The organism is Alkalihalobacterium sp. APHAB7 (assembly GCF_048323755.1).
In the GTDB taxonomy this organism is placed as follows: domain Bacteria; phylum Bacillota; class Bacilli; order Bacillales; family Bacillaceae_F; genus Alkalihalobacterium.
This window is the reverse complement of sequence record NZ_JBLWFS010000001.1, coordinates 403,699-461,369: the sequence shown is the minus strand read 5'-3', so window position 1 is coordinate 461,369 and position 57,671 is coordinate 403,699. Positions and strand designations below refer to the sequence as shown.

At 40.1% G+C, this 57,671-nt stretch carries 51 protein-coding genes, 1 other RNA gene and 1 pseudogene (2 of these 53 only partly in view); 6 read left to right on the top strand and 47 right to left on the bottom strand.

Features of this window, described 5'->3' with window-relative positions:
• Together ACNSTQ_RS01995 and ACNSTQ_RS01990 are read right to left on the bottom strand one after the other, a co-directional pair.
• On the bottom strand, window positions 1–606 hold the 5' portion of the coding sequence (locus tag ACNSTQ_RS01995) for an acetyl-CoA C-acetyltransferase (protein ID WP_418198175.1). It extends 576 nt beyond the left edge of the window; the window shows 606 of its 1,182 coding nt (coding positions 1–606); it begins with the start codon at window positions 604–606; its stop codon lies beyond the left edge, outside the window.
• Between the two features lie 20 nt (window positions 607–626).
• On the bottom strand, window positions 627–3,005 hold the full coding sequence (locus ACNSTQ_RS01990) for a 3-hydroxyacyl-CoA dehydrogenase NAD-binding domain-containing protein (RefSeq protein ID WP_418198174.1): 2,379 nt from the start codon (window positions 3,003–3,005) through the stop codon (window positions 627–629).
• Window positions 3,006–3,268: 263 nt separating this feature from the next.
• Between ACNSTQ_RS01990 and ACNSTQ_RS01985 the strand changes: the two genes are divergently transcribed.
• A complete protein-coding gene (locus ACNSTQ_RS01985; protein ID WP_418198242.1) occupies window positions 3,269–3,559 on the top strand; it encodes a hypothetical protein in 291 nt (96 codons plus the stop codon).
• 15 nt (window positions 3,560–3,574) lie between these two features.
• The gene (locus ACNSTQ_RS01980; RefSeq protein ID WP_418198173.1) at window positions 3,575–3,898 is read left to right on the top strand and encodes a spore coat protein; all 324 of its coding nucleotides are present in this window, start codon (window positions 3,575–3,577) and stop codon (window positions 3,896–3,898) included.
• Window positions 3,899–4,303: 405 nt separating this feature from the next.
• Here ACNSTQ_RS01980 and ACNSTQ_RS01975 read toward each other — a convergent pair whose 3' ends face one another.
• The 4 genes from ACNSTQ_RS01975 to ACNSTQ_RS01960 form a co-directional block, all read right to left on the bottom strand.
• The gene (locus ACNSTQ_RS01975; RefSeq protein WP_418198172.1) at window positions 4,304–4,561 is read right to left on the bottom strand and encodes a DUF2573 family protein; all 258 of its coding nucleotides are present in this window, start codon (window positions 4,559–4,561) and stop codon (window positions 4,304–4,306) included.
• A 70-nt stretch (window positions 4,562–4,631) separates the two neighbouring features.
• Window positions 4,632–6,758 (bottom strand): heavy metal translocating P-type ATPase, encoded by a 2,127-nt coding sequence (locus tag ACNSTQ_RS01970; RefSeq protein ID WP_418198171.1) that lies wholly within the window; start codon window positions 6,756–6,758, stop codon window positions 4,632–4,634.
• Window positions 6,730–7,098, bottom strand: coding sequence for an ArsR/SmtB family transcription factor (locus tag ACNSTQ_RS01965; RefSeq protein ID WP_418198170.1), 369 nt, complete (start codon window positions 7,096–7,098; stop codon window positions 6,730–6,732). Before ACNSTQ_RS01965 ends, ACNSTQ_RS01970 begins: the two co-directional genes overlap by 29 nt.
• A gap of 131 nt (window positions 7,099–7,229) precedes the next feature.
• Window positions 7,230–8,285: an HD-GYP domain-containing protein gene (locus tag ACNSTQ_RS01960; protein ID WP_418198169.1), complete on the bottom strand. Its 1,056-nt coding sequence runs from the start codon at window positions 8,283–8,285 to the stop codon at window positions 7,230–7,232.
• Between the two features lie 456 nt (window positions 8,286–8,741).
• Here ACNSTQ_RS01960 and ACNSTQ_RS01955 point away from each other — a divergent pair, with 456 nt between their 5' ends.
• Window positions 8,742–9,959, top strand: a complete 1,218-nt coding sequence (locus tag ACNSTQ_RS01955; RefSeq protein ID WP_418198168.1) for an MFS transporter — start codon at window positions 8,742–8,744, stop codon at window positions 9,957–9,959.
• A 49-nt stretch (window positions 9,960–10,008) separates the two neighbouring features.
• Here the strand turns inward: ACNSTQ_RS01955 and ACNSTQ_RS01950 are convergent, their stop codons facing one another.
• The 14 genes from ACNSTQ_RS01950 to rpoN all read right to left on the bottom strand — a co-directional run bounded on the left by ACNSTQ_RS01950 (window position 10,009) and on the right by rpoN (window position 25,884).
• A complete protein-coding gene (locus ACNSTQ_RS01950; protein ID WP_418198167.1) occupies window positions 10,009–10,971 on the bottom strand; it encodes a nuclease-related domain-containing protein in 963 nt (320 codons plus the stop codon).
• A 300-nt stretch (window positions 10,972–11,271) separates the two neighbouring features.
• Window positions 11,272–11,631: a transfer-messenger RNA gene (gene ssrA, locus ACNSTQ_RS01945) on the bottom strand.
• Window positions 11,632–11,863: 232 nt separating this feature from the next.
• The gene (gene smpB, locus ACNSTQ_RS01940; protein WP_418198166.1) at window positions 11,864–12,331 is read right to left on the bottom strand and encodes an SsrA-binding protein SmpB; all 468 of its coding nucleotides are present in this window, start codon (window positions 12,329–12,331) and stop codon (window positions 11,864–11,866) included.
• Between the two features lie 492 nt (window positions 12,332–12,823).
• Complete coding sequence (rnr, locus tag ACNSTQ_RS01935; RefSeq protein WP_418198165.1) at window positions 12,824–15,163, bottom strand: ribonuclease R; 2,340 nt, start codon at window positions 15,161–15,163, stop codon at window positions 12,824–12,826.
• A 24-nt stretch (window positions 15,164–15,187) separates the two neighbouring features.
• Window positions 15,188–15,937: an alpha/beta hydrolase gene (locus ACNSTQ_RS01930; RefSeq protein WP_418198164.1), complete on the bottom strand. Its 750-nt coding sequence runs from the start codon at window positions 15,935–15,937 to the stop codon at window positions 15,188–15,190.
• A gap of 339 nt (window positions 15,938–16,276) precedes the next feature.
• Window positions 16,277–16,507 (bottom strand): preprotein translocase subunit SecG, encoded by a 231-nt coding sequence (gene secG / locus ACNSTQ_RS01925; RefSeq protein WP_418198163.1) that lies wholly within the window; start codon window positions 16,505–16,507, stop codon window positions 16,277–16,279.
• Window positions 16,508–16,852: 345 nt separating this feature from the next.
• Window positions 16,853–18,136 carry a phosphopyruvate hydratase gene (gene eno / locus ACNSTQ_RS01920; protein WP_418198162.1) on the bottom strand — a complete coding sequence of 428 codons (1,284 nt, stop codon included), beginning with the start codon at window positions 18,134–18,136 and terminating at the stop codon, window positions 16,853–16,855.
• A 139-nt stretch (window positions 18,137–18,275) separates the two neighbouring features.
• Window positions 18,276–19,808, bottom strand: coding sequence for a 2,3-bisphosphoglycerate-independent phosphoglycerate mutase (gene gpmI / locus ACNSTQ_RS01915; protein ID WP_418198161.1), 1,533 nt, complete (start codon window positions 19,806–19,808; stop codon window positions 18,276–18,278).
• Window positions 19,809–20,561: a triose-phosphate isomerase gene (gene tpiA / locus ACNSTQ_RS01910; protein ID WP_418198160.1), complete on the bottom strand. Its 753-nt coding sequence runs from the start codon at window positions 20,559–20,561 to the stop codon at window positions 19,809–19,811.
• A 20-nt stretch (window positions 20,562–20,581) separates the two neighbouring features.
• Window positions 20,582–21,766 (bottom strand): phosphoglycerate kinase, encoded by a 1,185-nt coding sequence (locus ACNSTQ_RS01905; RefSeq protein ID WP_418198159.1) that lies wholly within the window; start codon window positions 21,764–21,766, stop codon window positions 20,582–20,584.
• A 107-nt stretch (window positions 21,767–21,873) separates the two neighbouring features.
• Window positions 21,874–22,881, bottom strand: a complete 1,008-nt coding sequence (gene gap / locus ACNSTQ_RS01900) for a type I glyceraldehyde-3-phosphate dehydrogenase (protein ID WP_418198158.1) — start codon at window positions 22,879–22,881, stop codon at window positions 21,874–21,876.
• A gap of 230 nt (window positions 22,882–23,111) precedes the next feature.
• Entirely contained in the window at window positions 23,112–24,125 is a 1,014-nt protein-coding gene (locus ACNSTQ_RS01895; protein WP_418198157.1) for a sugar-binding transcriptional regulator, read from the bottom strand.
• 152 nt (window positions 24,126–24,277) lie between these two features.
• Complete coding sequence (locus ACNSTQ_RS01890) at window positions 24,278–24,529, bottom strand: glutaredoxin family protein (RefSeq protein WP_418198156.1); 252 nt, start codon at window positions 24,527–24,529, stop codon at window positions 24,278–24,280.
• An 11-nt stretch (window positions 24,530–24,540) separates the two neighbouring features.
• Window positions 24,541–25,884, bottom strand: coding sequence for an RNA polymerase factor sigma-54 (gene rpoN, locus ACNSTQ_RS01885; protein WP_418198155.1), 1,344 nt, complete (start codon window positions 25,882–25,884; stop codon window positions 24,541–24,543).
• A 474-nt stretch (window positions 25,885–26,358) separates the two neighbouring features.
• On the opposite strand from rpoN, the pseudogene clpP reads away from it, so the two are divergent.
• Window positions 26,359–26,955, top strand: a pseudogene (clpP, locus tag ACNSTQ_RS01880) (ATP-dependent Clp endopeptidase proteolytic subunit ClpP); the annotation flags it as partial.
• A 312-nt stretch (window positions 26,956–27,267) separates the two neighbouring features.
• Here the strand turns inward: clpP and ACNSTQ_RS01875 are convergent.
• The 25 genes from ACNSTQ_RS01875 to uvrB form a co-directional block, all read right to left on the bottom strand.
• Complete coding sequence (locus ACNSTQ_RS01875; RefSeq protein ID WP_418198154.1) at window positions 27,268–27,525, bottom strand: HPr family phosphocarrier protein; 258 nt, start codon at window positions 27,523–27,525, stop codon at window positions 27,268–27,270.
• A gap of 94 nt (window positions 27,526–27,619) precedes the next feature.
• Window positions 27,620–28,573 (bottom strand): DNA-binding protein WhiA, encoded by a 954-nt coding sequence (gene whiA, locus ACNSTQ_RS01870; RefSeq protein ID WP_418198153.1) that lies wholly within the window; start codon window positions 28,571–28,573, stop codon window positions 27,620–27,622.
• A gap of 39 nt (window positions 28,574–28,612) precedes the next feature.
• Window positions 28,613–29,557: a gluconeogenesis factor YvcK family protein gene (locus ACNSTQ_RS01865; protein ID WP_418198152.1), complete on the bottom strand. Its 945-nt coding sequence runs from the start codon at window positions 29,555–29,557 to the stop codon at window positions 28,613–28,615.
• Window positions 29,557–30,450 (bottom strand): RNase adapter RapZ, encoded by an 894-nt coding sequence (gene rapZ, locus ACNSTQ_RS01860; protein ID WP_418198151.1) that lies wholly within the window; start codon window positions 30,448–30,450, stop codon window positions 29,557–29,559. The genes ACNSTQ_RS01865 and rapZ overlap by 1 nt, the downstream gene beginning before the upstream one ends.
• 436 nt (window positions 30,451–30,886) lie before the next feature.
• The gene (locus ACNSTQ_RS01855) at window positions 30,887–31,351 is read right to left on the bottom strand and encodes an 8-oxo-dGTP diphosphatase (RefSeq protein ID WP_418198241.1); all 465 of its coding nucleotides are present in this window, start codon (window positions 31,349–31,351) and stop codon (window positions 30,887–30,889) included.
• A gap of 371 nt (window positions 31,352–31,722) precedes the next feature.
• Window positions 31,723–32,670: a thioredoxin-disulfide reductase gene (gene trxB / locus ACNSTQ_RS01850; RefSeq protein WP_418198150.1), complete on the bottom strand. Its 948-nt coding sequence runs from the start codon at window positions 32,668–32,670 to the stop codon at window positions 31,723–31,725.
• 244 nt (window positions 32,671–32,914) lie between these two features.
• Window positions 32,915–33,955, bottom strand: coding sequence for a tetratricopeptide repeat protein (locus tag ACNSTQ_RS01845; protein WP_418198149.1), 1,041 nt, complete (start codon window positions 33,953–33,955; stop codon window positions 32,915–32,917).
• A 561-nt stretch (window positions 33,956–34,516) separates the two neighbouring features.
• Window positions 34,517–35,146 carry a bifunctional phosphoribosyl-AMP cyclohydrolase/phosphoribosyl-ATP diphosphatase HisIE gene (gene hisIE, locus ACNSTQ_RS01840; RefSeq protein ID WP_418198148.1) on the bottom strand — a complete coding sequence of 210 codons (630 nt, stop codon included), beginning with the start codon at window positions 35,144–35,146 and terminating at the stop codon, window positions 34,517–34,519.
• Entirely contained in the window at window positions 35,143–35,901 is a 759-nt protein-coding gene (gene hisF / locus ACNSTQ_RS01835) for an imidazole glycerol phosphate synthase subunit HisF (protein WP_418198147.1), read from the bottom strand. The genes hisIE and hisF overlap by 4 nt, the downstream gene beginning before the upstream one ends.
• 1 nt (window position 35,902) lies before the next feature.
• On the bottom strand, window positions 35,903–36,637 hold the full coding sequence (gene hisA, locus ACNSTQ_RS01830) for a 1-(5-phosphoribosyl)-5-[(5-phosphoribosylamino)methylideneamino]imidazole-4-carboxamide isomerase (protein WP_418198146.1): 735 nt from the start codon (window positions 36,635–36,637) through the stop codon (window positions 35,903–35,905).
• Window positions 36,630–37,271 carry an imidazole glycerol phosphate synthase subunit HisH gene (gene hisH, locus ACNSTQ_RS01825; RefSeq protein ID WP_418198145.1) on the bottom strand — a complete coding sequence of 214 codons (642 nt, stop codon included), beginning with the start codon at window positions 37,269–37,271 and terminating at the stop codon, window positions 36,630–36,632. The genes hisA and hisH overlap by 8 nt, the downstream gene beginning before the upstream one ends.
• Complete coding sequence (hisB, locus tag ACNSTQ_RS01820) at window positions 37,272–37,862, bottom strand: imidazoleglycerol-phosphate dehydratase HisB (protein ID WP_275118713.1); 591 nt, start codon at window positions 37,860–37,862, stop codon at window positions 37,272–37,274.
• 1 nt (window position 37,863) lies between these two features.
• On the bottom strand, window positions 37,864–39,138 hold the full coding sequence (gene hisD / locus ACNSTQ_RS01815) for a histidinol dehydrogenase (RefSeq protein WP_418198144.1): 1,275 nt from the start codon (window positions 39,136–39,138) through the stop codon (window positions 37,864–37,866).
• Complete coding sequence (gene hisG, locus ACNSTQ_RS01810) at window positions 39,135–39,776, bottom strand: ATP phosphoribosyltransferase (RefSeq protein WP_418198143.1); 642 nt, start codon at window positions 39,774–39,776, stop codon at window positions 39,135–39,137. The genes hisD and hisG overlap by 4 nt, the downstream gene beginning before the upstream one ends.
• On the bottom strand, window positions 39,769–40,959 hold the full coding sequence (locus ACNSTQ_RS01805) for an ATP phosphoribosyltransferase regulatory subunit (protein ID WP_418198142.1): 1,191 nt from the start codon (window positions 40,957–40,959) through the stop codon (window positions 39,769–39,771). Before ACNSTQ_RS01805 ends, hisG begins: the two co-directional genes overlap by 8 nt.
• Before the next feature lie 946 nt (window positions 40,960–41,905).
• A complete protein-coding gene (locus ACNSTQ_RS01800; RefSeq protein ID WP_418198141.1) occupies window positions 41,906–42,427 on the bottom strand; it encodes an acyltransferase in 522 nt (173 codons plus the stop codon).
• A 2-nt stretch (window positions 42,428–42,429) separates the two neighbouring features.
• Window positions 42,430–43,071, bottom strand: a complete 642-nt coding sequence (gene ppaX, locus ACNSTQ_RS01795; protein WP_418198140.1) for a pyrophosphatase PpaX — start codon at window positions 43,069–43,071, stop codon at window positions 42,430–42,432.
• Window positions 43,061–44,020 carry a nucleoside recognition domain-containing protein gene (locus ACNSTQ_RS01790; protein ID WP_418198139.1) on the bottom strand — a complete coding sequence of 320 codons (960 nt, stop codon included), beginning with the start codon at window positions 44,018–44,020 and terminating at the stop codon, window positions 43,061–43,063. The genes ppaX and ACNSTQ_RS01790 overlap by 11 nt, the downstream gene beginning before the upstream one ends.
• A gap of 25 nt (window positions 44,021–44,045) precedes the next feature.
• Window positions 44,046–44,930 carry a prolipoprotein diacylglyceryl transferase gene (gene lgt, locus ACNSTQ_RS01785; protein ID WP_418198138.1) on the bottom strand — a complete coding sequence of 295 codons (885 nt, stop codon included), beginning with the start codon at window positions 44,928–44,930 and terminating at the stop codon, window positions 44,046–44,048.
• Between the two features lie 62 nt (window positions 44,931–44,992).
• Window positions 44,993–45,931, bottom strand: a complete 939-nt coding sequence (gene hprK / locus ACNSTQ_RS01780) for an HPr(Ser) kinase/phosphatase (protein ID WP_418198137.1) — start codon at window positions 45,929–45,931, stop codon at window positions 44,993–44,995.
• A 584-nt stretch (window positions 45,932–46,515) separates the two neighbouring features.
• Window positions 46,516–46,872: a phage holin family protein gene (locus ACNSTQ_RS01775; RefSeq protein WP_418198136.1), complete on the bottom strand. Its 357-nt coding sequence runs from the start codon at window positions 46,870–46,872 to the stop codon at window positions 46,516–46,518.
• The gene (locus tag ACNSTQ_RS01770) at window positions 46,872–47,075 is read right to left on the bottom strand and encodes a PspC domain-containing protein (RefSeq protein WP_418198135.1); all 204 of its coding nucleotides are present in this window, start codon (window positions 47,073–47,075) and stop codon (window positions 46,872–46,874) included. Before ACNSTQ_RS01770 ends, ACNSTQ_RS01775 begins: the two co-directional genes overlap by 1 nt.
• A gap of 18 nt (window positions 47,076–47,093) precedes the next feature.
• Complete coding sequence (locus tag ACNSTQ_RS01765; RefSeq protein WP_418198134.1) at window positions 47,094–48,203, bottom strand: DUF4097 family beta strand repeat-containing protein; 1,110 nt, start codon at window positions 48,201–48,203, stop codon at window positions 47,094–47,096.
• 302 nt (window positions 48,204–48,505) lie between these two features.
• A complete protein-coding gene (uvrA, locus tag ACNSTQ_RS01760; protein WP_418198133.1) occupies window positions 48,506–51,379 on the bottom strand; it encodes an excinuclease ABC subunit UvrA in 2,874 nt (957 codons plus the stop codon).
• Between the two features lie 7 nt (window positions 51,380–51,386).
• Window positions 51,387–53,366 carry an excinuclease ABC subunit UvrB gene (gene uvrB / locus ACNSTQ_RS01755; RefSeq protein WP_418198132.1) on the bottom strand — a complete coding sequence of 660 codons (1,980 nt, stop codon included), beginning with the start codon at window positions 53,364–53,366 and terminating at the stop codon, window positions 51,387–51,389.
• 766 nt (window positions 53,367–54,132) lie between these two features.
• Between uvrB and ACNSTQ_RS01750 the strand changes: the two genes are divergently transcribed.
• The gene (locus ACNSTQ_RS01750) at window positions 54,133–54,636 is read left to right on the top strand and encodes a sigma-70 family RNA polymerase sigma factor (RefSeq protein WP_418198131.1); all 504 of its coding nucleotides are present in this window, start codon (window positions 54,133–54,135) and stop codon (window positions 54,634–54,636) included.
• Window positions 54,626–55,804, top strand: coding sequence for an anti-sigma factor (locus ACNSTQ_RS01745; RefSeq protein WP_418198130.1), 1,179 nt, complete (start codon window positions 54,626–54,628; stop codon window positions 55,802–55,804). The genes ACNSTQ_RS01750 and ACNSTQ_RS01745 overlap by 11 nt, the downstream gene beginning before the upstream one ends.
• A gap of 40 nt (window positions 55,805–55,844) precedes the next feature.
• Here ACNSTQ_RS01745 and ACNSTQ_RS01740 read toward each other — a convergent pair whose 3' ends face one another.
• Together ACNSTQ_RS01740 and ACNSTQ_RS01735 are read right to left on the bottom strand one after the other, a co-directional pair.
• Window positions 55,845–56,615, bottom strand: coding sequence for a hypothetical protein (locus ACNSTQ_RS01740; RefSeq protein WP_418198129.1), 771 nt, complete (start codon window positions 56,613–56,615; stop codon window positions 55,845–55,847).
• Window positions 56,616–56,649: 34 nt separating this feature from the next.
• Window positions 56,650–57,671, bottom strand: the 3' portion of a protein-coding gene (locus ACNSTQ_RS01735) for a zinc ribbon domain-containing protein (protein ID WP_418198128.1). 493 nt of this gene lie beyond the right edge of the window; the window shows 1,022 of its 1,515 coding nt (coding positions 494–1,515); its start codon lies beyond the right edge, outside the window; it ends in the stop codon at window positions 56,650–56,652.

Sequence of the window (57,671 nt, the reverse complement as noted above, 5' to 3'; positions counted from 1 at the left end):
CGCACCCACTGAACGTAATGTTACATCCACTGGAACGATTTCATCTTCAAATTTACCTTCTTTAATAGCATTGGCTGCACGACGGTGACTTTCTACCGCAAACGCATCTTGGTCAGCACGGCTAACTTCAAAACGTTTTGCCACTTCTTCCGCCGTGTAACCCATACCCATATAGTACTCAGGCATTTCTTCAACTAATTTAGGGTTAGGGGCAATCACGTGTCCACCCATTGGGATTAGACTCATTGATTCTGCTCCACCTGCGATAATTGATTTAGAGTGTCCAAGCATAATACGCTCAGATGCATAAGCAATACTCTGTAAACCTGAAGAACAGTATCGGTTAATGGTGATGGCAGGTACCGTATTTGGTAATCCAGCTAAAGCTGCGATATTACGTGCCATATTCATTCCTTGTTCTGCTTCAGGCATTGAACAACCCATAATTACGTCATCGATTTTACTTGGGTCAAAATCGCCTGCACGCTTTAATGTTTCCTTTATTGTTAATGCACCTAAATCATCCGGTCTTACATTGGCAAGTGTTCCTCTTTTTGCTTTTCCGACTGGTGTTCTAGCACCAGCTACTATAACCGCTTCTCTCAAGTGTCTTCCCTCCATTCATCCTAATTGCGTAATGGCTTCCCTTTAGTTAACATGTATTGCATTCTTTGTTGAGATTTTGGCTCACCAACTAAGCTTAAGAATGCTTCACGCTCTAGATCTAACAAGTATTGCTCATCCACTAGACTACCTTTAGGAACACGTCCACCAGCAATAACGAATGCTAATTTTTGAGCGATCTTTAGATCATGGTCTGAAATCATGCCACCATATTGCATTGTTTTTGCACCAAGTAATAATGTCGCATAACCTGTTTCACCAACAACAGGAATTGGTTTACGAGCTGGTGCTTTATATCCTTGATCATATAAATGTATAGCTTGTTGTTTCGCATTATAGATAACGTGGTCAGCATTCATCGTTACACCGTCGCGATCACTTAAGAACCCATTCGCACCACTTTCGTGTGCAGATGTTCCAACTTTAGCCATTGCAATCGTCTCAAATGTACGGTTTGCAACCGCTTGAAGATCTGAACCTGGTACATGTCCTTCTAAGTTACGAAGGTAAAGTTCTTTGTTACCTCCACCACCAGGAATTAGTCCAACACCAACTTCAACTAGACCCATATATGTTTCTGAAGAAGCTTGGATACTCGCTGACGGTAAGCAGATTTCAGCTCCACCACCAAGAGTCATTCCAAATGGTGCCGTTACGACTGGTTTTGAAGCATAACGAATTCTTGTAGTTGCATTTTGGAATTGACGGATAACCATATCGATCTCGAAGAAGTTATCATCTTGAGCTTCCATAAGCACCATCATTAAGTTTGCACCAACACAGAAGTTCTTCGCTTGGTTTCCAATGACTAGACCTTTATAATTCTTTTCTACTTCATCAATTGACTTGTTAATCATTTGGATTACATCTAATCCAATCGAGTTATTTGGAGAAGTGAATTCTAGACAAGCAACGCCATCTCCTAAATCAATTAATGCTCCACCTGAATTTTTGAAAATCACTTTGTTATCTTCTTTTAAAGATTTTAAGTGGATAATCTTTTTGTTTTGCTCAATTGCTTTATAATCACCTTCATAGTAGAAGCTCTTTTCTGAATAGAAGCTTGTTTTACCTGAAGCAAGCATATCTTTTACCCAACTTGGAACTGTAGCGCCTTCTGCTTCCATCTTAGCAACGGATTTTTCAACACCAATTGCATCCCAAAGTTCAAATGGTCCTTGCTCCCAACCGAAGCCCCACTTCATTGCTTGGTCGACAGATTGAACATCATTTGCGATTTCGTAGCATTTTTCTGCAGAGTAAATTAATACTGGTTTGATTAAGTTCCAAATTAATTGTCCTGCACGGTCATCTGCATAAGCTAATGTTTTAATTTTTGCTGATAAACCTTTAGCTTGTTTTGCTGCTTCGGTTGAAGCTGTTTTTAATTTTTTGCGTGGTCCATACTCAAGTGTATTAGGATCAAGCTCTAAGATCTCTTTTCCTTTTTCACCTTTTTGTTTTAAGAAAAAGCCTTGACCTGACTTCGCACCGATCCAACCTTTTGCAGCCATTTCACGCATAAATGCAGGAGGATCAAATACTTCTTTTTCTTCACCTTCAACTTGATCGTAAACATTCTTTGCAACGTGCAAGAATGTATCTAAACCAACAACATCTAATGTTCTAAACGTTGCACTGCTAGGTCGTCCAATTAGTGGACCTGTTACAGAGTCGACTTCACCAACTGAATATTCACCTTTAAGCATTTCTGAGACCGTTACTAACAGTCCATATGTTCCAATTCGGTTTGCGATAAAGTTAGGCGTATCCTTCGCCTCAACAACACCCTTTCCAAGAACATCTTCAGCAAACGCTTTCATGAATGAAACAATTTCAGGATTTGTGTCATTAGTTGGGATGATCTCTAATAACTTTAAGTAACGAGGTGGATTAAAGAAGTGTGTTCCTAAGAAGTTTGCTTTGAAATCTTCAGAACGTCCTTCTGCCATCGCCTCAACTGAAATCCCTGATGTGTTAGAACTTATAATCGAACCTGGCTTACGGTATTGATCTACTTGAGTAAATACTTTTTTCTTAATTTCTAAATTTTCAACAACAACCTCGATCACCCAATCGACATCTGCAAGTTGTTGCATATCGTCTTCAAAGTTACCTACTGAAATTAAGTTTTTATTATCTTTCACCGTTAAAGGTGCTGGTTTTTGTTTTAAAAGTTGTTGAACCGCATTTGCACTCAATCGATTGCGGACAACTTTATCTTCAAGAGTTAACCCCTTCTTTGCTTCTGCTTCTGTTACTTCACGAGGTACAATATCCAGCAATAGCGTTGGAATTCCTACGTTTGCTAATACTGCAGCAATCCCTGATCCCATGACACCTGATCCTAGTACAGCTGCTTTACGAATTTGACGAACCATATTTGTCCTCCTTCTCCTGAAACATTTGAATGAATACTCATTCATTTTTCTATTAAAAAAATATTGAATTGCGCAATAACTTTTCTACTAACATAACTATATCGAATTTTGTTGCATTTAGCAAGGGTAATTTCTGAAAATTAATAATTATTTTTTGCCCTGTTAGCAGCTCCCATGTATCGTTTGATTATCTTTGTTGCACGATAAAGGTGTATCTTTAAGGATACAAAAACATGTGGCGTATGAGGGAGGCTACACTTATGATGCAGCAGCAACAACAAAATCAACAGCAACAAATGCCTATGAACCAGCAACAAGCAGTCATGCCTCAACCCCCAAATGTCGTTACTAGTAAAGACCACCTTTACATTTCTGACATGCTTTCTTGGAACTTACTTGCAATGAAGAAGTGCCACTTTTTTGCCCAACAATGTACAGACCCTGAAGTGAAGGGCGCGATTGAGAAAGCTGGGCAAATGCATAAGCAGCATTATGAACGGATTTTGCAACATTTTCAAACTCAACAAAATCAAATGAATCAAGCACTTCAATAACAGGAGGGTTTCTGCATGAGCCAACAAACAAAAATCGAAAACCCTGAAACACAAGTTCCTAAAACACCGCAAATGTCCGATCGTGACTTTATTAATGATGTACTAGCTACTGAAAAGTATATGACGGCTTCTTATAGTTATGCAATGAATGAGGCAAGTCATGAACAATTATACAAGGATATTAATGCGATTTGTAACGAAACGCAAGATTGTCAGCGTGAATTGTTCAACGTCATGTTTAAAAAAGGGTGGTACAGCTTTGATGCTGCATCGCAACAACAGCTTGATCAAGCCTACCAACAGTTTTCTGGTTACAGCAGTCAGTTCCCTTATAGCTAGGAGTAGAAAAGGGAAAGGTGCCTGCTGTTTGGAGACAAGCGTAGACGAACGAGCAACAAGTTAACATCGGCATATACCGGGTTCATTTTCTAAGTAATAGCGAGCTGGTGACACCTTGGCCAAGGTATACAAGGTAAACGCAAGCATTCGTTTAGTAGCTCCGGGTTCCAATTAACGGAAAAAGAGGCAATCACCATTCTGATTGCCTCTTCTCTGTAATTTAAACGGACTGAAAAGCCCTTATTTATTAGAAAACACTGAATTTCCACATGTTAGCGGTCTGAGATACCCTTATTTGGCTTTAATTTATCTAATTTTAAGTCATTTTAGCTAAATAGCGTCCTCTCAGTCCGCTAAAGTTTAAAAATTGAAGTTTTTAACTACAATAACGTCCTCTCAGTCCTCTTAGGATTTCGGGCTATTATTTTTTCTGTGTTCTTGGTTCAATGCTTGGATTTCAGACACGAGTTCTTTCATCTTTTCTTTTGCCTCTGGGTATTGCTCATTCCAATGTTTCGCAAGCGGTGGCATACTCTTTGAGATATGCGTATACAGAGCCCAGGCTTGCACTTTTTCTTTTAACGCTTCATCCTCAACACCCAGTAATAGCTCAGTGTATTTTTCTAATAAACCATCTAATTGTTGTTTTAGCTTTTCGTCCACAATTTTCACCTCAATATCGTTCGTCTTCTTCTTATTATAACGAAGGACGTGGCAGTTTCAAAAATGATGCCTATTCTTGATCTTTCACACGCAATAACCTTAAACCATTTAGCGTAACAAGCAAAGTTGCGCCCATATCCGCAAATATCGCAATCCAAAGTGTTAACCAACCAGGAATGACGAGTAATAGCGCCAACGCTTTCAACCCAAGGGCAAAGGCAATATTTTGCTTGATAATCATTAACGTTTTCCGACTTAACCGAATCGCGAAAGGTAGTTTTCTTAAATCATCCCCCATCAATGCGATATCTGCCGTCTCTAGAGCTGCATCGGTTCCGGCACCGCCCATCGCAATTCCAATATCTGCTGTCGCTAATGCAGGTGAGTCGTTCACACCATCACCAACCATCACAACTTGCCCCTTTTCCTTCATCTGTTTAACATACTTTAATTTTTCATCTGGTAAAAGTTGTGCCTGCACTTGATCGATTCCAAGTTCCTCCCCAATCGCTTTCGCCGTTTCTTCATTGTCCCCTGTTAGCATGATTGAATTTTTAACACCTAACTGTTTTAAACGACGAACCGCAGCAGAACTTGAAGTACGGATCCGGTCAGATACAGCAATATAACCAAGAAGCTCGTTTTGCTTACCGATTAAAATAACGGTTTTCCCTTGTTGCTGCAAGGTATGCACATCGGTTGGAACCTCTATTTTTAGCTCTTTAAAAAAGATCGGACTACCTACATAATAACTTTCATTATTAATGAATCCCGTAATTCCTTTTCCCGTAATCGAACGAAAATTGACGACTTTTTGCTTTGAAACTTCAATTCCTACTTGTGAAGCTCGTTTCATAATAGCAGAAGCTAGAGGGTGCGCTGAACTTTTTTCTAAATAAGCGCCAATTTCCAACACTTCCTGCTCCGTATATGGTTTAACAGCAACAATATCCGTTACTTCAGGAACACCGTTTGTTAAGGTTCCAGTTTTATCAAAGGCGATCGTTTGAATAGAACCGAGCTGTTCTAAATAGACGCCACCTTTAATGAGAACCCCATTTCTAGCACTATTTCCTATCGCTGTTACGATTGATACAGGTGTAGAAATAACAAGTGCACACGGACAACCGACAACTAGCACTGCTAATCCTTGATACACCCATGTCGACCAATCTGCATTAAAAAATAGAGGTGGAACCGTAGCAACTCCTAAGGCAACAAGCATAATGAGCGGCGTATAGAACTTGGCAAAACGATCGACAAATGCCTGGGAAGGCGCACGCTCGGCTTGCGCTTCTTCAACAAGCTCAATAATTTTAGAAAGCGTCGTATCTTCCACTCGTTTTGTTACTTTAATTTCCAGCAAGCCTTCTTCGTTTAACGTTCCAGCATAGACTTCATCATTTGCGCTTTTTGCAACAGGGATCGATTCACCTGTAATCGCTGCTTGATTGACCGTAGAAACCCCATGCTGAACAGTTCCATCGATCGGAATTTTCTGCCCCGGCTTTACAATCATAATCTCGGCTACCTCGATTTCATCGACAGGTAATTCAATCATTTCTCCTTGTCTAATAACAGTTGCTGTGCGTGGAGCCAAGTCCATTAATGAACGAATTGACTGTCTCGCCTTATCCATGGAAAACCGTTCAAGTGCCTCACTAATGGCAAATAAAAAAACAACCGTTGCGCCTTCTCCCCACTCTCCAATGAGGGCTGCACCAATAATGGCAATCGTCATTAGCGTTTTCATATCAAAGCGAAACTTAGTTAAATTCTTTAAACCTTGCCAAAATAATTGATGGCCGCCAATCACCATGACTGACACAAAAACACCTATCGCTATGCCGTTACTTTCTCCTCTTTGTAAAACAAGTGCCCATCCGATAATTAAAAGAAGTCCGGAAATGACAGTTTGAATAAAATGTTGTTGTTTCCAAAAAGGTTTTTGTTCCAGTTGTCGTTCTCTTTCCGGATACACCTTTAAATTCTCAAAAGCACCAGCTTTTTCCAATTCTTCAATAGAGACTTCTCCATACACTTTTAGTTTTGAAGCTCCAAAGTTTACTTTGGCATCGGAAACTTGCGGAAGCTCCTTTACATTTTTTTCGAAGACACCTGCACAATTGGCACACGTAAATCCTTGGATACGGTACGTTTTTTCTGTATCATTCATACCCTTTCCCCTCTTTTCCATGTTCTAAGCCATTAAGAATTAACTGTTGTACATGGTCATCGTCAAGTGAATAAAAGACCAACTTTCCTTCCTTACGAAATTTCGCTAACCCTATATTTTTAAGTAATCGTAAATGATGAGACGCTGTTGCTGTAGAGGATCCAATAATCGTTGCGATATCACATACACACAACTCTTCTTCGGAAGCTAAGAGAAAGGTAATTTTTAATCTCGTTTCATCCGCTAGTGCTTTAAAAATTTTCGCTGTAACATCAAAAGGTTCTTCTTTCATTAATGTTGTTAAACGATTTACTTTTTCCGAATCATATTGAAAAACTTCACATTGATCTCCTTTTGCCATAACCTATCACCTCTCATATTCAAACGATTATTTGAATGTATATCCTTATCATAACGCGATACAATCAAACATTCAAATGAATATTTGATTGTATAATACAAAAAAACACAGGAAAAATCCTGTGCTTATCATTATGCTATTTCACTCTGTTTGGTGACTGACACAAATGAGACGATAAACTGTTGTGAATACCTTAAATCAACAAGTTCACCTGCTATATTAATAACAGGATTAATTGGATCATCATGATGAATAAATACAATCTCACCGGTTGAATGATCATTTAAAAAAACATGGTTACCAATTGACATCTCCATAATTCGTTGAATGAATAGATAGGTCATTTTCGGATCTAACTTCCCAAACGCCTCACTCTTCATTTGCTTTAACACTTCGTACAACGCAATCTGACCTCTATAAACACGGTCCGATGTCATCGCATGAAAAATATCTGCGATGGCAATAATTTTTGAATATCGGTGAATTTCATTCGCTGCTTTTCCATATGGATACCCTTTTCCATCTTCCCGTTCATGGTGCTCTAATGCCATCAAACAAATCTCATCACTAAAGTGGCCACACTTCTTTAAGATATCGCACCCATAAACTGGATGTTTTTTAATAGTTTCATATTCTTTGTTTGATAGCGGCCCTTCTTTTTGTAAGACATCATCAGGAACGTTCAACTTCCCAATATCATGCAAAAGGCCTCCGAGTGAGATGATATTTATCTCTTCTTGAGAATATCCAAGCCATTTGGCTAACAGTGAAGCCAGAACGGAAACCCCAATATTATGTCGATACGTATAATCATCCTTGCTAAGGATTCCATTCATTAGTGTTGATAAATCATAATTTAAGGAGATTTGTTCAACGACAGGTAACACTTTCTCTTCCACTTCAAGAAGAACTGTATCGTTATCTTTGACTTTTGAAAAAATTTCTCGTATTTCTCCAACTGTATTATTTAGTAATAAATCTTGCTGAAAAGGTGCCAGGAGAGTGGACCCTATAACAGGCACTAAATTCATCTTATAATTTTCTATATCAATACCCATATCAAGTAAGCGCTGGACGTGCTGCTCGTTTAAAATCGTGCCTTCTTTAAGTAATAACGTTCCTTGTTCATTAACTATATCGTTTTTAAGACGACAACCGACAAACCGAAAAGCATGATTCTCATTCATCGTAATCCCCCATACGACCTCATTGTAAAGATCGGAATATATGTAAAATATTGTTTTATTATATAAGAATACACAAGCATTAAAAATTTGTAAATGAAAACACTATACAAATAGTACTTATTTACTATTACTTTAAATGTGGTTTCTTACAATATATTTAAATCATTGAACAAACTGAGGCATATACCTACTTTCTACCCAATCTCCTGCAATAGATCGTGTGTACTTATGGTACATTACATCTAACCTTGAAATTTCTGTTTCATCCAGTCCATCTCTTTCAAGTATTAAACTAACTCCTCAGCCAGCCACTAAAACTAAACCTTTAACTATTAATGCTGAAACCTCTTACCCTCAAAAGTCATGTTTGTATAAAGCATAAAAAATTATATTTGAAGTTATAAATTGTCAAAAGTATGATTAAAGCACAGACTTAAAAAAGGGGTAGGAAATTCATTGACTTACATTACAAAAGATCATTCAAGTTATTATCAAACGATCATTGCATTGTTTTCTGGAAGCTTTGTCAGCTTTATGATTTTATACTCCATGCAAACACTAATACCTGTCTTTTCAAATGAATTCGATGTTACACCCGCAGTTGCAAGTCTTGCACTATCGATTACAACAGGATTTCTAGCCATGACGATGTTAGTAACTGCGATTGTTTCTGATTCAACCGGACGGAAACGAATGATGACAGGGGCATTACTTCTCTCCTCATTGCTTTGTATATTAACTGCTTTCAGCTCTAATTTTACAAGTCTCCTTGCGATTCGAGCATTACAAGGTCTTGCACTTGCTGGTTTCCCTGGCATTGCGATGACGTATGTGAGTGAGGAGTTCCATCCGAAGACACTCGGTGTGGTCATGGGCATTTATGTTAGCGGCACTACTCTCGGTGGCCTGTCTGGTCGACTTATTACCGGGGCATTGACTGACTGGTTTTCATGGCAAATTGCCGTCAGTGCCATTGGTGGAGTAAGTATATTGTTGAGTCTTTTATTTTGGACGATGTTACCTACAGACATGAATTCAACGCGAAGTAAATATACGATAAAAAAGCTAATTCCTTCCTTGGTGTCTCAATTGAAAGACCGAAAACTATTAGGACTTTTTATTATCTCTTTTGTTTTAATGGGAGGCTTTGTCACTGTCTATAACTACATCAGTTTCGTTTTAATGGAAGCTCCTTATCATTTAAGTCAAACGATGATTGGGCTCGTTTTTCTGATTTACTTAGTAGGAACTTTTAGTTCAACGTATATGGGTAAAGTAAGCGACCAGTTCGGTAAGCAAACAATGCTTCCGGTAACGATTATTATTATGCTCGTTGGTGCGGTATTAACGTTAAGCTCCAACCTTTGGCTCATTATGTTGGCACTCGCTATTTTTACTTTCGGATTTTTCGGCAGTCACTCGATCGCAAGCAGTATGGTTGGTCAATTAGCCACGAATTATAAATCTCAAGCGGCATCTCTTTATTTACTTTGCTATTACCTAGGATCTAGTGTGATTGGAACGAGCAGTGGTGTCATCTGGGTGAATTTTGAGTGGACGGGGATCGTACTGACGATTTGTGGACTTATTTTAATTGCCCTGCTGATGGTGGTTTGGATTCGAGTGGAGTTACGGCGGGAAGTGCACGTGGAGGATAAGAGTCAGGCGATTTGAGAGTTCAAAGTAATAACAAAAATGAGTTCTTTGGGATAAGGAAGAGGAGTTATTCTTCAGGAAATTCAAGTATATATTGTCTCCCTTTATTTTTACCTGTTGACTTAAGTTTCAAAGAATAGATTAAATGTTTAGCAATTGAATCAGATTGAATATTAAGAAATTCTCTAGCTTCCTTGTTAGTAAGGGTTTTATGAATTAGCAGACAATAATCTTTTAACGTTGCAATATGAGCCTCTTGATTTTCATTTAAGCATTTTTTGCAATGCCATTTCCCTCTTTTTCGTATCATAGGGATATGGAAGCATTCTGGGCAGTGCACTCCTTTTTTTATATCTTCGCGCATAATACTAAACTGGGAAAGAATATCTTTTTCCAGTGGAACATGCTTTTTAATTAGCGTAGTCTCCATTTTTTTCATTTCTTTAAAAGTGAGAACATCGGTTGTAAAGGATTGATCTATTTGATGGATTTTATCCGGGAGGCCTTGGGCATGAAGAACCTCTTGATTGGGGGCTTCTTTAATTATTGTAGAGGGATTACTAATAACAACTAGTGTTCGAACAGGTATTGAATCGGGATATTTGTGCTTTTTTAACCAATTTTCAAGTTGTAACTTTTGTCTCTGAACTTGTAATAACGGGTCAGGAAAAGCCTCTTCTCTATCCTTAACTTTTCGGATTAACTGCTGATGAGTTTTGTCGAAAAATAAAGACCCTGTAATATTTTTCACTTCCAGTATAAGGATAAATCTTGGCGATAAAATCAATGTATCCATTTGAAAATACCTTGTACCACTAGAGAGTAATCTCAGACCGTGAAGAAAGTGGAATTGATCTTCAGGAAGGAATGATAAATAGTAATCAATTGACTTTTCACCTTTGAATCCAGCTGTAGCCTTTGCTAGCACCTTTTCTATTTGCGGCCTTTTCGGATGGTCAGCAGCAAGGCGTCTTAGTAAAGCCTCTAGTTTCTGTATATTTTTTGGAATCTTATGTTCTTTTTTAATCAATATGCTCACTCTCCTTATCATTTTGAGGAGAATTTCTTCATAAAGCATCAAATAACCTTTTTTAAATCATTAAATCTATGTAAATTTACGTAGTTACTTTGAATAAAATACACTGATTTCAATATATCGGCGTAAATTTAAATATATCGGCGTAACTTTCATTATATCGGCGCAATTTCAAATATTTCGGCGTAACTTTTAATATATCGGCGAATGCTCCAATTCAAGCCTATTATTTATCCCACAATCTTATAAAATAGAAAAAAACCACCTAACACGGTGGTCTTTTTCATAATATGTTGGTGGAGACGGTGGGAATCGAACCCACGTCCAAGAATGTCGACACCTAAGCTTCTACGAGTGTAGTTACTGTATTAGCATTTCGCACTTACGTCAGCCCAGTAACAGGCTTCGGTAAGGCTAGTCTGATTAATCTCTTCCTTCGTCCTCAGACGGAGGACAGCCGGCGTAGCCCACTTAGAGTGAGTCCCAGTCCCTACCACATGGGCGATGGAGGGTGGAACCGCAAAGCGCTATTAAGCTGCTACTGCGAAGTTATTGTTAGTTTTGCCAGTTATAGGCGTTGGCGTTTTAACGAGGCCGACCCCCTCGACTCGCAACTTAAGCTCAACCCACCCCTGTCGAATCCAAAACGTCCCCAGATTATAAATAGCATATGCGACTTATTCAGACGCAACTGCTAAAACAGAAGTAAGCTACAAGAGCTAGTTGTAATCCAGAAGCGATCATCTCGCCCTCTGGAATTACATTATAGCATATCTAGAGTACTTTTCAAATGACAAATATTGTAAACCAAAAAACTCTATGAACCGATGACACAGTAAAGCATCTTGCAAATTAACGTACTTAAACGAGCACTAGGTATTTAAACTTAAACTCGCTGCTTGTCACGGAAGGCACGTTCAATTTCACGCTTTGCATCTTTCTTTTTCAAGTCTTCACGTTTATCAAACTTCTTCTTACCTTTCGCAAGACCGATTAATACTTTAGCAAATCCATTTTTAATATACACTTTCAATGGAACGATTGCATACCCTTCTTCCTTTGAAGCGCCTATCAGTTGGTTAATTTGCTTTTTATGAAGCAATAATTTTCTCGTTCTCAGCGGATCATGGTTATAACGATTACCTTGCTCATAGGTATTAATGTGTGCATTCCATAAGTAGATTTCACCGTTTTGTATTTTAGCAAACGCATCTTTAATATTCATTTTACCAGCACGGATTGACTTGATCTCCGTTCCTTGCAATACCATCCCAGCTTCAAATGTTTCTTCGATATGATAGTCATGGGATGCTTTCTTATTTTGAGCAATGACATTACTGTCTTTTTTCGCCATTTCTCATACACCTACCATTTTTTGACGTCGTTGTCCTATTATATCAAAACTTACGAAAAATTCATAGAGAAGGTAACTAAACAAAGTACTCTTGGTCATCGGTAGGTGCATGATCTCAAATAAGAAGATGTTACTAGAGCTTACTCTTGAGGTGCTACTGTCCTCATTAGTCACGGAGGCTATTTTTTAGCGGACTCCACAGGACCTTATTTAATAAAATATCGTTGATTATAGTAGCTTAAGGTACTCACAGGCCCTTATTCTCGGTTTTCACCTTCGTTTTTAGGCGATTTAGAGTAAATAAGGGCCTCTCAGTGCTCTAAACCAAAAAATAACAGAAATATTACGAAAATAAGGGCTTCTCAGTGCTCTAAAGAAAATGGAGATCAGCCCCGTTAATTTGAAAACTCATTGCTTGCACATACATGAGCATTTTACCAAAAAGACGACAAACTAATGTTGCCGCCTTTTCCAAAGATGCAAAAATGCTAATTAACGCTTTTTCTTTTTCCCTTTATTGCGTTTACTTCTCGGTGCATTTTCATAAAAGCCTTTTTTCTTCTTACGTTTGCCATTATTTTTCTTGTCACCATCTCCAGCACCTGGTCCACTGTCTTTTCCGCCGCCCGCTTTTTTGCCGCCGCGTTTCGGACCGACGATAACTTTAGGTGACGCTTTACGTTCACGCTTCTTAGCTGGTTCTTTCATGCCGACAATTTCAAAGTCGATAGAAGACTCCTCAACATTTACATTAATACAACGAACTTCAAGCTCATCTCCAATACGGAACACATTACCTGTGCGCTCGCCGATCATCGCATAGGAACGCTCATCATAACCATAATAGTCATCGGTTAAATAACTAACATGAACGAGACCTTCAATCGTATTTTCTAACTCGACAAAGATACCGAAATTCGTTACACCACTAATGATCCCTGTGAATGTTTCGCCAATTTTATCTTCCATAAATTGTGCTTTTTTCACTTCATCTGTCTCACGTTCAGCATCTACTGAACGGCGTTCCATTTCGGAAGAGTGCTTAGCGATTTCATCTAAGCGGTTTTTCCAATGACTTTGCGTTTTTTCGTCTGTTTTGCCTTCGACTAAATACGTACGGATCAGACGATGAACGATTAAGTCAGGGTAACGTCGGATTGGCGACGTAAAGTGTGTGTAAAACTCCGTCGACAAACCAAAGTGCCCCAAGCTTTCAGGATCATATTTCGCTTGTTGCATCGAACGAAGCATAACTGTACTAATGACCGTTTCTTCTGGCTCGCCACGAACCGCTTCAATAAGCTGTTGTAAGGCACGCGGGTGAATCGAGTTCGCCGTTCCACGTACAACGTAACCAAAGTTCGTAATAAATTCTAAGAACTTATTGAGCTTGTCTTCTTTAGGGTCATCGTGAATACGATATATAAATGGTACTTTCATCCAGTGAAAATGCTCAGCAATCGTTTCATTTGCCGCAAGCATAAACTCTTCAATTAAACGCTCAGCTACTGAACGCTCACGGATGACAACATCTGTTGGCTTTCCTTCTTCATCGACTAATACTTTTGCTTCTTTAAAGTCAAAGTCAATCGCACCGCGTTCAAAACGTTTTTTACGTAAAATTTCCGCTAACTCACCCATTTGTTTAAAAAACGGAATGAGTGGCTCAAAACGTTTTAATACTTCTTCATCTTCATTTTCTAATATTTTTCGCACTTCTGTATACGTCATTCGTTCAGTTGTTCTAATGACACTTTGGAAAATATCATGCGCAACGACTTGTCCTTCTGGTGTAATTTCCATTTCACACGATAACGTTAAACGGTCCACTTTCGGATTTAAACTACAGATTCCATTCGATAAACGGTGCGGAATCATCGGAATGACACGGTCTACTAGATACACACTCGTTCCGCGTTCTTCTGCTTCAATATCGATTGGTGAACCTTCTTTTACATAATAACTAACGTCGGCGATATGAACACCAAGTAGGTAGTTACCGTTTTCAAGACGTTCAACATTAACAGCGTCATCTAAGTCTTTTGCGTCAGCACCGTCGATTGTAACGATCGTTTTGTCACGCAGATCGCGACGATTTTTTATTTCTTCTGGATCAATTTCATCAGGTACACTTTCAGCTTGATCGAGAACCTCTTTCGGAAATTCTTGAGGCAAACCGTGCTTATGAATAATTGATAAAATATCAATTCCTGGGTCATTTTTATGCCCTAAAATTTCTGTAACTTCCCCTTCGGCACTATTACGTCCTTCAGGGTATTTCGTCAGCTTCACAACCACTTTATGTCCTTCTGCGGCTCCTTTAGAAGCTGCTTTCGGAATAAAGATGTCATTTGGAATTCGCTTATCGTCAGCGACAACCATTCCATATTGCTCATGGTCTACGTATGTACCAACGATTTGTTGGAGACCACGCTCAATAATACGGATCACACTACCTTCAGGGCGTGTTCCTGTGGACTTCGGATGAAGACGAACAAGAACAACGTCTCCGTTCATTGCGCCTCCTAAATCACTTTGAGACACGTAGACGTCGGATTCTCCTTGTACCTCTGGAATAATAAAAGCAAAGCCTTTTGCATTTCCTTGGACTTTCCCTTTAATTAAATTCATTCGTTCAGGAACACCGAAGCGGTTGCTGCGCGTACGAACAATGAGTCCTTGCTCTTCCATTTCATTTAAAACTTTTACAAATTCCTTAAATTCACTTGAATCGGTTAATCCAAATGCTTCTTCTAGCTCGGTAACGGTCAGTGGCTTGTACGCCTCTTCTCTCATAAAAGCTAGAAGGTGTTTAATTTTTTCTTCACTCATTTCTTACACTCTCCTTTCTACTCTTTACGTAGTAGACCAACTTAATGTTTCTAAAAATTGATGTATGTCTTCATGTAACTGCTCTTTTTCTTTATCTAACGTAATCACATGGCTCGAATTTTCGTACCACTTGATGTCTTTTTCATCACTTTCGACTTCGTTATATATAATATTTGCGCTTTCGATATCAATCATTTCATCATGACGAGCTTGTACAACCATAACTGGTGCATAAATATGGTCTAAGTGTTCCCTAACATCGTTGATGAGTTTTTGCAACGCATTTAACGTCTGCATCGGAGTTTCTTTAAACTTCAATATTTCTTTCTCAATCTGTTCGTCACTTTTTCTTTCACGGCGCTTATACTCTTTAGCATATTCGACAACACCTGCATACATCGATTCTTGTGTTTTGGGGTTCATCGGTGCACACATCGGTACAACTCCCTTTACCGGTAAAGTGTAGCCGATTTTTAGAGAAAATACACCTCCGAGCGAAAGTCCACATACAGCGATCTCTTCATGGCCACGCTCTTTTAAAAAATGATAACCTTTCTCAACATCCTTCCACCAATCATCAGGGCCCGTGTGAACAAGTTCTTCAGGCGGTACACCATGGCCTTTGTATAAAGGTGCATGGCAAGTATAGCCTTGCTCTTGTAAATGCCTGCCAAGCATTCTGACGTCGGCAGTATTTCCTGTAAAACCGTGAAGTAATAACACTGCACGCTTTCCGCCTTCAAATGTAAATGGTTTTGGAGCAACTATCTTCATACGAACGAACCTACCTTTTCGTTTCACAGACCTCAATATAGTGTTTAGTTTCACCTGAATTTACGTTCTCTATGACAAGAAGTGGGGAAACCATTTCTTCTATTTGTTGGTCTGATTTTCCAGTTTTTGATCTGAAAATAAAAGCTGTCTCTTTGTGCCCGGCTCCTTTTCACTGTTTTGCTAATCGTGTATCCCTTGTCCATGAACCCTTTTTCATGAACAACTTCTTAACACTGAACAGCAAAATATAAGGGGCCTGACCCATTTTTTGAGACAGCCTTTTCTTTTCTGAGATATAAAGAAAAGCAGTGAAGGTTGCTTCAGCTGCTTTCGTCTTTTTTACATAAAGTATGCTACAGCGATCGTTAAGACAAAGAACAATACCGCTAGGACAACTGTTGCACGAGCAAGGACTGCATCTATACCACGAGCTTTTTGTTTACCGAGTAATTGTTCTGCTCCACCAGAAATCGCCCCTGCTAGACCTGCACTTTTACCTGCTTGTAATAAAACGACAGCAATTAGTGCAATTGACACGATAATTAATAAGACGAACATTAACATTTGCATTGAATTATCCACCTCCAAGCACAGTATGCGCTTCTACTAATGTATCACAAAACGGCATGCTTTAGCAATACGTAATAAGGTTCAGGTGGATACGTAAGGGAGCGAAGCATTTTCTTACCCGCTATACATTACTTTTTTGATGTACTTTGCATGCTAGTATTTTCTATATAAAAAAAGACTAGTGTTGTACTTTTTTCTAATTTTAGTAAGAGAAACGGATTTTATATTGTTTGTTCTAGCCCGTTTTTACCATTATTAGTAAGATGCTAAGGTGAAAAAACCAATAAAAAAAGCCTGCCAGCTAGAATACACTCCAGCTGATCAGACTCTTTTCTTTTCGCATGATTACTTGCTTAAGTTATAAAATGCTTTTTTACCGTCGTATTTCGCAACGTTTGCTAAGTCGTCTTCGATGCGAAGAAGTTGGTTGTACTTCGCTACACGGTCTGTACGTGAAGGAGCACCTGTTTTGATTTGACCAGCATTTGTCGCTACTGCGATATCAGCGATTGTGCTGTCTTCTGTTTCACCCGAACGGTGAGAGATAACTGCTGTGTAACCTGCACGTTTTGCCATTTCGATCGCATCAAATGTTTCTGTTAATGTACCGATTTGGTTCACTTTGATTAGGATTGAGTTACCTACACCTTTTTCAATACCTTCAGATAGCTTTTCTGTGTTTGTAACGAATAGATCGTCACCTACTAATTGAACTTTTGTTCCAAGCTCGTCCGTTAACTTTTTCCATCCGTCCCAATCGTTTTCGTCTAAACCGTCTTCAATCGAGATGATTGGGTATTTTGCTACTAGATCGCTGTAGAACTCGATCATTTCTTCAGAAGTTTTTACTACACCTTCACCTTCAAGGTGGTATTTACCGTCTCTGTAAAGCTCAGAAGCTGCAACGTCAAGTGCTAGAACGATCTCTTCACCTGGCTTGTATCCAGCTTTTTCGATCGCTTCAATGATTGTTTGAAGCGCTTCTTCGTTTGAAGATAAGTTTGGAGCAAATCCACCTTCATCACCAACAGCTGTGTTAAGGCCTTTTGCTTTTAATACTGATTTTAAGTTATGGAAAATTTCTGTACCCATGCGAAGACCGTCTTTGAACGTTTCAGCACCTACAGGCATAACCATGAACTCTTGGATATCGACGTTATTATCCGCATGCTCTCCACCGTTTAAGATGTTCATCATTGGTACTGGTAATGTTTTACCGTTGAAGCCGCCTAAGTACATGTATAACGGCATACCAAGAGCGTCTGCAGCAGCACGAGCAACAGCCATAGAAACACCTAAGATTGCATTTGCACCTAATTTACCTTTGTTACTTGAACCGTCAAGCTCGATCATGTATTGGTCGATACCAAGTTGATCTAACGCATCCCATCCAATTAGTTCTGGCGCAATCTCTTCGTTTACGTGCTCAACTGCTTTTTGAACACCTTTACCCATGAAACGGTCGCCACCATCGCGAAGTTCTACAGCTTCATATTCACCTGTAGATGCACCACTCGGTACGAGCGCACGGCCCATTGCACCTGATTCTAAATATACTTCTACTTCAACTGTTGGATTTCCACGAGAGTCAAGAACTTCGCGTGCATAAACATCAGTAATCATTGTCATTTTAAAAGTCATCTCCCTTTTTTCATAAAAATACTAAGTATAGTCATTCGTATCCCATTTCTAGGATGTCCTTTATAGCCTATCACTCATTCGTGATTGCTTTTTAAATTCCTCTAACGTCATAAAAAATTAACACAATTTACTTAATTAATGTTTTTCCTGTCATTTCTTTCGGTTGTTCGCCACCAAGTAAGTGTAAAAGAGTTGGTGAAAGATCGGCTAAAATCCCGTCTTCTCTTAATTCCACACCTTCTTTTGTGACAATGACTGGAACCGGATTTGTCGTATGAGCTGTCATTGGAGTGCCTTCTAAAGTGATAACTTCATCGGCATTTCCGTGGTCAGCTGTGATGATTGCATGGCCGCCTTTTGCAATGATTGCATCTACTATTTTTCCTAAACACTCATCAACGACTTCAATTGCCTTTATCGTTGGATCTAACATCCCTGAGTGTCCAACCATATCTGGGTTGGCAAAGTTTAAAATGATCGCATCATGTTTATCTGCTTCGACCTCTTTTAGCAGGGCATCAGTTACTTCATACGCACTCATCTCTGGCTTTAAATCATATGTAGCCACTTTTGGCGAGTCGATTAAGATACGTTCTTCACCAGAAAACGGCTCTTCTCTTCCACCACTGAAAAAGAACGTGACGTGAGGATATTTTTCTGTTTCCGCAATTCGAAGCTGTTTATAGCCTTGTTGGGAGAGAACTTCACCTAATGTATTGTCTAAGTTTGTTGGCTGGAACGCCACAAAACCTTGAACGGTCTCACTAAAATGTGTTAAGCACACATAGTGTAAGTTTCTCGGAAATACCTCACCACGGTCAAATCCTCTAAAATCTTCATTCGTAAACACTTGTGACATTTGAATCGCACGGTCTGGTCGGAAGTTAAAGAAGATGATCGCATCGTCATCCTTAATCGTTCCAACGGGTTGATCGTTTTCATCCTTAATAACAGACGGAAGAACAAATTCATCATGTATTTTATTTTTATAAGAGTCTTCTAGCACTTCTAGCGCATTTTGATAGGAAGGGCCATCTCCATACACCATCGCTCGATATGATTTTTCTACACGTTCCCAGCGTTGATCGCGGTCCATTGCGTAATATCTGCCGTGGATGGTCGCAATTTTTCCAACACCTAGATCATTTGTTTTATCGATAAGAGCTCGAATGTATACTTCCGCTGTAGTCGGTCCAACATCACGGCCATCTAAAAATCCGTGAATGTATACTCGCTCAAGTCCCTTCGTTTTTGCCATTTCTAGTAAGGCAAACAAATGATCAATATGACTATGAACGCCACCATCCGAAAGAAGTCCGTAAATATGTAGGCTGCTATTTTTTTCTTTCACATGATCCATGGCTTTGTTAAACGTTTGATTTTCATAAAAATCACCTTCACGGATGGACAAGTTGACTCTCGTTAAACTTTGGTAGACGATTCTTCCTGCTCCAATGTTTAAATGTCCCACTTCCGAGTTCCCCATTTGTCCTTCAGGTAAACCAACCGCTTCACCTGAAGCTTTTAATTGTGCATGAGGATAGTTGTTCCAATAACGGTCAAAGTTTGGCTTTTTCGCGTGGGTAACCGCATTCCCCTTTGTTTCATTTCTTAAGGCAAATCCATCAAGGATTATCATTGCCACCGGTTTCTTACTCATTTACTTTGCCTCCAAAAGCTGTAAAAATGAATCAGCTTCTAAACTTGCTCCACCTACTAATGCTCCGTCGATGTCACTTTGACCAAGATACTCAGCGATGTTTGCAGGTTTTACACTTCCACCGTATTGAATACGAACCGCATCTGCTACTTCTTGTGAGTACATGTCTGCAACGACTGTACGGATGTGTGCGCAGGTTTCATTCGCTTCTTGAGCAGAAGAAGATTTCCCTGTACCGATCGCCCAAATTGGCTCATAAGCGATAACAAGTTGTTTGACTTGATCTTCTGAAAGTCCTTCAAGACCTTTTTTCACTTGATCACCAACAAGTTCATTTGTTTGACCTGCTTCGCGTTGCTCTAACGTTTCCCCGCAGCACATAATTGGAATCAGGCGGTGAGCGAAAGCTGCTTTTACTTTTTTATTGACGGTTTCATCTGTTTCATTAAACATTTCACGACGCTCCGAGTGACCGATAATCACATAGCTTGCGCCGATGTCAGAAAGAGCGACCGGACTAATTTCACCCGTAAAGGCACCACTTTCTTCAAAGTGCATAGTTTGTGCTCCAACCTTTAATTCTGTTCCTTCTACGCTTTTTACAAGCGCATCCAAGAATAATGCGGGTGAACAAACAACTGAGTCGACTTGTTCACTTGTTGGAACCGCTCCTTTAACTTGATCCACAAATTGAAGTGCTTCACCAAGTGTTTTGTTCATTTTCCAGTTTCCAGCAATGATAGGTTTACGCAATGATGAACATCCTCTCTTGATTACTTATCGTTTAAAGCGACTACTCCTGGGAGGTCTTTACCTTCTATAAATTCTAAAGATGCGCCGCCACCTGTTGAGATGTGGCTCATGCTTTCTGCTAAATCAAATTTCTCTACTGCCGCTGCAGAGTCTCCACCGCCAATAACAGTGAACGTATCATTAGCATCTGCTAGTGCAACAGCTACGGACTTTGTTCCGTTGGCAAATGCTTCCCATTCGAATACACCCATTGGTCCATTCCAAATAACAAGCTTAGAGTCTAGGATTACATTACGGTATGTATCAACCGTTTTCGGTCCGATATCAAGTCCTTGCCAGTCCGCTGGGATTTCATCAATATCCACAACTTGTGTCGTTGCATCTTTTGAAAATTCGTTAGCGATAACAACGTCTTCTGGCATATATAATTTAACGCCTTTTTGCTCTGCTTTTTCGATAAAACCTTTCGCTAAATCAATCTTATCTGTTTCTAAAAGAGATTGGCCGGTTTCATAGCCTTTTGCTTTTACAAACGTATACGCTAGTCCGCCACCGATAATTAGGTTGTCTACTTTTTCAAGCAAGTTTTCAATGACACCAATTTTATCTTTTACTTTTGCCCCGCCGATGATCGCTGTAAATGGACGCTCGGGGTTAGATAACGCTTTTCCTAACACCTCAAGTTCTTTTTCCATCAGAAAGCCTGCTACAGCTGGGATGTGGTGGGCAATTCCTTCTGTTGATGCGTGTGCGCGGTGAGCTGCACCGAAGGCATCGTTTACATATATGTCAGCTAAGGCTGCAAATTGCTGTGCTAACTCAGGAGCATTTTTTTCTTCACCTGGATAGAAACGTACATTTTCTAAAAGAAGAACGTCTCCGTTTTGCATAGCTGAAATCGCTTGATCCACTTCTGCACCGAAGGCTTCGTTTGTTTTAGTCACTTCTTTTTGTAATAAATCACTTAGACGTTTCGCTACTGCATCTAGGCGTAGCTCTTCAACGACTTGTCCTTTCGGACGACCAAGGTGACTCGCAAGGATTACTTTTGCTCCTTGTTCTACTAGGTATTGAACCGTTGGCAGTGCAGCACGAATTCGCGTGTCATCTGATACTTGCCCCTCACTCATTGGGACATTAAAATCGACACGGCAAAAAACTTTCTTTCCTGTTAATTCAACATCGCGAATTGACTTCTTATTCACTTAGTGAACCCCCTCATTTGAACTCAACATTTAGAAAGATTTTAGAAAAAGGGAGAAAAAACGTATGGTGCATTTCTCCTCCCTTTCCAAAACTTTCACTATAACGATTATAGTCCTTGCTTTGCCATATATTCAACTAAATCTACAACTCTGTATGAATATCCTGCTTCGTTATCGTACCAAGAGATCACTTTTACCATGTTTCCTTCTAATACCATTGTAGAAAGGGCATCAATTGTAGAAGAATGTGGGTTTCCGTTATAGTCACCAGAAACTAGTGGCTCTTCTGAGTAACCAAGAATTCCTTTTAATGGACCTTCAGCAGCTTCTTTTAATGCGTTGTTTACATCTTCAGCTGTTACTTCTTTGTCAAGCTCAACAACTAGGTCAACTAATGATACGTTTGGAGTTGGAACACGCATCGCTCCACCGTTTAATTTCCCTTTAAGCTCTGGTAAAACAAGCGCTACTGCTTTCGCTGCACCAGTAGTTGTCGGGATGATGTTTTCAGCTGCTGCACGTGCACGACGGTAGTCTTTGTGCGGTAAGTCTAAGATTTGTTGGTCGTTTGTGTATGAGTGAACCGTTGTCATCATACCGCGGCGAATTCCAAATTGATCATTTAATACTTTAGCAAACGGCGCTAAGCAGTTTGTTGTACAAGAAGCATTTGAAATAACGTGGTGGCTTGCTGCATCATATTGCTCGTGGTTAACACCCATTACAACAGTGATATCTTCGTTGTTTGCTGGTGCTGAGATGATTACTTTCTTAGCTCCTGCTTCAATGTGCTTCGCCGCATCTTCACGGTTTGTGAAGCGTCCAGTTGATTCAACTACTACTTCTACCCCAAGGTTACCCCATCCTAATTGAGCTGGGTCACGTTCAGCGATAACTTTGATCTCTTGACCGTTTACAACTAGAGTGTCTCCGTTAACTGATACTTCTCCATCAAGTTTCCCGTGTACTGAGTCATATTTTAAAAGATGAGCTAACATGTTAGCATCTGTTAAGTCGTTGATTGCTACTACGTCTACGTTAGGGTTTTTAAGTGCTGCACGAAATACAAGTCTACCGATACGTCCAAATCCATTAATTCCAATTTTAGTTGCCATTTTTAAATTCCTCCTTAGTATATAAAACCTAAACGATGAGCTTTTGCTTTAATTAAGTAAAGGTGCCTGGCACCATTTTTTGAAAATGGTGCCTTTAATTAGTCATTTGTGCACGCTTGTTCACCGTTTTTTATGAAAAGGGCGAGCCCTTTTTTTAATAAATAGGTATTTCTGTCTAGCTTCACGCGTTCGCTTTAATACAGCAAAGCGATACAGGTGCCTGGCACCGCCTATAGCATTTGGCGGGCTGCGCCTTCGTCGGTGACTAGTACGCTGCTTCTTCGGTTTTTTAAGTAAGCGGCGATTGCAACGCTTTTTGAAGAGCCGCCTGCAATGGCGATGACTTGCTTTTCTTCGTTTAAGTGCTCGAGTTGGAGACCAATCGTACGCTCCCTGTGAATAATATCTCCTAAATGATCAAAATAATAACCAAAAGCTTCAGCAACTGCCTCGTGATTCGTAAGCTTTTGTAGGAATGCTTCTGACGCCCCGCGTCGTTTGGCCATCGTATTAGCTTCTCCAATTCCATGGATAACTACTGTGGCACTCGTAATGTTGTGTAAAACACTTTGAACAGACGGTTCTGAGATTAATGAAGAATAGGTTTCTTCACTTAATTGATCAGGGACATGTAGTAATCGATACGAAGAGCCTGTTTGTCTTGCCATTTCAGCACAAATCGTATTTGCCTGATTTTCTACTTCTTCTCCAATTCCACCTCTTGCAGGTACAAACAACAAATCATCTCTCTGAAAATCCGAGCCCATCATTTCTGCAACAGCGGCAACGGTTGTACCACCTGTAATGGTTACTGTCGCCTGTTTGTCTACATGCTGCTTTAAGTAGTGGACACAAGCACGCCCCATTTCTTTCTTTACCCAATCATATTGATCACTATCACCCGGGACGACAATGACTTTATTTAATTGGTATTCATGTTCAAGCTGTTCTTCAAGAGCTTTCAAACCTAACAGCTCTTTCATCATGCCTTCGAGTTCCAGTAATAAATTCTTACCCTCTTTCGTTAAACTCATTCCTGCACTTGCTACATGAACTAGGCGTTGGTCTTTCAGGAAAGTAACTTCACTGCGTAAAATTCTTTCACTAATGTCCATACTAGTAGAGAGACTTCTTCGTCCAATCGGTTCCATCAAACGAATGTATTGGAGTATTCTGTAACGCTTCAACAAAACCTCAAGTAAATCAGGAACGAGCTTTTGTTGAATGTCAAAAAGATTTCTCATCCTTTTTCTCCTTCTATTGTTATACATCCCCTCTTATAGGGTCATTATATGTCCCTGCGTGACAAAATGTGTCCCATCTAGCGTAAAAAAAAAGACCAATTCCTTTAACATCCTCATTGTAACAAGGAATTGATCTAAACTTCAAGTAGATTTTATCGACAAACTGAAAGTAAACGTTTTCTTATTTTCTCTTCCGACACAATTCCGTAATCAATGTCTTCACCGTCGATTGAAACAACCGGAATCATCACTTGGTATTTTTCTAACAAAACGTCGTCTTTATAAATATCCACCATTTCAATATCAAAAGGAAGATCTTCTTGAATGATTTTTAATACCGCTAGTCCGTTGTCACATAAGGAGCAATTTTCTTTTGTATAAAACGTTACTTTTAGCTTGCCCATAACTACCTCCACTATTCGAATCGTTTCCTCTTAGAAGATGACGGAATTTTCATCTCATCTCGGTACTTTGCAACAGCTCTTCTTGAGAGCTCTATTTCATGCTGTGCTTTTAAAGCATCGACAATTTTTTGATCGGATAAAGGCTTTCGTTTATCTTCCTTCTCAATTAATGATTTTATCACTTCTTTTGCAAATGAGGTAGATGTTTCCCCTGCATTTCCATTCGTAAGGGCTGTCGTAAAAAAGTACTTCAGTTCAAAAAGACCACGTGGAGACTGCATGTATTTATTTGTCGTCACACGACTTACCGTTGATTCGTGGACGTCAATTTCTTCTGCAATTTGCTTTAATGTTAACGGGCGTAACGCCTCTGCCCCTCTAAAGAAAAACTCCTTTTGATGACGGACAATCGCATCAGTTACTTGATAAAGAGTCACTTGACGCTGTTTAATATTTTTTAAAAGCCATTTCACTTGATCATATTTTTTGCGAACATATTCATTGGCGTCTGAGCTTTTATCATGTAAAAGCGATTGATACTGTTTATTTACTTGAATTTTTGGAAGTAAGTCATCATTAACAACTACAACGAGTTCTCCCTCTAATTCTTCTACCGTGACATCCGGCTGAACATACTTGGGCAGGTCATCTGAATAATTAACACCTGGTCGTGGCTGCAAGGTTTGAATAAGGTCATACACTTGTTGAATTTCTTGAAGGGTCACAGATAATTCCTTCGATATTTCCTTCCAGCGTCTTTCTGCTAGCAATTCCATATAATTTTCGATAATCATTTCTGCAAGAATGTTTCGATCTTTTCTTTTCGCTAGTTGAAGCAAAAGGCACTCTTGAAGATTTCTAGCTCCAACACCGGTTGGCTCCATATTCTGCAATACCATGAGGATATCTTCACCGTCTTCTTCTGATATCCTTAACTCTTCAACCATTTTCGCAACCGGTTCACTTAAGTACCCATCTCCATTTACATGAAGAATGAAATAACAAAGAACTTCATAGCTTTGTTCATCCAAATTAAGAAATTTAGCCTGATACAACAAATGATCATGTATGTTATAGCGGTCACTGCTAACGAAATCAAGTGGAGAAACTTCCTGCTCCCGATACCCACTTTCCCATTGCCGCTCCTCTAAGTCTTCTCTTTGCTTTTCTCTCTTCAATAGATCTACTTGAAAATGATCCTCTAGCTCTATTAGCGGGTTTTCTAACGCCTGTTCTTGTATATATTGAGTCAACTCGGTCGTTGTATATTGTAGGAGTGAGATCGCTTGCCGAAGTTCTTTGGTCATATATAACCCTGTAGTCTGTTGTTGAAAAAGACCAACATCCATTCTCATAACAACTCTCCCCTTGATGATTTGATTTTCCTAATTATCCTTCTGACTGATGAACTTCTTCAGTATCCTAATTTTATATAGCCATCAAACAGACCATGGTTTCCAAATATTTGTAAGCGCTTACTTAACGAGACACACTTTAAAATGTGACATCTTTCAACTATTTTATAGTCTCTTATTATAGTTTATGAACAGTTTTCGTTTCTGTAAAGAGAAAATGTTAACCAATCTGTAAAATAAAGTTTGATTTTTTTTATTTTCGGCTATGATGAAAAAGGGATGAAAGTAAAAAAGTCGAAATAGTATTATATAGAAAGTAGTTATCATTTGACCTTCATTGACCTTTTGAGTAAGATATACATAAGAATATTGGATCTAATTAAATATGTTTCCAAGAAAACAATACTTCATTGAACACCATTACTTAAAGGAACTAAAACTACTTCGAATTTATAAGAAAATAAGGAGGAAAAGAATATGAATTTAATTCCTACAGTTATTGAACAGACAAATCGTGGTGAACGTGCCTATGACATTTACTCACGTCTACTAAAAGATCGTATTATTATGCTAGGAAGCGCAATTGATGATAACGTGGCAAACTCCATCGTTGCACAATTACTTTTCTTACAAGCAGAAGATCCAGAAAAAGATATTTCACTATATATTAACAGCCCTGGTGGTTCCATCACAGCAGGTATGGCGATTTACGATACAATGAATTATATTAAACCACAAGTTTCTACGATTTGTATCGGTATGGCTGCCTCTATGGGTTCATTTTTACTTGCGGCAGGTGAAAAAGGAAAGCGTTATGCCCTTCCTAATAGTGAAGTGATGATCCACCAACCACTTGGAGGAACTCAAGGTCAAGCGTCTGACATTCAAATCCATGCAAAACGTATTATCCAAATGCGTGAACACTTAAATCAAATCTTATCAGAACGCACTGGTCAACCGTTAGAAGTCATCGAAAGAGATACAGACCGCGACAACTTCATGACGGCTGAAAAAGCAAAAGAATATGGTCTAATCGACACCGTGATTTCAACAACAAAAACTGAAAAATAATGAACTGAATGAACATGAAATCCCCAAGCGAGTAACCCACTTGGGGATTTTGTGTTGTTCTTGTAAGAATTTCCTTTTTATCGGTCGCGCAACACTTTTTTAGTGCAACTTCTACTATATCCGCGTAACTTTCATTATATCGGCGGAAGCAACACCCGCTTTTATCAGCGGATGTCTAATCTTGGCAATCTTGGCTGTTATTTGTGCTGTCACCATGTAATTGGAATTCAACTCACAATGATTGACGCTGTACTAACTTGCCGACAAATAAAAAAACTGAGCTGGACTAGTTGTCACCGCTCAGATTTTTTATTATTCTTCGTTTGAAATGAAAGCTTCTAGTGCTTCCATTGCTTCTTCTTCGTCTTTACCTTCAACCATCACATCGATGACAACACCTTTACCGATCGCAAGGCTCATAATCCCCATAATACTCTTCGCATTTACTTTTTTATTGTCTTTTTCAATAAAAATATCTGAAGAATAACGGTTAGCTTCTTGAACAAACAGTGCTGCTGGTCTAGCTTGAAGACCTGTTTTTAACTTCACTTCTAATTGTTTTTGGATCAAGCGAACTACCTCCTTATTTTCCACTAATTAAAAATATGTCTATTACTATAATTTGTTTCGGTTCGTTCATACAAAAAAGACAACAACATTGAGTTTAAAATCCTGTTAACTGTTCACCTGAACGAATCCGTTCCGCTAACTCATCTATTTTACGAAGGCGATGATTGACTCCAGATTTACTAACTTTTCCGGTAGACACCATCTCTCCTAGCTCTTTCAAGGTGACATCCTGGTGCTTCACTCGAAGCTCAGCAATTTCCCTCAACTTGCCAGGCAAATTTACTAAACCGATTTCACGATCAACCAAGCGAATATTTTCCACCTGTCTTAGCGCAGCTCCTACCGTTTTATTCAAGTTCGCTGTTTCACAATTGACGAGACGGTTAACAGAGTTCCTCATATCTTTCATGATGCGGACATCTTCAAAATAGAGTAACGCTTGGTGGGCTCCAATAATATTTAGAAACTCGGTAATCTTTTCACTTTCTTTAATATAGGTGATGCATCCTTTTTTACGTTCTAATGTTTTCGCATTTAAATCAAAAGAATTCATTAACTCACATAAAGATTGATTATGCTCTTCATACAGTGAAAAAATTTCTAAATGATATGAAGACGTTTCAGGATGATTAATCGAACCTCCCGCTAGAAAAGCTCCCCTTAAGTATCCACGACGGCAACAATGTTTCTTTATAATCGAAGAAGAGATTGTACGGATAAAAGTAAATCCTTCACCTATAATACCTAAAATTTCAAGAGTTTGCCTCGCTTCTTGTGAAATTCTCACTAAATAGACATTATTTTTTTTCAAACGCATCTTTTTTCGCACAAGCAACTCCATATGAGTTTGCGGAAATAACCTCTTTACTAGTGTATAGATTCTTCTCGCAATTGCGGCATTCTCTGTCGTAATATCTAACATCATTTTTTGGTTGCTAAATGCAAGAGAGCCATTCATTCGAATAAGAGCCGTTAATTCAGCTTTCGCACAACATTCATCTACCTCTAATTGAGTGAGTTCTTTTTTCGTAGTTGCAGCAAATGACAACAGTCTCACCCCCATATTTCTAGCCTTCCAGCCTTTACACTATTTTAGCTGTAAGATCATTTGAGCTACTTTATTGGCATCATGTCTGATTAGTTTATCATTATATTGTAAAAATGACTCATTAACTATACGAATTCCATAGGATTGAAGTTCAATTTGATCAAACTCCACAGGCTCAGCGCCTTCTTCCGCATAGCGAGAGATGATATCTCGAGGAATCGGCTGTTGATTGACTACGATATAGTCTAAAAGCTGATTCCCACAATGGTCAACAATTGCTTTAACATGATCGGATGCGCGGTACCGATCGGTTTCACCTGGTTGAGTCATGACATTACAAATATAGATTTTCTTTGCTGCCGCTTTTTTGACTTCTTCCGTTATACCAGGAACAAGTAAATTGGGAAGAACACTCGTATAAAGGCTCCCTGGCCCAATTATAATACTATCCGCTTGCTGTATCGCCTCAATACTTTCTTTTAAAGGAGACACGTTGGCAGGTGTCACAAATACTTGTTTAATTTGTTTACCGACTTGAGGAATTTTAGACTCCCCAGTAACGATCGTACCATCATTCATCTTAGCATGAAGTACAATACTTTGATTCGCAGCAGGATACACTTTCCCTCTTACATTTAAAACTTTACTAAGCTCACTGATTCCCCTTGCAAAATCTCCTGTTAGCGAAGTCATCCCCGCTAGAAGTAAGTTGCCTAGAGAGTGACCACTTAGACCGTCTCCATTTTGAAAACGGTGTTGAAATAACTGCTCTACTAACGGTTCTACTTCAGCCAATGCAACGAGCACATTTCTCACATCTCCAGGTGGCGGGATGTGCAATTCTTTTCGTAACCGTCCTGAACTTCCCCCATCATCAGCAACAGTTACAATTGCTGTAATATCCACCGGAAATGTTTTTAAACCACGTAAAAGAACGGATAGACCGGTTCCTCCCCCGATGACAACAACCTTTTTCTTTTTCACTAGTGTCTGTCCTTTCCTTTTTCAATATCTCGATGACTCACATGGACGACATACTCTTCTGAAAAATATTCTCCAAAATACTCAGCTAATGTTACCGATCGATGCTTCCCGCCTGTACAACCAATACCAACGACGAGCTGGCTTTTTCCTTCACGCTTATATTGCGGAAGCATATAAACGAGCAGGTCACGAAGTTTTTCAATAAATTGCTGTGTTTCCGACCATTTTAATACATATGAAGATACTTCTTCATCAAGTCCGGTCTTTGGACGCATATGGTCAATATAGTGCGGATTCGGTAAAAATCGAACATCGAAAACGAGGTCGGCGTCAATCGGTATACCATACTTAAATCCAAATGACATGAGATTAATGGAGAATAACGGTTGCTCTTCAGTTGAAAACCTTTGGCTGATTTTTTCACGTAAATGGATCGGCTTTAGATCCGTTGTATCAATAATTTGTTGCGCTCTTCCTTTTAACTCCTCAAGCATTTCACGTTCAGCTTTGATGCCTTCGAGTGGTAATCCCTTTGGTGCCAATGGATGAGAGCGACGTGTTTCTTTATATCGTTGAACTAACTTAGCATCTTTTGAATCTAAAAATAAAACTTGGGGATTTAAATGAAGATTAGGTGTATTTCCTAATTTATCAATAACCTCGAAGAAATGATCAAAAAACTCACGACCTCGAAGGTCAATGACTAGGGCCACTTTATTCATCTTACCTCCAGAGCTTTCAATGAGGTCAATAAATTTAGGAATCAGAGCGGGAGGTAAATTATCTACACAGAAATAACCTAAATCTTCAAAGCTTTGAACAGCTACTGTTTTTCCTGCTCCAGACATTCCTGTAATAATGACAATTTGAATATCTTCCTTTTTTTCTGTCATTTTATCACCTTTACTTCATTTTTTTTGAGACTTCTAAGAAAAGCGCAAGGTGCCTGCTTATCGGCGACATGCGCTGGAGGGCCAGCAATAAGTGTCTTGCTCTTCAGACACGCTTGATGGACCGAAGTGACCTCGAGCCGATGGCACCTGGAGCTAGACATGGAAAAGCGCAAGGTGCCTGCTTATCGGCGACAAGCGCTGGAGGGCCAGCAATAAGTGTCTTGCTCTTCAGACACGCTTGATGGACCGAAGCGACCTCGAGCCGATGGCACCTGGAGCTAGACATGGAAAAGCGCAAGGTGCCTGTTTATCGGCGACATGCGCTGGAGGGCCAGCAATAAGTGTCTTGCTCTTCAGACACGCTTGATGGACCGAAGCGACCTCGAGCCGATGGCACCTGGAGCTAGACATCTAAAGTAGTAAGATGCACTTACTTTTACTGTTGATTCGGTTCTAAGCGGTATGAAAGCAGTTGGAAATCAGGTGTATAGTGGAACGTACCATAAAGTGGCTCATCATTGTATAACAGATGTTCATATATGAATCGATCACCCGCAGCCATCGGCAGCTCTTTTACTTCATCTATAGGTTTCCACTCTAATTTTCCTTCAGGCGACTGCTCGAGCGAAACACCAGTAAATTCATTGGCTTTAAACGTAAATAACATCCATTCCGATTGAATGGTATCCCCGTCTTTAATGACAATTGTAAAAATACCATTAATTTTTGGGTCAATAACAGTAAGTCCGGTTTCTTCACGATATTCTCGTTTGACTGCTTCTAGTACGGACTCACCAATTTCCATTTTCCCACCGGGTACAACCCACCATCCACGGCGAGGTTTTTGTAACATTAGAATTGATCCGTCTTTCACAACAATACAATTCGTAACTCTTTGCACACGACTCACCTCACGTTCTCATGACCTAAGTATACTATCAAACAGTGGTCCTCACAACGGTAAGCTCCCTATAGGAAAGATGGTAATACATACTGATGTAATCCAAAAGCATAATTTAAAACAGCTAAATAAATAAAAAACGCTCCACTAATATAAAAAAAAGGGCACGAACAATTTTTTGTCCGTGCTTACAAAGTAATATATAAAAAAGGGGGTCAATTACTTACTCTTATAGTAACCTTTTTATGTTGCATGACTGTTACAAAAGAGTTAAGACGCAGTTACGTTTTGTAAAGATTTTTTGTAGATTATTGTCGATGTGTAAATTCTAACCGAATCTTTACTTGTTTTCCCCTCCACTAGACTTGCTATTACTTTGCTTTCGCTTTTTCAGCTAATGTTTCAATGTAGTGTTGAGCGCTTTGAGCAGCGATACTTCCATCACCTGTTGCTGTAACAATTTGTCGAAGAGTCTTTTCACGAATATCACCCGCTGCAAAAATCCCTGGTACTTTCGTTTCCATTTCATCGTTTGTTACAACATAACCGTCTTCATTTGTGATTCCTAAGTTAAGAACCGAAGCATTTAGTGGTAACATCCCAATGTAAATAAAGACGCCGTCTGTTTTAAATTCACGTTCTTCACCTGTTTCCGTGCTTACAAGTGTGACACTTCCCACTTTTCCTTCTGCATCATTAATTTCTTTAACGGTATGATTCCAGATGAACTCAACTTTTTCGTTATCAAAAGCGCGTTGCTGAAGAATCTTTTGAGCTCTTAATTCATCACGACGGTGTACAACGGTTACTTTTGTAGCAAAGCGAGTTAAATAAACCGCTTCTTCAACAGCAGAGTCACCGCCACCAACCACTACGAGTTCTTTTCCTTTAAAGAATGCACCGTCACAAACTGCACAATATGATACACCGCGCCCGCTTAATTCTTTTTCCCCTGGTACACCTATTTTTTTATACTCGGCACCCGTTGCTACGATAACCGCTCTTGCTTTAAACTCTTTACTTCCAGCTTTAACGATTTTATAATCTTCGCCGTCAATAATTTCTTTAATATCACCATATGCATATTCAGCACCGAATTTTTTAGCATGCTCAAACATTTTGTTTGAAAGATCAGGCCCAAGAATATGGTCAAAGCCAGGATAGTTCTCTACGTCTTCCGTATTCGCCATTTGGCCTCCAGGAACGCCTCTTTCAACCATGACAGTGCTTAAATTAGCGCGGGATGTGTATACCGCAGCTGTCATCCCTGCAGGGCCAGCTCCAGCAATAATCACATCATAAATTTTCTCTTCACTCATCTATCTCACTCCTTCTGGTTACTAGCTAAGGGCCAATGATCGTTACCTTTACTATTCCCCAATTAGTAAACACTTATCTTCTCTGTCTATCGTAGTTATATCTTTTTCAGAAGTCCAATAAATTGCTCGATAGTTGCATCCTTTTTGTCACTAGCGATTGCCGATACTAGTACGGTGAACTTCCATCTTGTTAAGCGGTTTTATTGGTTTCCGAAAAGGAGGGGATTACATACCCTTAGGTGTATTAATTATACCGAACAATCTCTTTCTTAAGCAAACCCTTTGCTTCATCCGCTAGAAATTTTTCAGCTTTCGGATCGCCGAGCCTTGCTCCTTTCCGAAAGTGGATATAGGCCCGTTCCTTTTCATCACAATGATAAGCAGCTACAGCAAAGCAACGTAAGAAGTCTGCAGTTTCATGATAATTGTCTTTTTTTAATAAGCGAAGTTTTAAGAAACTCTCTTCAAATAGCTCTATTTTACATAAGGTTTCTGCTAATAAAAAGCGTTGTTCCATATCGATGGGGCTAATCTTTGTTAACCATGCTGCGAACTCGTATGCCTTTTCTTTTTCATCCATTTCGTAATAATAGGTCGTTAAATGGCAATAGGCGGTGAAGTTACCTGGGTCATTTTCTAACACTTCAAACGTTCGTTCAAGTGCTTCTTCATGTTGTCCTTTTAAAAAGAGTGCTTTCGCTAATTGGTTATGAGCCGACCATAAATTGGGTCGATCTTCAATCATCTTTTTGAATTGATCAATGGCCAACTCATAATGGCCGCGCGCAATGTGAGCGACCGCATTTTCGTGCCGAATAATGAGCAATTCCTCTTCGTCTAATTTATTTTCAAACGAGCCGTCTTCTTTTTCTATACATAAAAGATCGATTAAAGAGAGGCAGTCATCTAAAAACTCATGATCCTCATTCTTCTCAATATATTCAAAAGCCAATTCCTCTGCTTTTTCAAATAGGCCGAGGTGTGCATAATTATTCGCCATAAAAAAGTAACATTCGTACATCGTAGGATCTAATTCAGAAATGACGTAATCTAAAATTTCATTAGAACGTTCATATTCACCTTTATCCGCTAAAATCGCTGATAGCTGACAATGGTAAACGGGATCATCCTTTTTTAATTCAATAGCTTTTTCGAGGTAGTATATGGCCCGATCCATATTATTTTTACGATAAAATGAAATACCTTTTTGATAAAAATAATCTCCATTTTGAATAAAAGGTATTACTTTTCCCAACTTAATGGCGTTATTTGCTTTAAAAGTCATGTATACAGTTTTCCTCCAAAGTAATAATTCAGCTATTGCAAGTATACTATATTTCTTTTCATTTTCATTAGTGAAATTTCGACAAAGTTGATTTTGATGAGATGAGCTTGGGTGTTTTGTTGAGACGATGGGTAATTAGCTTGAATGGGAGTTTTTAGTTTTTTTATCATTGGAGTGGGCCGCACGATGCTAGTTCTTAATCCGTGGCATCTTGTGATGACTTTTAACCTTTGGTGATGCGTCTTTTCCTGTTACTGGATATTATTAGCTCGAATACTGCTTTTGTGATCCGCTTTTTCCTGTTACTGGATATTTTGGGGTCCAATATGGCTTTTGTGATTTTTTCTTGTTACTAGGAACTCTAGTCTCCAATACTGATATTGAGATCTGATTGAACTTCTTTACAAACTCAGAAGCCATTATTTTAGTAACAAATATCCTGACCTCAGGTTTACCGACTGTCCACCAATTTCTTCTTAAACTTTTCAGTTCCTCTTAAATTCAAAAAGAAGGTGAATATCGAACAATAATTCACCTTCCCTCAACCAGCTTCTTTTTTTGTTATTTCGTATGACGCTCCTCAAGTACGGCTAGCACCTCATCAAGTGGGAGCTTTTGCTCGCGCAGAAGGACGAGCAGGTGGAAAAGTAAATCCGCCACTTCCCATTTTAACTCTTCTGGATCACGGTTTTTCGCTGCAATGATGACTTCGCCAGCTTCTTCGCCGACTTTCTTTAATATCTTATCGACACCTTTATCAAATAAATACGTCGTATACGATTGCTCCGGCATTTCAGCTTCACGTTCCGCTATCAGTGACTCTAAGCGGGAGAAAATTGCAAAGCGGTCTTCCTGAGCACCTACCTCACCCTCACTCAATAAAGAGTCGGCAAAACACGTGTACACGCCCTTATGACAAGCAGGGCCGCTCGGATCCACGAGTACTACTAGCGCATCCGAATCACAATCATAGCGCAAATCGGTCACTGTTTGCGTATTTCCTGACGTTGCGCCTTTATGCCATAACTCTTGACGAGAGCGACTATAAAACCATGTTTCTCTCGTTTCGATCGTCTTTTCAAGAGATTCTCGATTCATATAAGCTAATGTTAATACCTCTTTACTTTGCGCATCTTGAACAATCGCGGGGATTAAACCTTTTTCATCGAACTTCAAGTTTTCTAAATTCATCGCATGGGTACCCCCTTTTCTTTTAACAGTGACTTTACTTCAGCTACAGACGTTTCTTTATAATGGAAAATAGAGGCAGCCAATGCCGCATCACATTTCGTTTCCGTGAATACATCATAGAAGCACTCTTTTGCACCTGCACCGCCTGAAGCAATGACTGGGACTGTTACAGCTGCGTTTACAGCTTTCGTCAATGGTAAGTCAAAGCCTGTTTTTTCACCGTCTTGGTCCATACTTGTGAGGAGAATTTCTCCTGCACCGCGACGAACCGCTTCTTTAGCCCACTCAATCACTTCCCAATCGGTTGGTGTTCGACCGCCATGTGTATACACACGCCATGAACCTAGCTCTTCATCGTACTTGGCATCAATCGCAACAACGATACATTGAGAACCGAAGTAGTCCGCACCTTCTGTAATCAGCTCTGGACGATTTACCGCTGCTGTATTGAGCGACACTTTATCGGCACCTGCACGAAGCACACGCTTCATGTCGGCTAATGAGTTGATCCCCCCGCCAACGGTAAATGGAATCGCCAGCTTAGCAGCCACTTCTTCAACGACTTCGACCATCGTTTCTCTACCTTCATGAGAGGCGGAAATATCGAGGAATACGAGCTCATCAGCGCCTTGCTCATCATAAAAAGCAGCTAGCTCAACAGGGTCACCCGCATCTCGTAAGTTCACAAACTGAACCCCTTTTACAACCCGGCCTTCTTTAACATCGAGACATGGAATAATTCGTTTGGTTAACATCTTATTCCACCTCACTTAACGCTTGCGCCAGCGTAAATTGGTTCGTATACAGTGCTTTACCAATAATGACACCACGAACTCCTTCAGCAGCATAAGGCTTTACTTCTGTTAAATCCGCTAATTGGCTGACACCGCCGGATACGATCACTTCTTTTCCTGTCGCCTTCGCAAGAGATCGGCACGCTTCCACATTTGGACCTGATAGCATTCCATCGCGAGAAATATCTGTAAAAATAAAGACCTCTGCTCCGAAGTCCGCCATTTCTTTTCCGAGTTCTTCTGCTTTAACTTGAGACGTTTCCAACCAGCCTTCCGTTGCAACATATCCATCACGAGCATCGAGGCCGATCGCAATTTTTTCCCCGCTATATGTAGCTAGCATTTCTTTTGTAAAATCTGGGTCGTTCACGGCAACGCTTCCGAGAATGACACGGTCAACACCTTGATCTAAATAAAAAGCAACGTCTTCTTTCGTACGAATACCGCCACCGATTTGTACATTTACGTTTAACTCTTTGGCTACCCGAAGAACGTGCTCAAAATTAACTGGTTTCTTTGCTTTTGCTCCATCAAGATCGACCATATGAATCCACTCAGCCCCAGCTTCAGCAAATGTTTTAGCCATCTCAAACGGCGAGTCACCATATACCGTTTCTTGATCATAATCACCTTGGATGAGGCGGACACATTTCCCGCCACGCATATCAATTGCAGGATATAACGTTACTTTACTCATTTGAAAGGCTCCCCTCTACCAATTTCACATAGTTTGCAAGAATGCTCATTCCGATTGAACTGCTTTTTTCTGGGTGGAATTGCGTTCCCATAATATGATTTCTACCGACTACAGCAGGTACTTCCCCGTCATACTCGCTGCTAGCAATCAAAACGTCTTTATCATCTGTACGGACGACGTAAGAGTGAACAAAATAGACGTGGCCGTTCTCAACGTCTTTTACTAACGGATGTTCTGGCTGATGAAACTCCAGCTGATTCCAGCCCATATGAGGGACTTTGTACGCTTCCCCTTCGGCCGTTACACCAGAAAACCTGCGCACGACACCAGGTAAAAGATTTAATCCTTTCGTTTCCCCGTTTTCTTCACTTTCTTCAAATAAAAGCTGCATTCCTAAACAAATGCCTAGTAACGGCTTACCGGATTTAGCCCAATCCTTAACAAAATCAGCAAGTCCATCTTGTTTTAAAATTTCCATCGCATCACGGAACGAACCAACCCCAGGTAAAATGAGACCGTCTGCTTTTTGAAGCTCCTCTACTTTTTCAGAGACAAAATAGTCTTTATTTAAACGTTCAAGCGCCTTACTTACGCTATGTAAGTTCCCCATCCCATAGTCAATGACACCGATCATTTATAACATTCCTTTCGTCGACGGAATTCTTCCTTTAGCGCGCTCGTCAATTTGTGTCGCTTCATCTAGAGCTCTCGCTAACGCTTTAAAGACCGCTTCAATCATGTGGTGTGTGTTGTGGCCATAATGAACGATGACATGTAAGTTCATACGTGCTTCAAGTGCAAGCTTCCATAAAAATTCGTGCACTAATTCCGTATCAAACGTTCCGACTTTTTGACTTGGGAATTCAGCACGAAATTCAAGATGTGGACGGTTACTTAAATCAACAACGACTTGAGCTAGCGTCTCATCCATCGGTACAAACGCGTTTCCGTAACGTTTAATTCCTTTTTTGTCGCCTAACGCATCCTTAAGTGCAATCCCAAGACAAATGCCGATGTCTTCTGTTGTGTGGTGATCATCAACTTCAACATCACCTTTAGCATCAACGGTTAAATCAAAGTGACCGTGCTTCGTGAATAAATCAAGCATATGAGTCATAAAAGGAACGTTTGTATTTAAATCAGATTTTCCTTCTCCATCGATTGAAAACTGTAGTTTAATTTGAGTTTCACCTGTGTTTCGTTCAATACTAGCTGTACGTTCCATTTTACTTTTCCTCCTCTAGTCGCTTATCAATGGCTCGTGCATGGGCTTCTAATCCTTCAAGACGAGCGAGTGTTGTTATTTTTTTACCATTCGCTTGTAATGCTGCTTGGCTATAATAAATAATGCTCGATTTTTTCGTAAAATCATCGACATTTAACGGGCTTGAAAAACGGGCCGTTCCGTTGGTTGGCAACACATGGTTCGGTCCGGCAAAATAATCGCCAACAGGCTCTGAACTGTAAGGACCAAGAAAAATTGCTCCAGCATGCTTAATTTTACCTAGCAAAGTGAGCGGCTCTTCTGTTAGCACTTCAAGATGTTCAGGTGCCAGCTGATTGACGACATCGATCGCTTCCGCTAAATCTTCCGCAACATAAATCGCACCATAATCACGGATCGATGCCGCGGCAATGTCTTTTTTCGGTAAGGTTTCAAGTTGCACAGCGACTTCATCTGCCACTTTTTGTGCCAGACTTGCACAAGGTGTCACAAGAATAGCCGAAGCCATCGGATCATGTTCCGCTTGCGATAGTAAATCTGCCGCGATAAAAATAGGATTTGCTTTTTCATCGGCTAATACAACAATTTCACTCGGGCCGGCAATCATATCGATATCGACTTGTCCAAATACTGCTCGTTTCGCAAGTGCTACATAAATATTTCCTGGTCCAACGATTTTATCAATCGGGGCGATCGTTTCCGTGCCATACGCTAATGCAGCAACCGCTTGAGCCCCGCCGACCTTGTACATTTCTTTTACGCCAAGCTCATTGGCCGTCACAAGAACACCTGCAGGCCACGACCCATTCGATTGCGGCGGCGAGACCATCACGATGCGCTCCACTCCAGCCACTTGAGCCGGAATGACATTCATCATAATCGATGATGGGTAAGCTGCGCGTCCGCCTGGAACATACACCCCGACCGAATCAAGCGGGGTGACTTTTTGACCGAGCATTGTTCCATCTTCTTTTGTCGTAATCCACGTTTCCCGTTTTTGGCGGGCATGAAAGTCGCGAATATTTTCAATCGCTTCTCGGATTGCAGCTAAAGCATCGTCATCAATCTCTTTATAGGCTTTTTCAATTTCCTCATTTGTCGCTGTAAATGAATTAAGGCGGACCCCGTCAAATTTTTCCGTCAGAGCCGTTAATGCCTCATCGCCGTACGTTTTTACTTTTTCAATAATTTGGATTACCGCTTGCTGTTGCGTTTCTGTTCCTGCTTCGATTGTTCGCTTAAGAGAGACGTTTTTTGTTACATTTATAATTTTCATTCGTCTTCCCCCTCAATGACTTTAGCCAAACGTTCGACCAAATCATCAATCCATTCATCTTTCATTCGATAACTGACTGGATTAACAATCAGACGAGACGTAATGTCCATAATTTTTTCTAATTCAACCAAGCCATTTTCTTTTAACGTCCGTCCTGTTGAGACGATATCGACAATGCGATCAGCTAAACCAACGAGAGGCGCTAGCTCAATCGATCCATTTAATTTAATGACTTCGACTTGCTCGCCTTGTTCTTTAAAATAACGAATCGCGACATTCGGGTACTTTGAAGCGACTTTTGGAGCAATCTCACTTTGTTTCTCATACGTTGGCAGACCCGCTACCGCTAAATAACATTCACTAATTTTTAAATCGAGGACTTCATAGACATCTCGCTCTTCTTCTAACATCGTATCTTTCCCGGCCACACCAACGTCAGCTACCCCGTGTTCAACATACGTCGGAACATCCATCGGTTTTGCTAGAATAAAGCGCATTTTCGCATCAGGAGCATCAACGATTAATTTTCGCGAGTCGTCGAACTCTGCTGGTAATGCATACCCAGCTTTTCTTAGTAAATCTGCTGCTTCTTCAAAAATACGACCTTTAGGCATCGCAACCGTTAACCACTCACTCATCACCAGCACCTCCGTTCTTTGCTTTACCGATACAATAGATGACGTCTGCAAATTGCTCAGATAAAACATCGACATCCTTAATTCCCGCTAAATCTTGTAAAATGACGGCGTTGCCTTGCTCACGTTTTTCTGTTGCAAGTTCAATCGCTTCTTTTCTACGTTCATTGCTGAAAATGATGCACGTTTGTGGTGTTAGCTCTTTCTTCGTCCCAATCGCTTCAACAAGTAAATCGAGGCGAATGCCGAAGCCTGTTGCTTGAGCTGGACGGTCAAAGTTAGCGAGCAACTCATCATAGCGTCCGCCACTTCCAAGCGGAACGCCTAAGCGACTTCCGTAGCCTTCAAACACAACGCCTGTGTAGTAACTCATATGCATGACTAGGTTTAAATCAATTTTTAAAAATTCCGTTACACCGTAGCATTCTAATGCTTCCCACAACTTTGTTAAATCTTCCAGGGCTTTCTCGCCCGCTTCGCTTTGAACTAATTGGGTTGCCGCTTGAATTTTTTCACTTCCACCGCGTAATTGTAATAAGTCTAAGAGACGACTTTTATCAATTGAAGATAACGGGAGGCTTTTTACATGCTGACGGTAACCTACATAATTTTTCTCATATAAATAACGTCTTAACACATTGGCTCGCTCTTCATTTCCGACCACTTCAAGCAATAATGCATTCACGTAGCCAATATGGCCAATCGCCACTTGGAAATTCTCTACCCCTGCTTTACGTAATGTAGCAATCATCAGTGCAATCACTTCTGCATCCGCACTTGACGTTCCATCTCCTACAAGTTCAACGCCGATTTGTTCAAATTCGGCAGGTTTTCCGCCTTCACGCTGCTGGGAGCGGTAAAGATTTGTATGATAAGACAGGCGTAATGGATAGGCCTCATTTTTTAAACTCGATGCGGCGAGACGTGCGATCGGTGCGGTCATGTCCGGTCTAAGCACTAATGTGTTTCCGTCTTGATCGAGTAGCTTGAATAGCTGTTGATCTAGGATCGCTGAAGCTTCTCCAACGGTTTCGTAATATTCTAACGTTGGCGTTTGAATGGCACGATACCCCCAACGAGTTACTTCTTCATTTATTTCATTTGCAATTCGTTGCTTCGTTTCAAATAATTCCGGTAACGTGTCTCTCATCCCAATCGGTTTTTCGAACATAAATGGTTTTGACATGTTTTCACTCTCCATACTTTAGTACGTTTCTGTACATTGCTTAGTACAATTAGCGCAATGCTTTAGTGCAATTCAGTACACTGGTTTAGTATGATGCTTCAGAGTAATGCTTCGGTACAATGCTTTAGTGCGCTAATATACTAACAAGATAAAGGATATTACATAGTAGTTTACACGCATCTATTACAATCGTCAACCAATATAAGTAGTCTTTCCTCACTTTAATTTGGCTAGAAAATGAAGGTTAAAAACATAAGCCGGCAGCACTAGCCACGCTATTCTTGAAGTATTTATACAACTATAGTAACACTGTTGGAAAAGAAAGGAACAGTAATGATACAAAAAGTTCAAAAATTCAGGCGGTGATGCATAGAATGTTGGGTGCGAAGGAAGAGTGTTGACGAATGCAGGGATAATAGTAGGCGGATTGTGGACGTATGTAGGGATGACGGTGAGCGAATAGTGGACGTATGCAGGAGAACGTGGGAAGTGCTGGGCGTATGGAGGGATAGTGGAGAGAGGCTTGCGGGCGAAAACAGAAGATATAGCGGTTGGTGCTAATAGGATTTCAAGCTTTTAGGTCGTTCTATAAATTTGCTTAAACACAAGCTATAGTTGGCGTATATGCACAAGCCATAGTTACCCGGATTCTTTCGGCTTGAAAACTTAAGGCACTCAGAAGCCCTTATTTGCGTTAAAAGAGCAATTTTATCGAAATTAGGGCACTGAAAAGCCCTTATTCACTACTTTTTGAGGTTTTTCTCAGTGAATATTGGCAAATAAGAGCCTCTCAGTGCCGTAACATATCCCAAATAGGTAGTTTCGTTGAAATAAGGTCCTCTCAGTCCGCTCACGCAAAAACGGTGCCAGGCACCTTTAACACTGTAAAATGGTAAAGGTGCCTGACACCGCAAAACTGCAACGCCAATGGCACCCCTCATCTACATTATTCCATAAAATGAACGTTATTGCGCTCGTCCATCTCTTCTTTCGTGTAGATGACTCGCATCGGATTTCCGCCGACAAAACTTCCCGCCGGAACGTCTTGGTGTACGAGCGTGCCCGCTGATACAATCGCGCCGTCGCCGATCGTGACACCTGGTAATATCGTCGAGTTGGCACCAATCATCACTTCATGGCCAATGATCACATCACCGAGACGATATTCCTTAATCAAATACTCATGTGCAAGGATTGTCGTGTTGTAGCCGATGATCGAATTCCGACCAATGGAAATTTTCTCAGGAAACATGACATCCATCATGACCATTAACGCCACTGCCGTTTGGTCACCGACTTTCATCTTAAGAAACTTCCGGTACATCCAATTTTTCAAGCCAATATACGGGGTATAACGAGCCACTTGAATAACGACAAAGCTTTTCGCTACTTTCCAAAAAGGAACTGTCTTATAAATTTGCCAAAGCGAATTACTGCCTTCGACGGAATACCGTTTCGTCTTTCTCACATTTACTCCACTCCAACGATTTTCAATAAATCTCTCATATCTTCTAATACATAATCCGGTTCAAACGAACGAATAAACGCTTCACCTTTAATGGACCAAGCAACCGCAGCCGTAGTTGTGCCCGTGTTTTTTCCACCTAAAATATCATATTGGCTGTCACCAACCATGATCGTCGTTTCAGCAGATGAACCTAAGGCTTTCATCGCTTTTTCGAGCGGCTCTGGATCCGGTTTTACTTTTTCAACGTCATCAATCGCTACAATCACTTCAAAAAAGCGGTCAAGGCCTGTAACTTCTAATCCTCGAATTGCCGTGCTTTTCATTTTCGTCGTTACGACTGCTAGCTTAAATCCTTCTTTATGCAAGCGTTCGATCGTTTCAAACACACCTTCATATTCCTGGACTAACAAATCATGATTAGATAAGTTGTGTTCACGGTACATCGTAATCATTTCCTCGACACGTTCAGCATCAATGCCTTTAAAACTGTCAACAAGCGGCGGTCCGATAAATTCGATCACCTTTTCACGAGTATATTTCCCTGGGAAATAATGCTCAAGTGTGTGTAAAAAGGATGAAATAATTAAATCATTCGTATTAACTAACGTTCCGTCGAGATCAAATAGTAGTGTATCAATTTTCATTTACAGCTTCCTTTCCTGTTACTTGCTGCTTTTGTTTTTTCTCATAGCGGTTCCAAATAAAGGCGATAACCATCGTTAAAACGATCGCTGTTACAATCCGGATGATCAGTAACGGCCAAATGGGAATGCCCAATGGAATAAATATGAGAGTGTCTTCGATAACAGCGTGACAAGCCACGAGAAAAATAAATACTAAATATAAATCTTTCTTTTTCACTCCGTCTTCTTTTACTGCTTGGATCATAACCCCTGCTCCCAACGCTAACCCAAAGAATAAGCCAGAGGCAAGCGTCGTTGAAGTGTTTTCACGAATTCCGAGCATCTTCGTAAACGGTGACATCCATTTCGAGAATACTTTCAACCAGTTTAATTCTTTCATAATTTGAATAAAAATCATCAGTGGAATGACGATAAGCGCCAATTGTGCAATTCCGAGTGTCGCGCTTTCAATTCCTTTCCACGCAACTGCCAACCAACCTGAGACTTCAGTCTCTTTCCCTGAAGAAACAAAGCCGTATTGGGCGATTTCACTTCCGCCCTGCCAAAACAGATGAATGATCCACGCTGAGAAGAACGCTAAGCCTAATCGGACCGCCAATACGACAGACATCCGAATACCAACCTTTGCCGCTACCGCAGATTCCACAAATAGATTGTGAGAAAAAGAAAGCATAACCGCTAAAATAAAGACTTCCTTTACCGACAGCTCCATCGTTAAAATCGCACCGATCGCGGCATATAAATTCAGCACATTCCCTAAAATTAACGGAATAGCGGCTTCCCCAGGCAAGCCAATCCATCCCATGACAGGTGCCAGCAATTGAGCCAGCCACTCAAGGACTGGGGTATAGCCGAGAATTGTAATGATCAGTGTAATAGGGAAGATGATTTTCCCTAAGGTCCATGTTGTTTGTAATCCTACCATTAATCCCCGTTTTAGTATTCCCACCTTGAGCTCCTCCCCGAACAAGACCTTACTTCTTCTTTTTCTTTTTTGCTTTCGTTTGACCAGCAGTTGGTTTTCCAGCCACTTCTTCATCTAAATAATTCTTTGAAGCTAACCCTGTCTTTCGACGATAAATCCATAGAATCACAGCACCGACAATTAGGACGATCGAAACAATTTGCGCTGTACGAAGAGTGTCACCAATCATTAAATTGTCTAGACGCATTCCTTCAATATAGAACCGGCCGATCGAATACCAAATGACATAGCTTAGGAAAATTTCCCCTTGCTTTAAATTGACACGACGTAACCATAATAATAGAGCAAAACCTAAAATATTCCAGATTGACTCGTATAAGAAGGTTGGATGATAGTACCCTAACCCATGGATGGGGTCATTAATATACATTTGATTAATAATAAACTGCGGGAGCATTAAGCTTTCAAGAAATTCACGTGATACTGGACCACCGTATACTTCTTGGTTCATAAAATTTCCCCAACGCCCAATCGCTTGTGCAATAATAATACTCGGCGCAGCAATATCGAGAATTTTCCAGAAGGATAACCCTCTTCTTCTTGCAAAAACAATAACCGTCGCAACACCACCAATGAGTCCACCGTGGATCGCTAAGCCACCTTCCCAGATCGCAAACGCCTTTAGCGGGTTATCCACGTAATGCTCCCAGCGGAAAATGACATAATAAATACGTGCAGAAATAATTGCAATTGGTAATGCCCAAATTAATAGATCAGCAAACGTATCTTTTGGCAGCCCACGCTGTTCCGTCTCACGATTTGCAATTAAATAACCTACCACTACCCCTAATCCAATCAAAAGCCCATACCAATAAACCGTGATCGGACCTAATTCAAACGCAATTCTACTTAATGGTTGAATCGTTTCCTCCATCAATTTCACCTCATACTTCATTTAAGTTCGACTTAATAAGGTTTTTTAAAATTTTACAACCTCTATAAATAGTCGTCTCTATCTCCTTCTTCAATCACATCCGTTAAACGCTCAGAAAATTCTTGGGCGGCATTAATACCAAGACGTTTTAATCGGAAATTCATCGCTGCAACCTCTATGATTACCGCTAAGTTACGACCAGGACGAACGGGAACCGTCAATTTCGGTACGTCTACATCAATAATTTTTAATGTATCTTCTTCCAAGCCCAAGCGATCGTAAGCTTTCTTTTGATCCCATAACTCTAGATTAATAACGAGTGCAATTCGTTTAAACGGACGAATGGCTCCAGCTCCAAAAAGAGTCATCACATTAATAATACCTAACCCGCGAATTTCAAGCAGATGTTTAATTAATTCCGGTGAACGGCCAATTAACGTATCCTCATGTTCTTGACGAATTTCCACGGAGTCATCGGCAACGAGACGATGACCACGGCGAACTAAATCGAGTGCCGTTTCACTTTTACCGACACCACTTGCTCCCATAATCAGTACACCTATTCCATATATGTCAACTAGAACACCGTGAATAGCGGTCATCGGAGCTAGCCGGCTTTCTAAATAGTTCGTCAGCCTACTACTTAAACGCGTTGTCGTAACTGGTGACCTTAAAATCGGCACTCCTTTTTCTTCAGAAGCAGCAACAAGCTCAGCTGGAACTTCTAGTCCTCTAGAAATAATAATACCTGGAGTGTCATATGTGCAAAGCTTAAGCATCCGCTCTTTCTTATCAATATCACTTAATTGTTCAAAAAACGAAAGCTCCGTTCGACCGAGCAACTGAAGGCGGTTTGCCGGGTAATATGTAAAAAAACCAGCCATTTCAATACCTGGTCGGGAAATATCACTCGTTGCGATCGGCCGATAAATTCCTTCCTCTCCACTAATAAGCTCTAACTGGAAATTTTCTATCAAATCATTTGCAGTAACTTTTGCCATCTGATTATCCTCCATCCTATACATCAACATTACTTACACATTATAACCTTAAAAGGACGGAAGAAAAAAGGTCAGGCATTCTATGTAGATAGAAAGATGGAGTATAGCATATAAAAATAGCTAAAAAGCAAGCTTTCGGATGGATATGTTCCAAAAATAAGAAGCAACAATCTATGAGAAAAAACTATTGATCTGTAGGTCGCATTGCACAACCACTATGTTATAAGGAAAATTTTGTATTGTAAATAAAAATGCCTGTAAGCGAAAACTGGCTATCATAGAAGCACGATAGATGGTAACCGGTATTTAGGGGTTTGCATATAGAGGGAGAGTATACGTGGGGTTATTGGTTGGAAGTAGGGTCTTAGACCAATTTCAATCTCCCGCTTTAGTGCATGAACTTTCCATGATTGTTCTCTTTTCATTCACTAATCAGCCGCTTTGATTAACTGTCTCTTCTATATATTTCCTCCTTTTAAATATAAATATCAGCCCCTTTCCCTTTATAATGTGTCTTGGCACACGAAAAAGCACTGAACAATGAGTTGTCATTGTTTCAATGCTTTTTAATATAGTATGTCATGCTATGATCTCTTCAATGGTTCGACAAGCATTTTTTGAATCAGTGTATTGAGGATCGTGATGATAATGGCTGCTAAAATGGCCATTCCGAAGCCGTCAATTACAAACGAGGACCCCATGAAAGCAGCTGTCAACTTTAACGTAATCGCATTGATCACAAATAGGAAAAATCCTAAGGTTAGGACAGTAACAGGCAACGTCAGAATAACGAGGATCGGTCGTACAATAAAATTTAAGATCGAAAGAATGATACTCGCAAAGAAAGCTGCTCCAAAGCCAGTAATATGAAACTGTCCAAAAAAGTGGGCAACAATAATCAGTGTAATACTATTGACAAGTAAGTGTAATAGCCAACCCATTAGTCAACAATATCTCCTTCGTTTGGAATAACGAAAGCCGCTGCTATATAACCGAGCAGCAAAGGAAATCCTGCTGTTAAGAAGAAAAGAATGATAAATAAAACGCGAACAAGAGACGGGTCAATTCCAAAATAAGTTGCTAGCCCGCCACAAACGCCAGCTAGCTTTCGATCATGAACAGTCCGAAATAATCTTTTTTGCATGTTTCTTCACCTCGCATTTTACGAGCGTTGCTCAATTTGAATAGATCCTGTATTGGTTTCTGCTTCTAATTTAAAACGTGGAGAACATTCTTTGTTTGCAATAAATGACAGTGTCTTTTGTACGAAATCTTTTTTCTCTTCGACAATCTCCAGCCCATTTAAATCACACGTAAACCCGCCAACATTCGTTTCGAGCTTTCCTTCTACACGGAGATCATCTGGTAACGAGACATCGATACTTCCTGTCGTTGCCTTTAAATCTGCGTAACACGGCTCAGCGACTTCATCAAGTCGATAGTGAATCGCTCCATTGACCGTTTCGACACTGACGTCGATATTTTTACCTTCCAACGTAATCGCACCGTTCATCGTCTTCACTTCGCACCATTCATTATGGATGGATGAAATGTCCACTGGTCCATTCACCGTTTCGGCGTAAAGCTTCTTACTTTCTACATCGGAGAGGTGAACGCTTCCGTTAACAACTTTCGTCTCCACCTTGCCTCCTTGAAGGTTTTCCCCTTTAATATGCCCATTAAACGTGTAGACTTTAATCGAATCGTAGTACTCTCTTGGAATATAGCATGTTGTTTGAATTTTGATCGTCTTTACTTTAGAGTAAAACTTGACTCGGTCTTGTCTTCCTTCAAAGACCGTTTCTTGTAAAAACGTTTGTCTTCCATCTTCGGCATCACGAGCGCGATAGACTTTCGCTTTACACTCGACACGAATGTCTTGCTCTTCCCATGGAATTAATGTAACTGAACCATTCTCTAGTGAAATATCCAGCTCTTTGCCGGTAAAATGTTTATGGTGAAAAATATGCTCAATTTCAACAAAAGGACCGAAATTAAAGTCTAAATCTAAGTCTTTAATCTTTTGAACCGCATTTTCAATAAAGCCTGTAAGAATGCTTGCTCCTGACGTTTGACGATACGTACGGCGGGATTGTCGTTTACTATCCCAATCCACCCGCTCAGATAACGCGGTTTGTTGCTTTTTCTCTGATTTTTGTTCCTTCGTTTCTTTTGGTTCGTCTTGCTGCAGCGCATTTAATAACTTTAATCCTTCTTCTGCTGTAATTTTTCCGTCCTCAATCATTTTCAAGATCATTTTACGTTCTTCCATTTAGAACCTCTCCTCTATGGAAAATCTTTTCACAACTCAATAATACATACGTCCTATGAAGAAAAAAGTTACAAATTAATTAAAGATCTCTAAAAATATTCTTAAAATCTACTTATATTGAGACGCTCTAATAAAATGCGTATTCCTGACACAGATCAAATAGTAGAATTCGTCGAGTAGGCATACGGTCTTCCTAAGTATATTCAATCTGTATACTCACTTTGTATACGCAGAGCGCATGGAACATCCATTTCACACGCTCTGACTACTACTACTATTTTATCGAACACGACTGTTCGTTATCACTTTTTCAGAAGTTCTTTTTCTTTGACTCGATCTTCCATTCGCTGCAAGTCTCGCTCCAAAATCGGCTTTAAATAATATCCGGTATACGAACCTTTTACCGCGGAGACCTCTTCTGGTGTTCCAGTACCCACAATTTGACCACCTTTATCGCCACCTTCTGGGCCTAGGTCAATGATATAATCCACCGTCTTAATGACATCTAGATTATGCTCAATGACAAGAACAGTATCCCCGTTATCGACTAATCGTTGCAACACATTTAATAACCGGTCAATGTCGTGAACGTGAAGTCCTGTTGTTGGCTCATCTAAAATATAGATCGTCTTTCCTGTAGAGCGTTTGTGTAACTGAGAAGCGAGTTTGACACGTTGCGCTTCTCCACCTGATAAAGTAGTGGCCGGCTGTCCTAACCTCATGTAACCAAGACCGACATCGGCTAATGTTTCAATTTTACGCTTGATTTTCGGGATGTTGGCAAAGAATTCTAAGCCATCTTCAACTGTCATTTCCAGCACATCTGCAATCGTTTTTCCTTTATACGTAATCTCTAGCGTTTCACGGTTATATCGCTTGCCATGACAAACTTCACAAGGCACATACACATCCGGTAAGAAGTGCATTTCGATTTTAATAATCCCGTCACCGCGGCACGCTTCACAGCGCCCACCTTTGACGTTAAAACTAAAGCGGCCTTTTTTATAGCCACGCACTTTCGCTTCATTCGTTAAGGCAAAGACATCGCGAATATCATCAAATACACCTGTATACGTAGCCGGATTCGAACGTGGCGTACGGCCGATTGGCGACTGGTCGATATCGATCACTTTATCCACATGCTCAAGACCCGTAATTTCTTTATGCGATCCTGGCTTGTCTTTCGCTCTATGCAGTTTTTGTGCGAGCGATTTATATAAAATTTCATTAATAAGTGTACTTTTTCCTGAACCAGAAACACCCGTTACAGCGACAAACACCCCGATCGGGATATCGACATTTACTTTTTGTAGATTGTTTTCATTCGCTGCTTTAATCGTCAGCTTGCGTCCATCCGATTTCCGTCGCTCAGCTGGAAGCGGGATGAATTTCTTTCCGGATAAATATTCACCAGTTAAGGAATTCGGGTCCTCCATAATTTCCTCAGGCGTCCCTTTTGCCGTGATCATTCCACCATGCACTCCTGCACCAGGTCCAATATCAATAATGTAGTCTGCCGCCATCATCGTATCTTCATCATGCTCTACAACAATTAACGTATTCCCTAAATTCCGCATATGCTTCAACGTTTCAATTAAGCGGTCATTGTCCCGTTGGTGTAAGCCAATCGACGGCTCATCGAGAATATAAAGAACACCCATCAAGGACGAACCAATTTGAGTCGCTAAGCGAATCCGCTGCGCCTCTCCGCCAGACAGCGTCCCTGCTGCACGTTGCAGCGACAAGTAATCAAGACCCACATTAATGAGGAACTTGAGGCGCTCATTAATTTCCTTTAAAATGAGACGGGCAATGGCAAGTTCTTTATCTGTCAGTTCAAGCTTATCAAAAAGTACTTTCGCATCTTTAACAGACAACGCCGTCACTTCACCAATGTGCTTTCCACCGATTAAAACGGACAGACTTTCTTTTTTAAGCCGATTACCTTTGCATTTCGGGCAATGGTGTTGCGCCATATAGCCTTCCATTTGTTCACGAATATAATCAGATGACGTTTCGTGATAACGACGGGCAATATTGTTTAATACCCCTTCAAATAAAATGTCATTTTCCCGAATTTGTCCAAACTCATTTTCATAGCGGAAATAGATTTTTTCCGTACCACTTCCATATAACACTTTATTGAATAACGATTCAGGAATTTGCTCCACCGGGAGATCCATATCGATCCCGTAATGATCACACACTGACTTCAACAGCTGCGGGTAATATTGTGAGCTCGTCGGTTCCCACGGAGCAATCGCATGCTCATTTAATGATCTAGAACGATCGGGAATGACGAGATCTAAGTCGACTTCTAACTTCGTACCTAAACCATCACACGTAGGACAAGCACCATATGGACTATTAAAAGAAAACATCCGCGGCTCAAGCTCAGGAATGGAAAATCCACACTGCGGACACGCATGATGCTGACTGAATAAAAGTTCTTCTTCACCCATCACGTCGACTAGAACACGCCCGTCCCCCAGTCCTAGAGCGGTTTCAATTGAATCTGTCAGACGCGCTGCAATTCCTTCCTTCATGACAATCCGGTCAATAACAACTTCAATACTATGCTTTTTATTTTTATCCAGTTCAATGTCTTCAGCGACTTCACGCATTTCCCCATCGACACGAATACGGACAAACCCTTGTTTCTTAATATCTTCTAACACTTTGACGTGCTCGCCTTTACGTCCAGAAACGATCGGGGCGAGGATTTGCATCTTCGTACGTTCTGGGTACTGCATAATGCGGTCAACCATTTGTTGCACTGTTTGTGAACTAATTTCAACGCCGTGCTTCGGACAAATCGGACGGCCAATTCGTGCAAAAAGAAGACGTAAATAATCATAGATCTCCGTAACCGTACCGACTGTGGAACGCGGGTTCCGACTCGTCGTCTTCTGATCAATCGAAATTGCAGGTGATAACCCTTCAATTGCATCGACATCGGGCTTGTCCATTTGTCCAAGGAATTGACGGGCATACGCGGACAACGACTCGACATAGCGACGTTGACCTTCTGCATAAATCGTATCAAACGCGAGCGATGACTTTCCCGATCCTGAAAGGCCTGTTAATACGACTAATTTGTTTCTCGGTATCGTTACATCAATATTTTTTAAATTGTGGGAACGTGCTCCTTTAACGATGATATTTTCGAGTGCCATCTTACCTTCATCCTTCCGCTTTTAGCTCTAAAATTAAATCACGCAACTCTGCTGCACGTTCGAAGTTTAAGTCTTTCGCTGCTTCTTTCATTTCTTTTTCCATTCGTTCGATCATCGCGTGCCGATCTTTTTTGCTCATCTTACCCGTTGGTACTACAGCCGTATACGTTGCATCTGCTTCTGCCGCGTACGTGGCTTGAATAACGTCAGGAATTTTCTTTTGTATCGTCATTGGCGTTATGCCATGTTTTTCATTGTATTCTTCTTGAATTTGGCGGCGGCGGTTCGTCTCATCAATAGCAATCTTCATCGACTTCGTCATTTTATCGGCATACATGATGACATGACCATTTGCATTACGTGCAGCACGGCCAATCATTTGAATAAGAGATCGCTCGGCACGTAGAAATCCTTCTTTATCTGCATCCAAAATCGTCACTAATGAGACTTCAGGAATATCAAGACCTTCCCTTAGCAGGTTAATCCCGACAAGCACATCGTACGTACCTATTCGAAGTTGACGGACAATTTCGAGCCGCTCTAACGTCTTCACTTCGGAATGCATGTACTGCACACGGATTCCGATTTCTTTTAAATAATCGGTTAAGTCCTCAGACATTTTCTTCGTTAATGTCGTAACAAGTACTCGTTCTTTCCGAGCTGCCCGTTCATTAATTTCACCGATTAAGTCATCAATTTGACCCTCGATTGGACGGACTTCGAGTGTAGGATCAAGCAAGCCGGTTGGACGTATAATTTGTTCGACGACTTGTGGTGTTTTTTCTAGTTCATACGGCCCTGGTGTTGCTGAAACGTACACAATTTGGTTTGTCTTTCCTTCGAATTCCTCAAATTGAAGAGGGCGGTTGTCAAGGGCAGATGGTAATCTAAAGCCATGGTCAACGAGTACTTGCTTTCGCGCACGGTCCCCGTTATACATGCCACGGATCTGCGGTAACGTTACATGCGACTCATCGACTACAATTAAATAATCCTCTGGAAAAAAGTCCAGTAAAGTGTATGGGGTCTCGCCTTCTTTTCGTAACGTTAAATGTCTTGAATAATTTTCAATCCCTGAACAAAAGCCCATTTCTCGCATCATTTCCAAGTCATATTTAGTGCGCTGTTCTAGACGCTGAGCTTCAAGTAATTTTCCGTTCTCGTTCAGTTCTTTCAACCGTTCTTCAAGTTCTGCTTCAATGTTTACAATCGCACGGTTTAATTTTTCTTCACGTGTAACGAAGTGGGAAGCTGGGAAAATTGCCACATGATTTCGCTCACCTTTTATTTCACCTGTCAACGCATCGACTTCTGTAATTCGTTCAATTTCATCTCCAAAAAACTCCACACGAATACACTGCTCGTCACGAGAAGCCGGAAAGATTTCGACGACATCGCCGCGAACACGAAACGTACCACGTGTAAAGTTAATATCATTGCGGTCATATTGAATGTCGACTAGATCTCGTAAAAGCTCGTTACGTTCCTTCTCCATACCCGTTCGGAGTGAAACGACAAGGTCACGGTATTCTTCAGGAGAACCTAAACCATAAATACACGAAACACTCGCAATAATAATGACATCTTTACGCTCAAAAAGTGAACTTGTCGCAGAGTGGCGCAGTTTATCGATTTCATCATTAATGCTGGCATCCTTTTCTATAAACGTGTCAGATTGAGGAACATATGCCTCTGGCTGATAGTAGTCATAGTAACTTACGAAATACTCAACCGCATTGTTCGGGAAAAACTCTTTAAACTCACTGTACAGCTGACCCGCTAACGTTTTATTATGGGCAATAACTAATGTCGGTTTATTGACTTCTTTAATTAAGTTGGAGATCGTAAATGTTTTCCCTGTCCCTGTTGCTCCTAATAGCGTCTGATGAACCTTTCCTTCTTCAACGCCTTTTACAAGTTCTTTGATCGCTGCTGGTTGATCTCCTTGTGGTTGATATTGAGAGACTAACTCAAAACTGTGCTCCATCGCCTGGCTCCTCCTTCTATTCACAAAAGTGCGCTCTGCCCAATATTCTTTTGGGTGGCGACACCGATCGCTTTTCGTAGACTATTTTTTGTACAATGCTCATTTTTTTTTACTATATATAAAAACGATTTCGTTCGATTTCCAATGACTACATTATAACACACAGGACCCCATTCTACACAATTTTAACGAACGTATATTCTCTAATTTGTTTTAACTAATTTTAGTGGGTGGATCCAAGGGGTTAGTCGAGGGGGCAGGATATACTATCAGGAAGGTACCCTACTAGATCGTTTTTTTTGTTAACTTTTTTACAATATTAGGAGAGTATCAACACTGAAGTGGTGTTTATAGTAATTATTTTACTTTGGAAACTCTATATCTCCGTTTAGGTTGCTACTTTTACAGTATTAGGTAATTCCAAGCTCTAAATTAATGCTTAGAATGATTGTTTTACAGTATTTGGATCATCCTCACTCTAATTCTACAAAAATAGTTAACTCCCTACCTGCATCTAATCGTATACAATAAAAGAGGTATACGGAGGCAAGCCAATGTCAAGATTGCTTTCACAGTTAATAAGGACAATCTATCCATCCTTCTTTCATAAGCTACTTTGTACACAAAAGCTAAATAATGGTTTGAACCGCTTTCGCCTTGAGCGGTAACGCACAACACTAAGGACATACATATTTAATAAATTTTTCTCAAATTATCTGTAACTTTACATCATTTCATTCGTGTTATAAGTGAAAGGAGGAGCGAAATGAAAGAAACGATCGATTCGATCTATGACATGTATTTCCCACATATATACCGCTTTCTCCTTTCGCTTTGCCACGATCATTACACGGCTGAGGATCTCGTTCAAGAAACGTTTTTTCGTGCGCATCTTTATGTTGAAAATTACGAAGGTGAAAATATAAAATCCTGGTTATTTACGGTAGCTCATCATGCATTTATCGATTATGAGCGAAAGCGAAAACGAACGGTTATAAAAGAACAAAACTTCTTCTCAAAATTGTTTCAAAGAGGAAAAAGTACGGAAGACCAAATGGTAATAAGCGAAGAAATACAGGAGATTATAGAACTCCTTCACCACTTACCTGAGAAACAGAAGCTAGCGGTATTGCTACACGATTTTAATGAATTGTCCTACCAAGAAGCTGCGACGGTGATGAATGTGACTCTAGCCAACTTTAAAGTCTTGCTATTTCGCGGTCGGCAAGCAATTCGTAAACAGAAAGGCGTGAATAACGATGACAGATGAATTCAAAAAGAAACTCGATACCTATGAAAAAGGTGAACTGACAGGCAGTGAACTGGAACAATTTGAACACGAGCTTGAAAAACTAGAAACCTACCAACAACATTTAGAAAAAAAAGAACCACCTATTGAAATGAAAAAGCAAACTAGCGAAACGATAAAAACGACAGTGAATGATAAAAAGCAACGGAAAATCTTAAGACGAAGTAAGTGGAAAGCAAGGTTGCAAACAGCCGTCACAGCCCTCCTCCTATTCTTAGTTATTCTTATTGTTACATCAATACTAACAGCGGTTTATTACAGTTGGGGAACTCCCGATCGCAGTGAGGTATTACGGAATGTGATCGACCATACATTAACCGTCACCCAACCTGATGGACATTTAGGAGGAACGAGCATGAATGCTAAAACGTTCTTTCGAATGGAGGCTACACGAGATATTCGAAAAAGAGTTGGAAACGAAACGATTACGGTCGGAGATATGAAAGTCAATTTCTTATTTTCGATGATGTCCTTCCCAGAAATCAGTCATTACGGTAGACAAAGTCAAAATCGACCAATATTCTATTATCCGAATGCTACGGAGTCATTTGATGAGCCTTATTGGCATCAGCTCGAACAATTACCTGAAGGCACAGTTGCCTCTGCTTATCTATCTTTTGATCAACTCTATGAAACGAATAAAGTGTTCCAATTGTTTGAGGGAAAAGATCTTGATCTGTCTTGGCTGGCTGTAGATACGGGACCAGAATTAAATGATGTTTTTCAAAGCGATGTGATATTCGATCCTATCGGTTTCCCGTCCTATCCGATTTGGCATGAAGATGACATGATTCTCACATCGAGGTCTGAGGAAAAAGGCTTTTTATTTGGTGGGATTGTCACAGAAAGCCGGACCTCGCCAGACTATGAAGTCGGAGACGAAACGATTTTACACGAGCAATTTTTAAAAACACTATCGTTTCTCGAACCTCATGAAAACAAAGCGAATCGCATTGCTGTCAATCGTTTAAACCTAACCGAGCGACTACAGTATTTAGAAACCGAAGGAATTTTCCATTATGGGGTCGTAATTACCGGACCAACAAAAGAAATATTAGCCCTGCGTGAAGAACCATGGGTAACTATTGTGCAAGTGGACGAAGTTACGTTCTGGAATTGGCATTATTAAATTGAAAAGGGAGAGGCTTATAACCTCTCCCTTTTCAGAATTATAGGTATCTAAAGATCGTACTTAACTCATCAATTAAATTATTCAGCATACTTTCAGCCATCATGTAAGCAACAATTGCCATAGCGATGTAAGTTAACAAAGAGCCATAAAAGGCATCTAAGCCGCCATGGTTTTCTGTCTTAAACGAGTAAATCGTTGAGATAACCGCTAATAGGTATGAGACACTTGCAAGTACAACCAAAATTAGTGAGAACGAAATTACAGATAGAAAAACTAATATAATTGCGACAAGTAAGAATGTTACCGGAACAACTAGGAATGTCCCAAAACGCGCTAAAACATCTTTAAAAGATCCTTCCACTTTCATTAACTTTAGTATTCCAAACATTATAGCAATTAAGACAATCACAAAGATAGCAGTAGTGATAAAGGGCATTATTACTATATCTGAGAACGAAAAAGGCATAAAACCTTGACTTACCTTTTTCATAAGGAAGTAGGCATAGATTGGAAGTAATAGAGAGTATAGAACGATTGAAATTATTCCATTTACAAACGAATCACCATTTACTGTTTTACCCATCCCCATCGGATTTTTAAGGACTTCAAGTGCATAACCTAAATATTGCTTACTTACTTCTCTACCTTGCTGAAGGTATTGATTATCCTGAAAAGAAGTAGTTGGTGAAGAAGGTGCTGTTCCATCACTTGTCGCTGCCGTTTGACCGGCAGTATCAAGCTTACAACCACAACTTGTACAAAACTTTGACCCATTTTCTATTATACTTCCACATTGTGGACAGTTCATATGATCATCTCCTAAATAATTTCTTTCTTATAAGTTAATTACCACTAGCAACCAGTTCTTTTGAATTGCTATGATCAATTGAATACATAGAGTTATAGTCGTCTAACATCCATTTTTGTTTTTCTTCATCATAAACCAACTTGTAAACCCAATTATTCTCGCTCTCTTCAGTCGTGAGGTCTTCGTCGTCAACTCGGTAGCTTACTGAGTCATAGTATAAGGTAGTTCGTACCTCGGTATAATATTTGTTATCTACCTTATAAACGTTAAAACTATTCAGGTCAAAGATACCTTTAAGGTACTCCCCTTTCCAACGTCTATCGTAGTCTTTCATACTGGAAAAATCATTTTTCACATAATTCAAATAATTACTTGTCACCGTTGAAAATTTAGTCTCATCTAAACTTTCATATGCTTCCGCCCACTCATGAGCAAATGAATGGATCGTGTCCATAATAGTATCTTTCTCTTTTTCATTAAGTGGATTACTTATTGTTAGGCGGATGCTTCTGCCATCAATCACACTCTCATCTGTTTTAGCAGAACCCCAAGGAAATGTCATTTCAGCGTGTACCTTCATTTCCCCATCCGTTGTAATTGGACCAATTTCTTGCGCTTCATGCAACGATAAACCAGTCTCATTACCGTTAATAAACACTTTAGATTCTACAGCCATATCTTGATAATCCGAATAGATAGAAATGTAATCACCATAAAGGCTTAGGTCCGCATAGGAATAATGATCATAAGGATTTAACAATGATACTATTTCAGAAGTTTCTAGTATGGTGTATTCACCAGCGTACTGTGATTTTAATTCATACACTCCCGGCATTAACGGACCATACTCAATTGAAAAATCATAACTATTGGATATTGCAATCTCTTCTCCATTCAGAGTTACTATAGCATCAGGATGATTCGTCTCTATTCTTATATAGAATGGAACAACTTCTATGGTGTATTTATCAAAAAAAAGTGCAGTTTTGCCTTCCTTCTTCAAATAAAATATGCTTTGTGAATAGTCATAGAAATCGTAAGTATCATCTTCAGTTT

Bases quoted from the DNA above. Each gene is read 5' to 3' on its own strand.
- trxB (WP_418198150.1), bottom strand. From the start codon at position 32,670: ATGAGTGAAGAGAAAATTTATGATGTGATTATTGCTGGAGCTGGCCCT.
- uvrA (WP_418198133.1), bottom strand. From the start codon at position 51,379: ATGGCACTCGAAAATATCATCGTTAAAGGAGCACGTTCCCACAATTTA.
- ppaX (WP_418198140.1), bottom strand. From the start codon at position 43,071: ATGAAAATTGATACACTACTATTTGATCTCGACGGAACGTTAGTTAAT.
- ACNSTQ_RS01930 (WP_418198164.1), bottom strand. From the start codon at position 15,937: ATGAAGATAGTTGCTCCAAAACCATTTACATTTGAAGGCGGAAAGCGT.
- ACNSTQ_RS01960 (WP_418198169.1), bottom strand. From the start codon at position 8,285: ATGAATGAGAATCATGCTTTTCGGTTTGTCGGTTGTCGTCTTAAAAAC.
- rnr (WP_418198165.1), bottom strand. From the start codon at position 15,163: ATGAGTGAAGAAAAAATTAAACACCTTCTAGCTTTTATGAGAGAAGAG.
- ACNSTQ_RS01985 (WP_418198242.1), top strand. From the start codon at position 3,269: ATGCAGCAGCAACAACAAAATCAACAGCAACAAATGCCTATGAACCAG.
- ACNSTQ_RS01770 (WP_418198135.1), bottom strand. From the start codon at position 47,075: ATGCAAAAAAGATTATTTCGGACTGTTCATGATCGAAAGCTAGCTGGC.
- ACNSTQ_RS01740 (WP_418198129.1), bottom strand. From the start codon at position 56,615: ATGAACTGTCCACAATGTGGAAGTATAATAGAAAATGGGTCAAAGTTT.
- ACNSTQ_RS01965 (WP_418198170.1), bottom strand. From the start codon at position 7,098: ATGGCAAAAGGAGATCAATGTGAAGTTTTTCAATATGATTCGGAAAAA.
- hisD (WP_418198144.1), bottom strand. From the start codon at position 39,138: ATGAAAATTATAAATGTAACAAAAAACGTCTCTCTTAAGCGAACAATC.
- gap (WP_418198158.1), bottom strand. From the start codon at position 22,881: ATGGCAACTAAAATTGGAATTAATGGATTTGGACGTATCGGTAGACTT.
- ACNSTQ_RS01775 (WP_418198136.1), bottom strand. From the start codon at position 46,872: ATGGGTTGGCTATTACACTTACTTGTCAATAGTATTACACTGATTATT.
- rpoN (WP_418198155.1), bottom strand. From the start codon at position 25,884: ATGAGAATGGATGTTGGTCTTTTTCAACAACAGACTACAGGGTTATAT.
- hisG (WP_418198143.1), bottom strand. From the start codon at position 39,776: ATGAGTGAGTGGTTAACGGTTGCGATGCCTAAAGGTCGTATTTTTGAA.
- hisA (WP_418198146.1), bottom strand. From the start codon at position 36,637: ATGAGTAAAGTAACGTTATATCCTGCAATTGATATGCGTGGCGGGAAA.
- ACNSTQ_RS01805 (WP_418198142.1), bottom strand. From the start codon at position 40,959: ATGTCAAAACCATTTATGTTCGAAAAACCGATTGGGATGAGAGACACG.
- ACNSTQ_RS01895 (WP_418198157.1), bottom strand. From the start codon at position 24,125: ATGAGAAATCTTTTTGACATTCAACAAAAGCTCGTTCCTGATTTACTT.
- ACNSTQ_RS01745 (WP_418198130.1), top strand. From the start codon at position 54,626: ATGACAGATGAATTCAAAAAGAAACTCGATACCTATGAAAAAGGTGAA.
- eno (WP_418198162.1), bottom strand. From the start codon at position 18,136: ATGACAATGATTACTGATGTTTATGCACGCGAAGTTCTTGACTCTCGT.
- ACNSTQ_RS01890 (WP_418198156.1), bottom strand. From the start codon at position 24,529: ATGGGCAAGCTAAAAGTAACGTTTTATACAAAAGAAAATTGCTCCTTA.
- smpB (WP_418198166.1), bottom strand. From the start codon at position 12,331: ATGGCGAAAAAAGACAGTAATGTCATTGCTCAAAATAAGAAAGCATCC.
- hisH (WP_418198145.1), bottom strand. From the start codon at position 37,271: ATGATCGGTGTCATTGACTATGGGATGGGGAACTTACATAGCGTAAGT.
- hisB (WP_275118713.1), bottom strand. From the start codon at position 37,862: ATGGAACGTACAGCTAGTATTGAACGAAACACAGGTGAAACTCAAATT.
- gpmI (WP_418198161.1), bottom strand. From the start codon at position 19,808: ATGAGTAAGAAACCGGTGGCAATGATAATCCTTGATGGATTTGCCTTA.
- ACNSTQ_RS01845 (WP_418198149.1), bottom strand. From the start codon at position 33,955: ATGACTTTTAAAGCAAATAACGCCATTAAGTTGGGAAAAGTAATACCT.
- ACNSTQ_RS01750 (WP_418198131.1), top strand. From the start codon at position 54,133: ATGAAAGAAACGATCGATTCGATCTATGACATGTATTTCCCACATATA.
- ACNSTQ_RS01765 (WP_418198134.1), bottom strand. From the start codon at position 48,203: ATGGAAGAACGTAAAATGATCTTGAAAATGATTGAGGACGGAAAAATT.
- rapZ (WP_418198151.1), bottom strand. From the start codon at position 30,450: ATGACAGAAAAAAAGGAAGATATTCAAATTGTCATTATTACAGGAATG.
- ACNSTQ_RS01990 (WP_418198174.1), bottom strand. From the start codon at position 3,005: ATGGTTCGTCAAATTCGTAAAGCAGCTGTACTAGGATCAGGTGTCATG.
- ACNSTQ_RS01970 (WP_418198171.1), bottom strand. From the start codon at position 6,758: ATGGAAAAGAGGGGAAAGGGTATGAATGATACAGAAAAAACGTACCGT.
- uvrB (WP_418198132.1), bottom strand. From the start codon at position 53,366: ATGGAGCACAGTTTTGAGTTAGTCTCTCAATATCAACCACAAGGAGAT.
- lgt (WP_418198138.1), bottom strand. From the start codon at position 44,930: ATGGAGGAAACGATTCAACCATTAAGTAGAATTGCGTTTGAATTAGGT.
- hprK (WP_418198137.1), bottom strand. From the start codon at position 45,931: ATGGCAAAAGTTACTGCAAATGATTTGATAGAAAATTTCCAGTTAGAG.
- ACNSTQ_RS01980 (WP_418198173.1), top strand. From the start codon at position 3,575: ATGAGCCAACAAACAAAAATCGAAAACCCTGAAACACAAGTTCCTAAA.
- secG (WP_418198163.1), bottom strand. From the start codon at position 16,507: ATGCAAATGTTAATGTTCGTCTTATTAATTATCGTGTCAATTGCACTA.
- hisF (WP_418198147.1), bottom strand. From the start codon at position 35,901: ATGTTAACCAAACGAATTATTCCATGTCTCGATGTTAAAGAAGGCCGG.
- hisIE (WP_418198148.1), bottom strand. From the start codon at position 35,146: ATGAATTTAGAAAACTTGAAGTTCGATGAAAAAGGTTTAATCCCCGCG.